Source organism: Leptospira ainazelensis (assembly GCF_016918785.1).
Classification (GTDB): Bacteria; Spirochaetota; Leptospiria; order Leptospirales; family Leptospiraceae; genus Leptospira; species Leptospira ainazelensis.
In genome coordinates this window covers 1-57671 of sequence record NZ_JAFFPT010000019.1, presented here as the reverse complement: position 1 = coordinate 57671, position 57671 = coordinate 1, and the positions used below count along the sequence as shown (strand labels likewise).

Annotated in this window: 57 protein-coding genes and 2 tRNA genes (1 of these 59 running past the window's edge); 37 read left to right on the top strand and 22 right to left on the bottom strand. The window is 41.8% G+C overall.

Annotation, left to right across the window (positions count from 1 at the left end):
• From serS to JWG44_RS04870, 4 genes are all read left to right on the top strand, one after another.
• Nucleotides 1-456 carry the final stretch of a serine--tRNA ligase gene (gene serS, locus JWG44_RS04885; protein WP_205273842.1) on the top strand. 798 nt of this gene lie to the left of the window's left edge, so 456 of the gene's 1254 nt are visible here — the last part of the coding sequence; the start codon falls outside the window, past its left edge; its stop codon occupies nt 454-456.
• 101 nt (nt 457-557) lie between these two features.
• A complete protein-coding gene (locus JWG44_RS04880; RefSeq protein WP_205273840.1) occupies nt 558-1841 on the top strand; it encodes an OmpA family protein in 1284 nt (427 codons plus the stop codon).
• A gap of 61 nt (nt 1842-1902) precedes the next feature.
• Complete coding sequence (locus JWG44_RS04875) at nt 1903-2751, top strand: substrate-binding periplasmic protein (protein WP_205273839.1); 849 nt, start codon at nt 1903-1905, stop codon at nt 2749-2751.
• A gap of 3 nt (nt 2752-2754) precedes the next feature.
• Entirely contained in the window at nt 2755-4329 is a 1575-nt protein-coding gene (locus JWG44_RS04870) for a hypothetical protein (protein ID WP_205273838.1), read from the top strand.
• Here the strand turns inward: JWG44_RS04870 and recR are convergent.
• The 5 genes from recR to JWG44_RS04845 all read right to left on the bottom strand — a co-directional run bounded on the left by recR (nt 4326) and on the right by JWG44_RS04845 (nt 7319).
• Entirely contained in the window at nt 4326-4919 is a 594-nt protein-coding gene (gene recR, locus JWG44_RS04865; protein WP_205273836.1) for a recombination mediator RecR, read from the bottom strand. The two genes, JWG44_RS04870 and recR, sit on opposite strands and share 4 nt — an antisense overlap.
• The gene (locus JWG44_RS04860; protein ID WP_205273835.1) at nt 4912-5259 is read right to left on the bottom strand and encodes a YbaB/EbfC family nucleoid-associated protein; all 348 of its coding nucleotides are present in this window, start codon (nt 5257-5259) and stop codon (nt 4912-4914) included. Before JWG44_RS04860 ends, recR begins: the two co-directional genes overlap by 8 nt.
• A 5-nt stretch (nt 5260-5264) precedes the next feature.
• Nucleotides 5265-6722: a DNA polymerase III subunit gamma/tau gene (dnaX, locus tag JWG44_RS04855; RefSeq protein WP_205273833.1), complete on the bottom strand. Its 1458-nt coding sequence runs from the start codon at nt 6720-6722 to the stop codon at nt 5265-5267.
• 10 nt (nt 6723-6732) lie between these two features.
• Nucleotides 6733-6816 (bottom strand) — tRNA-Ser (locus JWG44_RS04850).
• Nucleotides 6817-6851: 35 nt separating this feature from the next.
• The gene (locus JWG44_RS04845; RefSeq protein WP_205273832.1) at nt 6852-7319 is read right to left on the bottom strand and encodes a nucleoside deaminase; all 468 of its coding nucleotides are present in this window, start codon (nt 7317-7319) and stop codon (nt 6852-6854) included.
• Between the two features lie 58 nt (nt 7320-7377).
• Here JWG44_RS04845 and JWG44_RS04840 point away from each other — a divergent pair, with 58 nt between their 5' ends.
• Nucleotides 7378-8997, top strand: a complete 1620-nt coding sequence (locus JWG44_RS04840; protein WP_205273830.1) for an anti-sigma factor antagonist — start codon at nt 7378-7380, stop codon at nt 8995-8997.
• A gap of 18 nt (nt 8998-9015) precedes the next feature.
• Here JWG44_RS04840 and JWG44_RS04835 read toward each other — a convergent pair whose 3' ends face one another.
• On the bottom strand, nt 9016-9234 hold the full coding sequence (locus JWG44_RS04835) for a transcriptional coactivator p15/PC4 family protein (protein WP_069608980.1): 219 nt from the start codon (nt 9232-9234) through the stop codon (nt 9016-9018).
• 155 nt (nt 9235-9389) lie between these two features.
• A complete protein-coding gene (locus JWG44_RS04830) occupies nt 9390-10322 on the bottom strand; it encodes a ferredoxin reductase domain-containing protein (protein ID WP_205273828.1) in 933 nt (310 codons plus the stop codon).
• 217 nt (nt 10323-10539) lie between these two features.
• On the opposite strand from JWG44_RS04830, the gene lpxD reads away from it, so the two are divergent.
• Nucleotides 10540-11592 (top strand): UDP-3-O-(3-hydroxymyristoyl)glucosamine N-acyltransferase, encoded by a 1053-nt coding sequence (lpxD, locus tag JWG44_RS04825; RefSeq protein ID WP_205273827.1) that lies wholly within the window; start codon nt 10540-10542, stop codon nt 11590-11592.
• A gap of 65 nt (nt 11593-11657) precedes the next feature.
• Nucleotides 11658-11855: a hypothetical protein gene (locus tag JWG44_RS04820; RefSeq protein WP_205273825.1), complete on the top strand. Its 198-nt coding sequence runs from the start codon at nt 11658-11660 to the stop codon at nt 11853-11855.
• A 467-nt stretch (nt 11856-12322) separates the two neighbouring features.
• Here the strand turns inward: JWG44_RS04820 and JWG44_RS04815 are convergent, their stop codons facing one another.
• Nucleotides 12323-12937, bottom strand: coding sequence for a DUF6935 domain-containing protein (locus tag JWG44_RS04815; protein WP_205273823.1), 615 nt, complete (start codon nt 12935-12937; stop codon nt 12323-12325).
• A 293-nt stretch (nt 12938-13230) separates the two neighbouring features.
• Nucleotides 13231-13302: transfer RNA gene (locus JWG44_RS04810), tRNA-Gly, on the bottom strand.
• A 75-nt stretch (nt 13303-13377) separates the two neighbouring features.
• On the opposite strand from JWG44_RS04810, the gene JWG44_RS04805 reads away from it, so the two are divergent.
• Together JWG44_RS04805 and JWG44_RS04800 are read left to right on the top strand one after the other, a co-directional pair.
• Nucleotides 13378-14931: a carboxypeptidase M32 gene (locus JWG44_RS04805; RefSeq protein ID WP_205273821.1), complete on the top strand. Its 1554-nt coding sequence runs from the start codon at nt 13378-13380 to the stop codon at nt 14929-14931.
• Nucleotides 14924-15253, top strand: a complete 330-nt coding sequence (locus JWG44_RS04800; protein ID WP_205273819.1) for a hypothetical protein — start codon at nt 14924-14926, stop codon at nt 15251-15253. The genes JWG44_RS04805 and JWG44_RS04800 overlap by 8 nt, the downstream gene beginning before the upstream one ends.
• Here JWG44_RS04800 and JWG44_RS04795 read toward each other — a convergent pair.
• The 3 genes from JWG44_RS04795 to JWG44_RS04785 form a co-directional block, all read right to left on the bottom strand.
• Nucleotides 15250-15636 carry a DUF423 domain-containing protein gene (locus tag JWG44_RS04795; RefSeq protein WP_205273817.1) on the bottom strand — a complete coding sequence of 129 codons (387 nt, stop codon included), beginning with the start codon at nt 15634-15636 and terminating at the stop codon, nt 15250-15252. The two genes, JWG44_RS04800 and JWG44_RS04795, sit on opposite strands and share 4 nt — an antisense overlap.
• A gap of 21 nt (nt 15637-15657) precedes the next feature.
• Complete coding sequence (locus JWG44_RS04790; protein WP_408611879.1) at nt 15658-16137, bottom strand: hypothetical protein; 480 nt, start codon at nt 16135-16137, stop codon at nt 15658-15660.
• 107 nt (nt 16138-16244) lie between these two features.
• Nucleotides 16245-16613: a TRL-like family protein gene (locus JWG44_RS04785; RefSeq protein ID WP_408611882.1), complete on the bottom strand. Its 369-nt coding sequence runs from the start codon at nt 16611-16613 to the stop codon at nt 16245-16247.
• 121 nt (nt 16614-16734) lie between these two features.
• On the opposite strand from JWG44_RS04785, the gene rocD reads away from it, so the two are divergent.
• A complete protein-coding gene (rocD, locus tag JWG44_RS04780) occupies nt 16735-17976 on the top strand; it encodes an ornithine--oxo-acid transaminase (RefSeq protein ID WP_205273815.1) in 1242 nt (413 codons plus the stop codon).
• A gap of 23 nt (nt 17977-17999) precedes the next feature.
• Nucleotides 18000-18329 (top strand): hypothetical protein, encoded by a 330-nt coding sequence (locus JWG44_RS04775; protein ID WP_205273814.1) that lies wholly within the window; start codon nt 18000-18002, stop codon nt 18327-18329.
• Between the two features lies 1 nt (nt 18330).
• On the opposite strand, the gene JWG44_RS04770 is transcribed toward JWG44_RS04775, so the two are convergent.
• On the bottom strand, nt 18331-18927 hold the full coding sequence (locus JWG44_RS04770) for a hypothetical protein (protein ID WP_205273813.1): 597 nt from the start codon (nt 18925-18927) through the stop codon (nt 18331-18333).
• Here JWG44_RS04770 and JWG44_RS04765 point away from each other — a divergent pair.
• Entirely contained in the window at nt 18926-20038 is a 1113-nt protein-coding gene (locus JWG44_RS04765) for a hypothetical protein (RefSeq protein WP_205273812.1), read from the top strand. The two genes, JWG44_RS04770 and JWG44_RS04765, sit on opposite strands and share 2 nt — an antisense overlap.
• Nucleotides 20039-20080: 42 nt before the next feature.
• Here JWG44_RS04765 and JWG44_RS04760 read toward each other — a convergent pair whose 3' ends face one another.
• Nucleotides 20081-21145, bottom strand: a complete 1065-nt coding sequence (locus JWG44_RS04760; RefSeq protein ID WP_205273811.1) for a M23 family metallopeptidase — start codon at nt 21143-21145, stop codon at nt 20081-20083.
• A gap of 711 nt (nt 21146-21856) precedes the next feature.
• On the opposite strand from JWG44_RS04760, the gene JWG44_RS04755 reads away from it, so the two are divergent.
• The 6 genes from JWG44_RS04755 to JWG44_RS04730 are packed head-to-tail and all read left to right on the top strand — an operon-like array spanning nt 21857 to nt 27235.
• Nucleotides 21857-22384, top strand: a complete 528-nt coding sequence (locus JWG44_RS04755; protein ID WP_205273810.1) for a flagellar protein FlgN — start codon at nt 21857-21859, stop codon at nt 22382-22384.
• 30 nt (nt 22385-22414) lie between these two features.
• Complete coding sequence (gene flgK / locus JWG44_RS04750; RefSeq protein WP_205273809.1) at nt 22415-24325, top strand: flagellar hook-associated protein FlgK; 1911 nt, start codon at nt 22415-22417, stop codon at nt 24323-24325.
• 39 nt (nt 24326-24364) lie between these two features.
• Nucleotides 24365-25630: a flagellar hook-associated protein 3 gene (locus JWG44_RS04745; protein ID WP_205273912.1), complete on the top strand. Its 1266-nt coding sequence runs from the start codon at nt 24365-24367 to the stop codon at nt 25628-25630.
• A 50-nt stretch (nt 25631-25680) separates the two neighbouring features.
• A complete protein-coding gene (gene fliW / locus JWG44_RS04740; RefSeq protein WP_205273808.1) occupies nt 25681-26133 on the top strand; it encodes a flagellar assembly protein FliW in 453 nt (150 codons plus the stop codon).
• Nucleotides 26134-26388, top strand: a complete 255-nt coding sequence (csrA, locus tag JWG44_RS04735) for a carbon storage regulator CsrA (RefSeq protein ID WP_205273807.1) — start codon at nt 26134-26136, stop codon at nt 26386-26388.
• 49 nt (nt 26389-26437) lie between these two features.
• Nucleotides 26438-27235, top strand: coding sequence for an LA_1326/LA_4305 family lipoprotein (locus JWG44_RS04730; RefSeq protein ID WP_205273806.1), 798 nt, complete (start codon nt 26438-26440; stop codon nt 27233-27235).
• 494 nt (nt 27236-27729) lie between these two features.
• On the opposite strand, the gene JWG44_RS04725 is transcribed toward JWG44_RS04730, so the two are convergent.
• Together JWG44_RS04725 and JWG44_RS04720 are read right to left on the bottom strand one after the other, a co-directional pair.
• Nucleotides 27730-29526 carry a monovalent cation:proton antiporter-2 (CPA2) family protein gene (locus tag JWG44_RS04725; RefSeq protein ID WP_205273805.1) on the bottom strand — a complete coding sequence of 599 codons (1797 nt, stop codon included), beginning with the start codon at nt 29524-29526 and terminating at the stop codon, nt 27730-27732.
• 48 nt (nt 29527-29574) lie between these two features.
• Entirely contained in the window at nt 29575-30330 is a 756-nt protein-coding gene (locus tag JWG44_RS04720) for a type 1 glutamine amidotransferase domain-containing protein (RefSeq protein ID WP_205273804.1), read from the bottom strand.
• Between the two features lie 148 nt (nt 30331-30478).
• Between JWG44_RS04720 and JWG44_RS04715 the strand changes: the two genes are divergently transcribed.
• Nucleotides 30479-30964, top strand: a complete 486-nt coding sequence (locus JWG44_RS04715) for a glutathione peroxidase (protein WP_205273803.1) — start codon at nt 30479-30481, stop codon at nt 30962-30964.
• Between the two features lie 39 nt (nt 30965-31003).
• Nucleotides 31004-31447 (top strand): MarR family winged helix-turn-helix transcriptional regulator, encoded by a 444-nt coding sequence (locus tag JWG44_RS04710; protein WP_205273802.1) that lies wholly within the window; start codon nt 31004-31006, stop codon nt 31445-31447.
• Here JWG44_RS04710 and JWG44_RS04705 read toward each other — a convergent pair.
• Nucleotides 31444-32418, bottom strand: coding sequence for an NAD-dependent epimerase/dehydratase family protein (locus tag JWG44_RS04705; protein ID WP_205273801.1), 975 nt, complete (start codon nt 32416-32418; stop codon nt 31444-31446). The genes JWG44_RS04710 and JWG44_RS04705 overlap by 4 nt on opposite strands.
• Before the next feature lie 128 nt (nt 32419-32546).
• On the opposite strand from JWG44_RS04705, the gene JWG44_RS04700 reads away from it, so the two are divergent.
• Nucleotides 32547-32918, top strand: coding sequence for an LIC13410 family lipoprotein (locus JWG44_RS04700; RefSeq protein WP_205273800.1), 372 nt, complete (start codon nt 32547-32549; stop codon nt 32916-32918).
• Here the strand turns inward: JWG44_RS04700 and JWG44_RS04695 are convergent.
• Entirely contained in the window at nt 32915-33697 is a 783-nt protein-coding gene (locus JWG44_RS04695) for an LIC13411 family adhesin (RefSeq protein ID WP_205273799.1), read from the bottom strand. The two genes, JWG44_RS04700 and JWG44_RS04695, sit on opposite strands and share 4 nt — an antisense overlap.
• Nucleotides 33698-33804: 107 nt before the next feature.
• On the opposite strand from JWG44_RS04695, the gene JWG44_RS04690 reads away from it, so the two are divergent.
• Nucleotides 33805-36228: a 1-acyl-sn-glycerol-3-phosphate acyltransferase gene (locus JWG44_RS04690; RefSeq protein ID WP_205273798.1), complete on the top strand. Its 2424-nt coding sequence runs from the start codon at nt 33805-33807 to the stop codon at nt 36226-36228.
• On the opposite strand, the gene purT is transcribed toward JWG44_RS04690, so the two are convergent.
• Nucleotides 36225-37388 carry a formate-dependent phosphoribosylglycinamide formyltransferase gene (purT, locus tag JWG44_RS04685; protein ID WP_205273797.1) on the bottom strand — a complete coding sequence of 388 codons (1164 nt, stop codon included), beginning with the start codon at nt 37386-37388 and terminating at the stop codon, nt 36225-36227. The two genes, JWG44_RS04690 and purT, sit on opposite strands and share 4 nt — an antisense overlap.
• Nucleotides 37389-37515: 127 nt before the next feature.
• Nucleotides 37516-38673 (bottom strand): FecR domain-containing protein, encoded by a 1158-nt coding sequence (locus JWG44_RS04680; RefSeq protein WP_205273796.1) that lies wholly within the window; start codon nt 38671-38673, stop codon nt 37516-37518.
• 418 nt (nt 38674-39091) lie between these two features.
• On the opposite strand from JWG44_RS04680, the gene JWG44_RS04675 reads away from it, so the two are divergent.
• The 9 genes from JWG44_RS04675 to JWG44_RS04635 all read left to right on the top strand — a co-directional run bounded on the left by JWG44_RS04675 (nt 39092) and on the right by JWG44_RS04635 (nt 50072).
• Nucleotides 39092-39454, top strand: a complete 363-nt coding sequence (locus JWG44_RS04675) for a hypothetical protein (protein ID WP_205273795.1) — start codon at nt 39092-39094, stop codon at nt 39452-39454.
• 59 nt (nt 39455-39513) lie between these two features.
• Nucleotides 39514-41175: a SulP family inorganic anion transporter gene (locus JWG44_RS04670; RefSeq protein WP_205273794.1), complete on the top strand. Its 1662-nt coding sequence runs from the start codon at nt 39514-39516 to the stop codon at nt 41173-41175.
• Between the two features lie 209 nt (nt 41176-41384).
• Complete coding sequence (locus JWG44_RS04665; RefSeq protein WP_232371477.1) at nt 41385-43403, top strand: alginate export family protein; 2019 nt, start codon at nt 41385-41387, stop codon at nt 43401-43403.
• 22 nt (nt 43404-43425) lie between these two features.
• Nucleotides 43426-45147 (top strand): proton-conducting transporter transmembrane domain-containing protein, encoded by a 1722-nt coding sequence (locus JWG44_RS04660; RefSeq protein WP_205273793.1) that lies wholly within the window; start codon nt 43426-43428, stop codon nt 45145-45147.
• Nucleotides 45114-46001, top strand: a complete 888-nt coding sequence (locus JWG44_RS04655) for an NADH-quinone oxidoreductase subunit H (RefSeq protein WP_205273792.1) — start codon at nt 45114-45116, stop codon at nt 45999-46001. The genes JWG44_RS04660 and JWG44_RS04655 overlap by 34 nt, the downstream gene beginning before the upstream one ends.
• A 17-nt stretch (nt 46002-46018) precedes the next feature.
• The gene (locus JWG44_RS04650) at nt 46019-46639 is read left to right on the top strand and encodes a formate hydrogenase (protein ID WP_205273791.1); all 621 of its coding nucleotides are present in this window, start codon (nt 46019-46021) and stop codon (nt 46637-46639) included.
• Nucleotides 46636-47844, top strand: a complete 1209-nt coding sequence (locus JWG44_RS04645; protein ID WP_205273790.1) for a proton-conducting transporter transmembrane domain-containing protein — start codon at nt 46636-46638, stop codon at nt 47842-47844. The genes JWG44_RS04650 and JWG44_RS04645 overlap by 4 nt, the downstream gene beginning before the upstream one ends.
• Nucleotides 47845-49254, top strand: a complete 1410-nt coding sequence (locus JWG44_RS04640) for a hydrogenase large subunit (protein WP_205273789.1) — start codon at nt 47845-47847, stop codon at nt 49252-49254.
• Entirely contained in the window at nt 49251-50072 is an 822-nt protein-coding gene (locus tag JWG44_RS04635; RefSeq protein ID WP_205273788.1) for an NADH-quinone oxidoreductase subunit B family protein, read from the top strand. Before JWG44_RS04640 ends, JWG44_RS04635 begins: the two co-directional genes overlap by 4 nt.
• 131 nt (nt 50073-50203) lie before the next feature.
• Here the strand turns inward: JWG44_RS04635 and JWG44_RS04630 are convergent, their stop codons facing one another.
• Nucleotides 50204-50590: a DUF1304 domain-containing protein gene (locus JWG44_RS04630; RefSeq protein WP_205273787.1), complete on the bottom strand. Its 387-nt coding sequence runs from the start codon at nt 50588-50590 to the stop codon at nt 50204-50206.
• A 111-nt stretch (nt 50591-50701) separates the two neighbouring features.
• Here JWG44_RS04630 and JWG44_RS04625 point away from each other — a divergent pair, with 111 nt between their 5' ends.
• Together JWG44_RS04625 and JWG44_RS04620 are read left to right on the top strand one after the other, a co-directional pair.
• A complete protein-coding gene (locus JWG44_RS04625; RefSeq protein WP_232371476.1) occupies nt 50702-51730 on the top strand; it encodes a GlxA family transcriptional regulator in 1029 nt (342 codons plus the stop codon).
• A gap of 338 nt (nt 51731-52068) precedes the next feature.
• Nucleotides 52069-52779: a hypothetical protein gene (locus JWG44_RS04620; protein ID WP_205273786.1), complete on the top strand. Its 711-nt coding sequence runs from the start codon at nt 52069-52071 to the stop codon at nt 52777-52779.
• Here JWG44_RS04620 and JWG44_RS22215 read toward each other — a convergent pair.
• Nucleotides 52776-53705 carry a glycosyl hydrolase family 18 protein gene (locus JWG44_RS22215; protein ID WP_205273785.1) on the bottom strand — a complete coding sequence of 310 codons (930 nt, stop codon included), beginning with the start codon at nt 53703-53705 and terminating at the stop codon, nt 52776-52778. The two genes, JWG44_RS04620 and JWG44_RS22215, sit on opposite strands and share 4 nt — an antisense overlap.
• 108 nt (nt 53706-53813) lie before the next feature.
• Between JWG44_RS22215 and JWG44_RS04610 the strand changes: the two genes are divergently transcribed.
• The 4 genes from JWG44_RS04610 (at nt 53814) to JWG44_RS04595 (ending at nt 57596) form a co-directional block, all read left to right on the top strand.
• Nucleotides 53814-54704, top strand: a complete 891-nt coding sequence (locus JWG44_RS04610; protein ID WP_205273784.1) for a fructosamine kinase family protein — start codon at nt 53814-53816, stop codon at nt 54702-54704.
• A gap of 61 nt (nt 54705-54765) precedes the next feature.
• On the top strand, nt 54766-55497 hold the full coding sequence (locus JWG44_RS04605) for an SDR family oxidoreductase (protein WP_205273783.1): 732 nt from the start codon (nt 54766-54768) through the stop codon (nt 55495-55497).
• A gap of 72 nt (nt 55498-55569) precedes the next feature.
• Nucleotides 55570-56523 carry an ABC transporter ATP-binding protein gene (locus JWG44_RS04600; protein WP_205273782.1) on the top strand — a complete coding sequence of 318 codons (954 nt, stop codon included), beginning with the start codon at nt 55570-55572 and terminating at the stop codon, nt 56521-56523.
• Nucleotides 56520-57596, top strand: a complete 1077-nt coding sequence (locus JWG44_RS04595) for an ABC transporter permease (protein WP_205273781.1) — start codon at nt 56520-56522, stop codon at nt 57594-57596. The genes JWG44_RS04600 and JWG44_RS04595 overlap by 4 nt, the downstream gene beginning before the upstream one ends.
• Nucleotides 57597-57671: the final 75 nt, after the last annotated feature.

The window sequence follows — 57671 nt, the reverse complement described above, 5'->3', positions numbered from 1 at the left end:
GGTTCTTACGGAAAGGATACACGCGGACTTGTTCGAGTACATCAATTTCAAAAAGTTGAGCTGGTAAAATTTTGTAAACCGGAAGACTCCGAAGAACAGCACAAACAAATGTTGGCTCACGCGGAGAATATTCTTAAAAAATTAGAACTACCTTACAGAGTGATCATCCTTTGCAGCGGAGACATTTCCGCAAATTCTTCCATTACCTACGACATCGAAGTTTGGATGCCAGGTTTGAATCGTTATATGGAAATCTCCTCAGTTTCCAACTTTAGGGACTTTCAAGCGCGCCGAGGAAAGATTCGTTATAAATCGAAAGATGGAAAAAATCAACTCGTCCATACGATCAACGGTTCCGGTCTCGCGCTTGGAAGAACATATGCGGCGATTCTGGAAAATTTCCAAAATGAGGACGGGACCGTTCGAATTCCGGAAGTGTTAAAACGTTATCTTTGAGTTTAGAAATTTTTATTTTTCAAAACTTTTAGGCTCAGGTTTTTCCTAAAAGAAGGGATAATAAACTTAGGGATTCTAAATTTAAGAATCCTCGGAGTCCCATGATACCAGCTTTTTCAAGAAAGAATCGATTCGTTTTAAAGTTTGTCCTCGTATTTTATATTCTTTCCTTTACCTGGATTCTTTCCTCTCAGGAATCGAGTCGGGCCGAAAAATTTTCACAACAAAAGCCGGAAAAATTAAAGGGTTCGATCAACACAAAACTCAACGAGTTCGGAATCAGTCTTACGGACGACGGAAATATTCTTTATTTTTATTCTAAAAGAGAGAATTCAAATTATACGGATCTTTATCGATCTTCTAAAGAAGGAGAAAGTTGGGTTCAAGGCGAGGAAATTTCAGTTCTCAATTCCAACTATGACGATCAAAGTCCTTTTATCATGAACAAGGAAGAAGGAATTTTATTTTCTTCTAACAGAGACGGTGCGATCGAATTTCAACTTTCAAATGGAAAGATAGGAGTTTCTAGGGATTTGTTTTTTTCAAAACGATCCGGATCTTCTTGGGTTAAACCGGTTGCGCTTCCGGGCGCGGTAAATACGGAGGAAATCGAAGAGAATCCATTTTTGTTTAACAACAAACTCTATTTTACCCGATATCCTTTTGGACAAGTTGCTGAAGCCGATATTTTTGTGTCTCTCTACAAAAACAAAATTTGGGAAAAGGCCGCAACTCTTCCTGAACCGATTAACAGCCCTTATTCGGAGATCGCGGCGACGATCAGCAAAGACGGTAAAACGATCTACTTTTCCTCCAATCGACCCGGAGGTTTTGGCGGTTACGATCTCTATAAATCGACGTTCCTACCCGATGGAAATTTCTCGGACCCAATCAATCTCGGACCTGAAATCAACACCGCCGGTGATGAAGCCTTTTATTTAGAAACAAACGACCCCGGAAGATTCTACTTTTGCAGGAGGACCGCAAGAGATTACGACATTTATTCGAATCAAACAAATCCCTTTCAAGAGTTGGAAAAAGGAAAATCGATTTCTCTGGATAATATTCATTTTGCATTAGGATCTTATGAAATTCTTGAAAACTCGTTTCCGATCTTAGAAAATCTCAACTCGTTTCTCAATGACAATCCGAAGGTGAGAATCAAAATAACGGGTCACACGGATCTCAATGGAGAACCTCAGGACAACTTGATTCTTAGCCGCAATCGAGCAAACTCTGTGAAAGATTATTTAATAAAGAAGGGAACCGATCCTGCGAGGATCGTTACGGATGGAAAGGGAAGTTCGGAACCGATAGTTCCGCAAAAAAATCCGGAGACGGATTTTAAGAATCGAAGAACTGAATTTCAAATTCTGAACCCTTAGAATTTCGATTTTTGATGAAAATGCTCTGGAAAAAAACAAGGTTCGATCCATGATATGTTTCATGTTTGAGAAACGAATTCAATGTTTTGTTTTGCTCTGGCTTTTTCCTTTCGGTTTATTTTCTCAATCTGAATATTCGGGTTCTCGTCTTGAGAAAATTCTTTCCAAAAAAGAACTAGTAGTCGGTGTGAATAAACAATACGAACCTTTTTACATCGAAAATCCGAAAGACGGTTTTCCGGGAATCGACGTCGAAGTCGCAAAACTTTACTCAGATTATTTAGGGGTTTCCTTAAAGATAGTTCCGCTAAAAACGTTTCGACAATTTTCAGAAGATATTCGCTCGGGAAAAATCGACCTCGCGCTGGCCGGTATGTCAACCGACTTAAACCGAGGGAAACAAGTCACTTTTTCGGATCCATATCTTGTGACGACCCCGGCCGGACTGGTAAGCAAAAAAATTCTTCCACCCGAACCGGAAGGCAACATAGTTACGTCTCGGAGATTTATGAGTCTTGGAGACCTTTCTACTCTCAGCGGTCTCGTGAGTTTTTCGGTGCGCTCGAATACTACGAATCATATTTATCTTCAAAAAAAATACTCTAAACTTCCGATTTATAGTTATCTATCTGATTCGATTGCGGTTGATAATCTTCTCAGCAACAATGTGACCTGTTTTGTCGCAGATAGTTTTTTCATTCTTACTTTACTTCAAAAAAATCCCTCTTTAAAAGCGAACTATCTTCCGCTTTTAGGAAGTGTTCAAGAAGAATTTATCAGCGCCGCGCTGCCGCAGAATGATTTGATTTTTGTCGATAATTTGAACTTCTTTATCAAGGAATTAAAAAGAACAGGTGTTTTGGACGACTTAAGAAACCGATATTTTAATCAGAATAACTGGGTAAAATGATCTGTGTCTATTGACCTTTTGAAAAGGGCGGCTTGCTTCTATTGCCTCACGTTTGTTCTGATTCCAACCTCTATCTTCTCTCAGGAAATCGAAGAAAAAACGAAACTGGACTTTCAAGGAAATTACAGGGTTCGAGGATTTAATCTCGGAAGAGATATTTTTACCGCGCGTCAAACGGCCGCTACTCCCTACGATAAAGCCGCTTTTAAATCGGAAGATCAGGCGGCACAACAGTCGATTGTGGATAACGAAATTGCCGAACGATTAAAGGGGAATCCGTCGACTGTTTCTCCACGAAAAGAAGATATTTCCTATTTCGATACTAGGATGACCGTGAACATGAACTTCAACACTTCGAAATATTTCGAAGCGCTTTGGGGTGTTCAAGTCGGCGACATCACTTTCGGAGGAAAAGGGTTTGGTCAAAATTCCAATATCGGCCCCGGGCAAGGCGGTGAGGCGGGTTTTGCTGCGCCGGTGAATATTCAGACAACCTTTCTTTATCTCAACTTCAAACTTCCTGAAGACGCATTCAGTCTCAGGGTGGGCCAACAGTTGTTTTCTTCCGCAAGAGGAAGAGTAGTATTTACGCCGGGAACCGGTGTTACTTTGAATAAGGACTTCCGTTTGTGGAATACTACGATCGAGGGTGGTTGGTTTGTAGCAAGGCAGAACACACAACTCGATCTCGATAAAAATACCTATGCTGATAAGAATTATATAGGAACTAACATTTACTTTTACGAAATCAAAACAAGTCTTCTGAATAACGTAAAGAATGAACTCTATTCCTACTTCTTGGACGATACGGTAAACTCCATCGATAAGACTACAAATGCAAAGGGGAATGTGATCGCGTTAGACAGCGAAATCGGACAACTATTTTGGCACGGCTTGATGACAGAAATCAATTTGTCGAATTTCGGTTTTGTCGTTCACGGAATCTACAATCATGGAAAGGTTCAAGCCTTGGATCCTTATCTGGACGCTGCAGGAAACGTTCTATACAATAAATACAGCAAACACAATATTTCCGGCGGGATGATCGATCTTCAGTTTTCCTATCGATACAGCGAGAACTTGACTTTTAACTTGGTTGGAGTCGGAACGACAGGAAGACCTGGATATGATAAAGATGGAACAAAAGCAAATCTAAGGGGTGGCGGGTTCAAAACTCTTTTACCGGGTTATTCGATTTCGAACATTGCAAACGACTTTACCGGAGGTTATGCGCTTTTTTCGGGAAAAGATTCCAGCGGTCTTTATCAATACGGAATCAACGGTGATATCGTAGTCTACGGACCTTTGCTTTTGACCATGGGTTATTATCTACTGTACGGAACAAAATCGCCATACATAGAAAACAATCGTTACTTTAATTTCGATAACGGTTACAAAACAAGCGCATACTTCGGGCAAGAATTCAACGTCAATCTAAGATGGAACGCCTTTCGGGATATGCAGATTCTAATGAGATCCGGCTATTTTATAGCAGGAGACGGTTTGAAGGCTTATTTAGATACAACTCAAGGAAAAATTCTACGAGAATTTTTTGTAACCGCAGAGCACCGATTCTAAAGTTGTAATCGAGATCGAATCGCTCGGCCTAACGTGTATTGATCCGAAAGTTCGATCGAACCTCCAACTGTGATTCCATATGCGATTCTAGTCACGTTAACGGAGAGAGGTTTGAGCTGACTTGCCAAATAATCCGCTGTGGCGTCCCCTTCCAAAGTCGGATTGGTTGCGATCAATACTTCTTTTACTTCTTCCGGTTCGATTCTTTCTATCAATTCTTTGATCCTAAGATCGCGCGGGCCGATTCCTTCTAATGGAGAAATGACCCCGTTTAGTACGTGATACTTACCTTGGAACTCCCTCGTGTTTTCGATAAAGAAAATGTCTTCGGGTTGTTCTACCACGCAGAATGTATGAGAATCTCTTTTTTCAGAAGTGCAGATATCGCAGATCGGAGTTTCGGAATAGGATCCGCAACGTTTGCAGAATTGAATTCTACTCTTCGTTTCTGTAAGTTGATGGATGAATTGATTGAAAAGACCCTGTTCCAATCGTAGCAGATGGAAGCTGATACGAAACGCGCTCTTTCTTCCAATGCCGGGAAGAGAAGACAGAGCGTCCACCATCTCGTCTAAAAGATGATTAGCCAAGATTTCCACCGAACATTTTAGAAATTTCAGTAAGGTCTAATCCACCGGAAGCGGATTGAAACTCGTAGGCGGTCGCCTCTCTTGCTTTTTTTAAGGCGTCGTTTGTTGCCGCCAGGACAAGATCTTCGAGCATTTTATTGTCATCAGCGTCGAACAGTTGTTTGTTGATATAAACGTTTGTGACCAATCCCTCTCCGGTTGCTGTCACTGTAACCATTCCCGCACCCGCGTCTCCGGTAACTCGAATCGCAGATACGCGTTTTTTGACCTCTTCCATTTTTTCTCGGAAGGCGCCCATGTTCGAAAGAATATCGGAAAAGTTTTTTATTTTATCAAACATAACGATTAAGTATCCAACTTCGGAAATTTACTTCGATCGACTTCGGTTCCCAGAAATTTCTTTTTAATTTCGGTGCTCGTATCAAATTTCTGAGGAATGACCCCCGGATTTACTGAAGGTTTTGAAGGTTCGGGATTGGACAAAGCCTCTTCGGCGTCTCTAAAGTTAGACTCGATCTGCGATTCTAAGGACTGAGAAACGGACTCAGCTTTTTTTTTTGAAGCGTCGCTTTCCGAAACGTTCTTGTTAATAATGGTGGTTTGCTGGGCTTCCGGGGCCGCATTTTTAGAATTCTGAACCATCAAAATCAGATGATTGATTCTATCAACGAGACCGGCCAAACTTGGATAGGTCAGTTCCTCGACAAGTTTTTTGATTTGAATTTCCGTAAAAACCTTAATCTCGAAGGAATTACGAAGACGGATCGTTTTGATTCTTTCATAGAGCTCGAAAAGTTTTCCGGAAAGAAAATTCAGTTTCGAAGTATCAACCGACTCGAAGTCGGATTTCATCTTTATCAAATCTTCCTTCGGGAAGTTGACCGATTCGGGATCCGCAAGCGAGTCACGAATTAAATTTAGAGTATGCGTGAACTCTATGGAATCCCAGAGAAATTTGTATATGTCCTGTCCCTCTTGATAGAGTGTTTCTAAAATTTCCAAAGCGCGACTATGATTGTCAGGATCGATCAAACTTTTGATAAACGAAGTTAAAAATTCTATCCCGTGATAACCGATCATTTTCCGGATCGCAACGCCGATCAGTTTGGAATCCGTGAATACGATGGCCTGTTCCATAAACGAAAGCATATCTCTTACGGAGCCGTCGCCTTTTTTCGCGATCCAAAAAAGACCTTCCTGATCATATTGAACGTTTTCTATTTTGCAAAGTTTTTCGGAATAATCCTGAAGTACGGAAAGAGGAACCTTTTTGAAAATAAAGTCTTGGCATCGCGAAAGAATAGTTTCGGGAATTTTGTGAAACTCAGTCGTCGCGAGAACGAAAACGATATGGGAAGGAGGCTCTTCCAAAGTTTTCAGGAGCGCGTTGAAAGACTGGTCCGTGAGCATGTGGACCTCGTCTATAATATAAACCTTATATTTGCCGCCCATAGGAGCGAACTTTACGTTGTCTCTGAGCTCTCGAATGTTTTCAATACCACGATTGCTCGCAGCGTCGATTTCAAGAACGTCGCTGGAAATACCGCGGGTGATTTCAGTACAAGAACTACACTCGTTACATGGTTCGTTTTCGATCGGGTTTTGGCAGTTGAGGCGTTTGGCGAGAATTCTCGCGATCGTCGTTTTACCGACTCCGCGCGGGCCAAAGAAGATATATGCGTGACCTATCTTTCCGGATTTAAGCGCGTTTTGAAGAGCGCCTATGGCAAGGTCTTGATGGATTACGTCCCGAAATCTTTGCGGGCGATACTTCCGGGAAAGGACTTCGTGAGTTCCTGCCATAAAATGGAGTCGGAGAAGCCGGGATTCGAACCCGGGGTGCTTTTGGCACACATGCTTTCCAAGCATGCACAATAGACCACTCTGACACTTCTCCTATAGCATTCAGGAATTCTGCCTAGAGGCTGTACGTCAATTGAATTTCTTTCTTCTGGCCTTGAAAAACGATTTGAACGCTTCCTTTGATATCTCAGCAGGAATACAAATCAGTTCCGGGAAAAAATTTCGAGAATAGATCGTTTCGATGCTAAGGGAGGAAATTCCTTCTCCTTGTTTTGCGGGAAGAAGATACACAACTTTGGGGATTCTCGAGAGAAGAATCGTTCCTGCACACATCAAACAAGGTTCTAAAGAAGTGATGAGCAAACAGTCTGAAAGATAACGAGTTCCGATTGTTTCCTTCGCGTCTCTTAAACAAATTATTTCGCTGTGAAAGGATGAATCCGAATTCTTCTCAACTTCGTTTGAAGACTCGGCGATCAATTTTTCATCTTTGTAGATTCTAGTAAAGCTCGGAATTTCATCCCCGCCGAGTGAAATGAGACTTTCCATTTTACTTAAGAAATCGGGAAGAATCTTATGATTTAGGAAAGGTTCCATCGAGTTACTCTACAAATTCTTCTTGATAAGACCTTCGGTAAATGGTTTTTTCAACGGAATGATTCTCTCCGCGAAGTTTTTACATAACGCAGTCTCGGAAAACAGAAACAATTCCGTTTTGATCCGACTGAATTCTCCGACCGGGGCCGCAAATCCGGATCGAAGACCGATTGTTTTAGGTTTGGCGATCGATAGAAGCTGGTCGATGAAAGGTGAAAAATTAGAAGCGGTCATTCAATCCGCTTCTTCCTTAGTCAACTGGTTGACACGAAGGGATTTTCTTTCGGTGGTAGCTTACGCGGAAGACATTCACGTAATACAACCGATCGTTCAGCTTGTTGAAAAAACTTCCATTATCAATCGGATTCATACGATTCAGCCCGGAACTTCTACGAATCTCTCCGGTGGTTGGTTGCATACACTGAGAGGGCTGGAATTATTTTCGGATTCTACAGTTTACAAAAGAGCCATTCTACTTACGGACGGAAATCCGACACAAGGAATCACCGATCCATTGGACCTCATTCAGATTGCAGGCGATCATTACAAAAAAGGAATTTCCACGACCGTTATCGGGTTCGGCGACGACTTCAATGAAATTCTTTTGAAGGATATCGCTGATGCGGGAGGCGGGAATTTTTATTACATCGAAAGTCCGGAATCGACGGGAGATATTTTCTTTCGAGAATTCGGAGACATCGGATCCTTATACGCACAATCGATTGAAACAAAAATTCATTTCGGCAAAGACGTGGAATTTTTGGAACTGTTAAGCGACATTCCTTATTATACTGAATTGGATCCGGATCAGTCCAGCAGAATCAAAACGATCGTTCTTCAGTGCGGAGATATGCGGGCCGACGACATTCGTAACGTCGTTATAAAAGTGAAAACACATCCTGAAAATCTAATACACAATTTAGAAAAGGAATCCGGAGTTTCCATAACGAGTACATTCTATAATCTCTCCGATAAAATGAAGTTAGAGACGTCCGAATTTCAGTTAAATCCGGATTGGAAGTCGAACTCGATAAAGGAGGACGCGGACGTAATCGTGGAATCCATCGTAGCAAAATCGGGCAAAGCTCTAAAAAAGGCGAGTTCTCTAATCAAGGAGGGTTCGCTGGAGGACGCGTCGAAAGTTTTGACTTCCTTAATCAAGGATGTCGACAACCAGTTAGATCTTGCACCAGATGTGATGGGTTCGCTGAAATCACGTTTAGAAGCATTGGAAGCAAAGATCAAAGAAAATTCCAAAACTGCGGGAAAACATCTGATGGCCGGAGCTTATGATATTCAATATCGTACGATTGATCCGATTTCGGAGGAAGTGGAATATCACGACCATGTTTTCATCTATAAGTCGGTCGGGGATATCGATCTCTATAAGTGCCCGGAATTAAAATCGAACGTCCAAGAGAAGATGTTGGAAGGCTATCGTTTTGTTATCATCAATTTGAAGTCGTCTTCGTATATAGATTCTTCCGCGATCGGAACTCTGATTCAAATATCCGGTTGGTTAAAAAGAAGGGGCGGGGAATTGATTGTCTCCGATCTCAGAGACTCCGTAAAAAAAGTTTTTTCCATCACTCGATTGGAAAGTCATATCCGTGTAGCGGACACGGAAGAAGCGGCCCGTTTGATTATCAGCGATGTGATACAAGAGAGAAGTCTTTGAATCACATCGCTCGAAAACTCAATCGCCTTTGACTTCGCTTTCCGCTTCGATGACAGCCTCCCGAATTTCGTCGTAAAGTTCGGGAGGAATCGCGATTCCTTTTTGTGTGGGCTTTTTCTCTCCGTCTTTATCCGTGTACCAAACGCGGAGATTAAGATACTTTGTTCCTTTGTATTCGGATACTTCTACACGAATGACTTCTCCTCGTCCTTTGTCTACGTCACGGATTACGCCCATTTCTGATTCTCCCGGCAAAATTTAGACCAATATAAGGTGATGATAGAAATTCAATCCATTCGTTTTTTCTGATATGAGATTGAATTCTAAAATAAAAAAACCGAAAGAAACGTTTGCTCCTTTCGGTTTCCGATTTCGAAAAAGTTTAAATAGAATCAATAAGTTTCGACAAACAGTTGTTGCGCGCCTTCGAGATGATGTTTAAAGTCTTCGTAAGTCCCAGCGTCGCCGGCGATTCTTTGGATCTCTTCGATCACGCCTTTTTCCATTCCCTTCGGCCCGCCGCAGATATAAAAACGGCCGCCTCCGTTCAGAATTTTTTTCACCGCGTCCGCTTGCTCTCGAACTCGGTGAGAGATGTACATTCTTCCGCCGTCGAACGGATTTTTTTCTTCTCTGGAAATCGCAGTCACAAGTTTAAAATTACTAAACTTAGACTCCAAACCTTTGAGGTAATCCATCATCACTAATTCGTCCGAGTAAGGAGCTCCGTAAACGAGAGTGATGTTCCCGGTAAAGCTGACAAGTTTGTGTTCCAGCAATTCTTCGCTCATCCCGATAAAAGGAGCGATTCCGGTTCCGGTTGCAAGAAACATAATGTCTCCGCTAAAGTCGGTAGTAGGTAAAAGAAATTTCTTTCCGGAAGGTCCGGTCATAGTGACTTCTTCACCCGGTTTTAAATCGCAGATATAATTCGAACAAACACCTTTGTGTTGAATATTTCCGCTTTCGTCATAGACGTTATCTCTTTTGATGATGAATTCTATCGTATCTTCTTTCATCCCGAAAGAATAACTTGGAGAAGCGATGGAATAGAGTCTTACGGTATAAGCCGCATCCGCTAAACCTTTGGCTTTTTTCTCAGGATCTTCTCCGGGAGGAATAACACCGCCGCTTTGTCCAATCACATAAGGGTAAGCTGAGTGATCGATTGCGAGGGTGATTCTATGAACCAAAGACTCGCCTTCTTTTTTTGGTCTTTTGCCCGTTCCCGGTTCCGGAGTCAGTAGAGTATTGCTGATAACCTTAGCTTTGTAAGGGTTCGATTTTTTGAATAGATTGATCTGAGGTTCTCTAATCGGTTTCATGAGCGGTAACAATTCCTAAAAGTGAAGAATTTTTCAAATTTTCCTACATGGTTTTAGGGGAAGGCATTTCGTCAAACGGGATATTTAACGGGATTTTCGATGTGCTAAATAAATCTTATAGAATGAAATATAGGATTTCTTGGTCGGCATTTTTTTTGAGTGACGATTCAGCTCTTTCAATTCTCCGTGTATCAACCAAAATAAAAACGAGGGAATCATGCCCCAATTTACACTCTCTGATCTCGCAAAGAAAATAAGCGGATCGAAGATTGCTAATTCTGACAAACCGGAAGAGATTTTGATCGAAAAAGTATCTCCTCTTACTCCAGGTGTTAAGAATTCAATCAGCTTTCTTTCCAATAAGAAGATGTTATCCGAAGTAAAAAATTCTCTTTCGAGTGTCATTTTGACTACTGAAGAATTTGCAAAAGAAATTACTCTTCCCTGTCTAATCGTTTCAAATCCGGAACTGAGCCTTGTCGAACTTCTGGATTGTATTTATCCACCTTATGTCCCCTCCGGAAAAATTTCATCCTCAGCTTTGGTTCATCCAACCGCAAAGTTAGGTGAAGGTGTTACGGTAGGCGAGTTCGTAGTCGTCGGTGAGAACTCTGTGATCGGCGCAAATACGTATTTGGAAGACGGAGTTAAGATTTCTAGAAATGTAACGATCGGCGAAAATTCTCACATTGGCCCGAACAGCTCGATTCAACACGGAGTGATTATCGGAAAACGTTTTATCTGTTCCGGGAATTGTTCGATCGGCGGGGACGGATATAAGTTCGTAACTGTGAACGGTAAACATCACAAAATTCCTCACGTGGGTACGGTTAGAATCGGAGACGACGTTGAGATCGGATCCCTTTGTACGATTGATCGGGGCGGTTTAGAAGATACGATCATCGGAGACGGATGCAAGTTTGATAATATGGTTCACGTTGCTCACAATTGTATTCTTGGTAAGAATATTATCATCGCCGGTCAAAGCGGGGTCGCGGGAAGTACGATTGTAGAGGACGACGTAATTATCGGAGGCGCTTGTGCGGTTTCGGATCATCTTCATGTTCCAAAAGGAACTATCCTTGGAGGAGGTTCTTCTCTTCGAAACTCTCCGAAGAAAAAGGATATTTTTGTGGGTTGGGATTACGGGCTCACTTTCGCAGAATATCAAAAGGTACGGGTCAACATTCGTAACCTTGTCAATTTTCAGAAATGGGCAAAGAGAATCAAAACTCTGGAAAAACTCTCCGGAATTGAGATCGAAGAATAGGATTGAGCTTGACGGGTCCAAAAACCGGACCCAGTCTTTCTTCTACACCCATTTGGAGGATTCCTGTGTATTCCCGAGCGAACGAAGATAACCCGGCGAAAGAACCGGACAGAATCTCCCGTAAGCCGGACCTTTCCCAGAGCAAAAAGATAGGAAGGTTGTTGGAGACCCTCGCCGATAGCATTTTAGAAAACGATTCTACAAATATAGTTTTCTTGAATGAGATTCAAAACAGCCGATCAGAGAGTTCTATTCAAAAATAGGATCTCTTCTTAAAACCTGAATCGGTTCCTTGTGGGACCGATTTCTTGTTCTTTCGAAAAATCTAAAACTCACTTCTCTAATCTAACTAAAGGCTTGCCTCAAAACCTCAGAATGTAGGAACTCCAATAAAAGTTTAGCAACAATCAGTTTTTTGAGAAAGTTCATAAGCCGTTAGAGTTAGAGGGACGTAATTTGTAGGAACTCCCGCGTTTTATTACAAGTCTACAGATTGGTGAAAGTGGTTTTCTTCAGGTTTTGGGATTGCTCTACGTTGAATTCGCTTTTTAAGCACCAAATTGATTTTGCTGAAATCGTCTTTCGAAGAAATTTTAAGCTCGAATTCAATTCAATTTTCATTGAGACACTTTGTCGGAACAACTAAACACGGACGAAAAGAATCTTGACTTCATCAGAATTTTCTGAAAAGGCCAAACTGAATTCTTACAAAGAAACGAACGGAATACTATCAGAGATCGTCCGCCGCATTCTTTGTGATCGGTTTTTTAATTCCCACAAGCAAACTGGAAAACTCGTGAGCTTTCCAAACACCCTTTGTATTCTTTTTTAAAGTGACTGGCCTTGCCGAGTCTGCTCCGGAAGAAGGAATGAAAAGTTTCCTTTGTCCGGATTCTTCAGTTCCGCTAAAACGATTGGCGGTAAGATTAAATTGATAGGGGGCGGAGTTCGGTTTATAGTTGTTGGTAGCCGAAGAGCCTGGAAGATAAGATCCGATTAGATAAGGATGTTGCTCCAATTGCCGTCTGATTAGGTCGGTAATATTTTTACTCAACGAAAAACCCTTATAACCGTTCGAATCCGAATTGAGAAGTGAAGAATCGACGATCAAGATTAAAGCTTTCGTACCTTCTTCCTTATTTTTAGAATAAAGATCCAAAGCGGAAAGCAGTGAAACCAATGCGCCTTGTGGAGTGGAAGACTGTTCGGTACGAAAAGAATCGAAAGAGGTCAAATCGGTCGGCCAGGAAGAGATTTCCAATTGGATCGACTCGTTTTGTGCAAAAAGCCGAACTGGAATCAAAACAAAAAAGGCAAGGGAAACGACCAAGATATGAATTTTCATAAAGCCTCCAAAACCGAGGAATTCATTGAAAGGCTTTTTGAAAATTTGTCGAGTGAAAAGTTTGAAAAAACTTGTTTCCGAAAGGAGAGAGATATGCGGGCAGAGGGACTCGCCCTCTTCGCAGTCTCGCATCGTGCTCGACTTAGCTCCGAGGCGTCTCGCTCGGGCCTCCGAACATCGTATTCGTCGATCGCGTTCATTACGCTCTCTACGGATCGCTATGAACGCTTTCCCAAGCTCGCGTTCGAGTCAGTGATTGAAATAGATAGGGGAATTTGCGGAGGAGAGAGATATGCGGGCAGAGGGACTCGAACCCTCACTGGAAGCTTGGAAGGCTACAGTGCTAGCCATTACACCATGCCCGCGAATCGTGCAAAAATCATTTTTTTGCGGTTAGGGTGCTTGTCAATCTAAAAGAAGATTTTTTATTATCCACTGAGATGAAAGAATACGAGAGCTTGTTTACGGATTCGATTCGTGAACAATTAAAATCCTTCGCAGAATATAGAATCGCATATAAGGAAATTTGGACTTTAAGAAATATTCTCAGCGTCCTGCATTGGGATTCCGAAATCACTTTGCCGGAAGACGGCCGAGCGGAAAGGGGCGATCAGATCGGACTTCTTTCCGGATTGATTCATTCCAAATACGCAGGGGAAAAGTTTTACGCTCTTGCTGAAAAGGCAAGAGAAGAAAATGAAAAGAAGAATTTACCCGGTCAAAAAGAGAGAAGCGTCGAACTCGACATTCTTTTTAAAGACCTCAATCGTTCCCGTTGTCTTTCTCAAGAACTTGTCGAAGAATTTTCCGTTACTACGAGCAAAGCGCACGCAGTCTGGGCAAAGGCTCGGAAGGAAAATAAATTCGCGGATTTCGCACCGATTCTGAATCAGATCGTTGAGCTTTGCAAAAAACAAACAGAATGTTACGGTTACGAGACCGAAGCGTATGACGCGCTCTTGGAAGGTTACGAACCCGGTGAAAGAGCTTCCAATTTAGAAAATCTTTTTTTCAACTTAAAAAATTCTTTGAAACCATTGGTCGCTCGCGGAAAAAAATTCAATAATCCTTTTCCGAAGGAAATTCCGGTTTTGTTTCAAAAAAGATTGGGGGAAAATCTTCCGCCCATTCTCGGTCTTTCTTCTAAAATCTCCCGTTTAGATCCGAGCGAACATCCTTTTTCCACTTCTCTCGGCGGTAAGGATAAAAGAATTACAACTCGATACGATCTAAAGGATCCTCTTTCTTCTATATTCAGTATTTTGCATGAAACCGGACATTCCCTTTACGAAGCCGGCATCTCAGAAATTATCGGAGGACCTTCTCCTTTACACGATTCGGTTTCACTTGGAATTCACGAATCTCAAAGTAGACTCTGGGAAAACCAGGTCGGTCGCTCGCGGGAGTTTTGGGAAATGTATTATCCGACTTTTTTAAATTCCTTGGAGTTAAAAGAATCGGAATTGAGTTTTTCAAAACTTTTCTCGTATATCAATCAATTATCGCCGTCTCTCATTCGTGTGGAAGCTGATCAAATCACATACAATCTCCATATCATTCTTCGTTTCGAAATTGAGAGGGCTTTGATCAACGGACAAGTTCAAGTTTCGGAACTTCCCGAACTCTGGAATTCTAAGATGAAGGATCTATTCGGAATCGAAGTTCCTTCGGATCGTGAAGGTGTTCTCCAAGACGTTCATTGGAGCGGTGGTGCGTTCGGATACTTTCCCACTTACACGTTGGGTAACATCTACTCGGCCCAACTCTTTCAAGCGTTTTCAAAAGAGACTCCGAATTTTTCAGAACAGGCCGTTAAGAACAAAGACTTTTCTTCGCTTCTCGGTTGGTTAAGGAAGAATGTTCACTGGAAAGGGAAGTATCATTCGGCGGAAGATCTGATTCGCTCTGCGACCGGAGCCGATCCCGATTCTTCTCACTTGGTCGCTTATCTCGAAAATAAACTTACGGAATTGGAATCTATCGATCATGGATGATAAAGAAGAACTAACGGTTAAATCCTTTGAAGAGTTGTCATATTTTGATAATTTGGCGCTTTATTATCTTTGCAATGAAACCCCTCCTCAGACACTCGCGCTTGCGTTTCTGATCGGTGATAAAAAAGTTTGCGGTTCGATGTTGGGAGTTTTAGAAGGAAAACGCAGAGAGTATGTTCACCAGCTTATGGCGGAACAACAGGACGTCGAAGCGGGGAAAAAACAAGCCGCCGTTCAGGGATTGCTCATCATCGCCGAAGGTTTGATTACGCGTAAGCTGATTGAAAAAAAAGGTCAATTCTACTACGGGACTCAACGTTAGTCGTTCTTTTTTGAGATCGCAGACCAACCGAGAAATGCCCAAGCAAGTAAAAAACATATTCCTCCGATCGGAGTGACGGCGCCTAAGATTCTTATTCCGGTGATCGCAAGAATGTAAAGGGAGCCCGAAAAAACTAAAATTCCGCCGAGGAAAAATACGGCGGATATCAGGGCCGCTTTACTTATTTGAAGATATCCGCTTAGAGCTAAGATTAAAGGAGGAATACTATGTATGAGATGGTATCGATTTCCCGTCTCGTAGATCACAAGCATCTCCGGACTTAAGAAAGGTTTTAGGGCATGAGCGCCGAATGCGCCTAACGCCACTCCGAGAAACCCGGAAAGTGAAGAAAGAATCAGAATCGTCTTTTGTTTTCCTGTCATATAGTTCTTAAAAAATTGAATTCAAAATTCTTGGATAGCATAACTTTTAAATCGAATACATCTTTTCTGAACGAGCCAGAACAAGAAAGAAGTCTGTTCAACGTCCAATTTGGAATCGAAAAGCGCTTTGATTTTATTCTTTTCCATTTCCTGTTTGAGCTCGTCGTAAAAACTCGTTTTTCCGAAAACGAAGGAAACGGGAACTAAGGACTGCTGTTCGCCTTGACGCAGCGGTAAAATTAACGTTACTCCTCTTTGACATCCTTGGCTTTGTCCTTCGAAACGGATGATTCTATGTTTAGACCAATCCCAATCGTCGAGTGAACCGTGAAACATGTCCTTGTGCGGAAGAGAGGATGTGGAATGAATAAACCCGTCAAACCCGACTAATTTCAATCTTGTGGACGCATTTCCATAATGAACCGAAGGGTCTCGAAAATACGTACCTGCAACGGACACGCGATTTTCAGGCGAGAGAAACGAGTCGGTAGGATAAGGCATCGGATTTCGTTTAATCAGAGTTCGTCGATTTCCGACAGGCAGCGCACAGTCTAACATCAAAACCGACCCGATTAAAAGGATTAGAATAGAATAATTCGCGCGCATGATTATTCTTTTTTCATCAGTCTATGAGGGAGTTTTACGCCGATTCCCGATACCCGGGTGCATTTATAAAAGTAAAGATTAAAGAGAAATGATTTCACATAGTAGTCCGTCTGCACGTCGAAAAGTAAATCGGCCTTGTCTTGAATTGCGTTCTGTACGGCCGCTTCATAACTCTCGTCGCCGGTATAAACGAGCCATAACCATCCTTCTCCGCAGGATTGTCCCGAAAGTTTTCCAACGGGTTCCATTCCCCTTACGTCCGTATAACTCTGTGAGTAGAACCAACCAGGGGTTTTTACATTTGTGTAAAGACAATTTCCAATTGTAATAAATGTAATGAGAAGAATGAAATACATTCTTATGGCCGAAATCTTCATGGAGTTTTCCTAATAGTTGAAATCTTTTTGAAAGAATGATTCTCGAAAATGAAAAGTCAAGGTAAAAGAAAAAAATTTCCTTGTGTGAAGCGAATCCGATTCTTCAATAGGGAGTATGTCGCTCGTTCAAAATTCGTCTTATTACATTCAGTTGGAAAAGAAATTCGGGGCTTTTAATTACGAACCTCTTCCGGTTGTCTTGGATCGAGGAGAAAGAATTTATCTTTTCGACGTGGAAGGAAAAAGGTATTTCGATTTTCTTTCCGCATATTCCGCGGTGAACCAAGGACATTGTCATCCGAAGTTAGTTCAAACTTTAATCGAACAATCACAAAAGCTCACTCTGACTTCAAGAGCCTTCTATAACTCCAAACTAGGAGAATATGAAGAATACATAACGAAACTTTTAAATTATCAAAGGATTCTTCCTATGAATACGGGTGTTGAGGCTGCGGAAACCGCGGTCAAACTTTGTAGAAAGTGGGGTTATCAAGTCAAAGGAATTCCGGAGAATCAAGCCAAAATCATTTTTGCTTCCGGCAATTTTTGGGGAAGAAGTATCGGTGCGATCTCGGCTTCGACCGACCCTTTGAGCAGGAGAGAGTTTGGACCTTACGTTCCCGGATTTGAAATCATTCCGTTTAACGATTTGGATGCCCTTAAAAATTCTCTGCAAGATCCGAACGTCGCAGGATTTATGGTGGAGCCGATTCAAGGTGAAGCCGGTGTGATCGTACCGAATGACGGTTATCTTGCTTCCTGCAAAAAACTTTGTGAAGAATCCCGCGTTCTTCTGATCTTTGACGAAGTCCAAACCGGATTAGGAAGAACGGGAAAACTTCTCGCAGGAGATTACGAATCTGTAAAGCCCGATATTGTCGTCCTCGGTAAAGCGCTTTCCGGTGGAATTCTACCTGTCTCTGCGGTTTTATCCAATGATGAGATCATGCTTACCTTAAAACCGGGAGAACACGGTTCAACCTATGGAGGCAACCCGCTCGCAAGCGCCGTAGCAAAATGTGCGATAGAAGTTTTGATCGAAGAAAAGATGATCGAAAACTCGTTCAAGATGGGAGAAGTTTTTCGAAGCAGAATGAATATTCTAAAATCTAAATATGATGATTTGAAGGAAATTCGCGGAAAAGGTTTGCTGAATGCGATCGAGTTTCGAGTAAAAGACGGAAAATCGATCGCTAAAGAAGTCTGTAAGAAGTCAATGGAGCTCGGCCTGCTTGCGAAAACTACACACGATCACACCGTTCGTTTCGCCCCTCCTTTGGTCATTCGATCGGAGGAGATGAACGAAGCATGCGACATTATCGAAAAGGCCGTAAAGTTTTGTCTTGACTCGAAATAAAATTTCAATTATCCAAAAGACAAATGCAAGCCGACGATAAAAAATACATTCGGGCATGGAAGAAGTTAAGCGTTTCCGAAGTCTCTTCTCAATTGATGTTGATCGACGATTTGTACGGAACCTGCGCAAATTGTAAACATCTAGGCCTAAACTACACGAAGGACAAAACGTGTCCCGACTGTAAGACTCGGTTTCGTTACTTGGCTACAAATTCTAAATCGGTTACCGATGTCGCGAAAATATTAAACCGGTTGGAAAAGGAAGGTTTGGATCTGATTCTCATCGATCGTGAAGACTTCAATCAGTCCAAGGCAAAGGACGCAGTTAAAGATCTATTCAAACCGGTAGAATGATTTACTCCTTTTTTTTATTCAGGATATTCTTCAAACCCTGAATCGATCTTTCTAATTCTTCCATGTCTTCCTTTAATGAATTCGGATCGGAAATCGTTTTAGAATCAGACGCGTAAAGTTTGGCGTAACCGTTCGCCATAAGATTTTGAAACGTTTTTTGAATGTTGTTAAGCGCGCTTTCGAGATCTTTTGGATGGATTTTATTCTTTCTCTGATAAAGTTTTCTCCAAAAGACAAATCCGAAACGAAGTATAAAGAAAAAGTAAGCCGGGATCAGGAGATAAAACGCGGTCAAAAGAACGGGACCGATGTTCCACGTTTGTGAAATCGAATGATGAAAAAAGGATCGAAGGACGGAAACGATCAGAACTCCCAACGTATAATTCAATCGACTCGTGCCGGGCGAAATTGTATTGAACAAAAATACTAAGACAAGGGAAAAAATCAAAACCAAAAAAAGATCTAAAGGAACAATGGAGAAAAGGATCTTCAAAAACGAAGTAATTACTCCTACCGTTTCTAGAAATGATTGGATAGACTGAGATAGGCCGTCAAAACTCGTTTTCAGATCTGAAAAAAAACCGGTAATCTGACTCATGAAATTACTCCAAAAAATTCCTGGCTGGAAGAAACTCCAAACCTTCCGTTTGAAACTGCAAGAACTTTCCTTTTTAGGAAAGCTCTTCCTCATCTATTCTCTCGTTGGAATTTCGTTTCTTATCTTACATGAAAGTCATCTTCCCATTTTCTTTATCTTAATTCTTGTTTTAGGCGCTTACGCGGTGGCCTCTGCCTTTTTCTTTTTAATTTCGTTTGCGTTTGGAAAACTGTTAAAAGAAGAATCCGTCAAAAGATATCAAATCGGCCCCGATTCAGCAAAAACAATCGATACGACCCGGATCATCCTCAATCCGATCGTGGAAGCTGCGGTTTTTGTATCGTGCATTCTTCTCTTATTGTTAACCGACTTTTATTCCAACCGTTCGGGAATTTTTTTCGTCGCTGTCTATTCCGGGATCGGTCTGACTTTTCGCTTTTTAGAAAGCACCGTTTTTTATCGAATTTTTCTTTTGGGACTAATGGTCTTAACCGGTGGTTTGCTGAGTTTCAAAACTTTACAAAAAGCTGAAATTCTGACTTCTTATATTCTTTTTAAACCGAATTGGGAAGAGAAGGAGCTTACGAATTGGGAATACGATTCGGATTCAAGAATCGTACAGAATTCCGATATCCGGGTTCAAATCACATTACCTGAAGATTTTTACTTTCACAATCCGAAAAATTTAACCTTAAAAGATCAAACCGGAACCGGACAAATCGCTGGAATCATTTCTTCGAGTGAAACAGATCCGAACCGTTATCCTTCCATTCGAATTTTTTATTTTCCGGAACCGTTTTTGGAAATCGATAAAATTAAGCCTGAGTTTCTGAAGTTTTTAGACCTTGCCATCAATCAAGGCGATATGGTCGAAGTGCACGAGTTAGGCGAAGAAAATTTTGAGAAAAGAATGGATGGAGTTTTTTGGACTTACTATGACAATCTAAGGCCAAGATACGCAAAGACCGGATTTTTTATCTCCTCAGGGGACAAACTACCCGATTCTCTTCTTTTTCATATTTCCGAAAGTCTTGTCAAAGGAAGACAACATGAAGAGTCGGTGGAGAAAATTCTTCAAAGTGTAAAGAGGGAAGACTCTGGGAAACTCTAAGATTACCTTTGGATTCTTTTTTTATTATAGAATCAGAACTTATTAGAGACCTTCCTTTTTTTCAAAAAGTTTTAATCCTAATACTGAGCGCGGATCGACCAAGGTGCCTCTCACCCGCATTCCCAAATGCAGGTGAGGGCCCGTCGACATTCCGGTAGATCCGATCTTTCCGATGGGATCTCCTCTTTTCACTTTATCGCCTACTTTTACGTTTAGCTCGGATTGATGCATATAGAGAGAATAAACTTCAAGACCGTGATCAATGATCGTAAAATTTCCTTCATAATACATCGGTCTCGATAAGATAACCGTTCCGTCGTTAATCGCATAAATTGGAGTTCCGAGCCCTCCTTTAAAATCAACACCCCCGTGTGCTTTTCCTTTTGTCTTGTTATAAACCCTTCGTTTGTAGAATGGACTCGTAAAATGAACTTCCTGTACGGGAAAAACAAAGTCCGATTGTATTTGAAGATCGCTCTTTGTTTGAAAAGCTTGCGTTTTAGATTTGGAACAATCGGCGATAAAGTCTAGGGTCTCTTGGGGTAATACTTCCGAAGTATATTTTTTATCCATCGTCAAAGAGGAGACTTTCGTTTCTGAAAAATTCGTTTTTTGAATCGGAATTTCGTACTCTTTGAAATCGTTTTTTCTAAAAAGATTCTTATCTTGAATTTCTAATATTCCACTTTTCTTATCGAATTCAGGTGAAATGGGAATCCAAGCATAAAAAACGGAGTCCTTTTTCGTGTAAGGGATTTCCTTTTTCTCCCAGAAAATTTTGATTCTATCCAATTTGGATAGTATAGTTTTTTCAGGAGCGAGTTTTAAGAGCAGAAGTTCTCCTTGGGCAAACCTTCTGCCTTGGATGGAAAAGAAAAAAAGCGGCTCCTTCTTATTAACAATCTCAAAGTCGCGAAGCTCTTTTTTAGTTTCCTTCTTCGCCTTGGGGGAGGAGTCGGATTCCTTTTTAGAGTTTGTGGAAACCGCAGACGCAATTTTGGTTTCTTTTTCCTGCGATGAAGGTTTGTCCTTGGGAAAGTTTGGGTCGTTCTTAAAAAGTAAAATGAAGACGGCGGTAATAAGGAGAATTCTAAGAAATTTTTGCATCGTATCCTGCTATGGCTAAGGTTATAAAAGTAAGTATAAAAACAAATCGATTTAAAGGAAATAAATTATGGATACGAATGTATACAAATCAATAACAACTCTTTCTTTCTAAATCAGACTCTTTTTTTAAAGGATTTCTATCTTTGTAAAAATTCATAAATTGACGGATTGAGAATCTCCGAGATTTGGTGATGAAGCCGATGTGTCGCAAAAAATCTTTGGTTTCCTCCTTTTTCAAAAATGTATGTGTCTTTCCCCGGAAAATTTTCGCCGACTTGGAATTTCCTTGCCCCTTCCTATTCGTGATGGAAGAAAAAAAATACCGTTTTGTATCAACGAAACATGAATCGCAACGATCGACAAGAAGAGCAATCTTCTCGTTGCGATCGAAATCGTACGGAAATAAAATTCCTTTATTCGAAGTTTAATAAGAAAATTCCAAAACATTCAAAGCGCTTTTGAGGGAAAGGAGATTCCGGAAGAAAGGAATTGACGTTGAAAAATTTCGCTCTTTCATCTATCTCTTTTTTTTTCGGATCAATCCTTTCCTTTCACCGGTTTTTCTTCTTTTTACTTTCCGAATTCTTCTTTGCCTTCTTCTTAATTATGTCTTATTAAATGACTTCCGATAGAATCCGCATTTTCTTTGAAAATTACCTAAGCAAATTTCCGTTTTTACCGATTCTTCATAGCAGGGATCGGATAAAACAGATGAAACAAGAGGAATGGTTGGAGCAACTTACGAAACTTTTTCAGGAAGAGATCAATCTCTACTCGAATGTCCTGGAACTGGAAATACAAAAGTCCGCCGCCGTAGTTCAAGCGGATGGGAAGGCGCTTGAAACGATTACAAAAAAAACTTATGAACTTCTTGTGATGGCTTCTGAAATCGAGAGAGTTCGAATGAAATCGATCGAGGAAGTATATCGTTCTAAAAATTTCGCTCTTCCGGAAAACGGAGCTCCGACTTTGTCCGATTTTTTAAATCAACTGGATAGAGAATCTAACTTCCGTCTAAAAGAATTCGGATCTTCGTTGAAAACGATTCTTCATCGTTTGAAAGAGAAGATAAAATCCAACGAAAAATTAATCATCACTCGTCAGGAAATTCTTACCCGCACGATCGAAGCCGTTAAAGAGAAAGCTTCCGAATCGGGTTTGAGTACATACGGTTCCGGAAAAAATCCGGAACGAAAACAAGCTAAGAGACCGGCTCTTATGCTGAACGCTTCGGCGTAATCATAGATATTTTCGTAATAGGAGGATGCCATGGGATCCACATTTTCAGGTCTTGAAATCGGAAAGCGGGGTTTAACCGCTCACCAACAGGCGCTTCAGACAACTGGTCATAACATTTCGAACGCGGATAACAAGCAGTATGCGAGACAAAGAGTCACGATGACTGCGATGGATCCTTTGTATGATCCTTCCCTCAATCGTTCCAATCTTCCGGGACAAATCGGTCAAGGCGTGGAAATCGCTTCGATCGAAAGAATTAGAGATAACTTCGTAGACGATCGAATCATTGAAACATCCGGAAACAAAGACTATTGGGCCGCTCGTAACGAATATCTTTATCAATTGGAAACCGTCTTTAACGAACCGAACGGTACCACACTTCGAACTCTTATGGATAAGTTTTGGTCTTCCTGGGAAGATCTTGCAAATTATCCCGAAGACAACGCACATCGGTCCGTGGTTCTGGAAAGAGCGAACGGACTCGGAAGTAGAACCGAAGACGTCTATCGCAAACTCGCTCAGTTGAAAGATCAGGCCAACCGAGAAATCGAAACAAAAGCGTATCACATGAATACGATCGCGGAAAACATTCGCACCTTAAATGATAGAATCGGTAAATCAGAAGCGTTAGGCGACAGACCGAATGATCTCTATGATAAAAGAGACGCGCTTCTTCAGGAACTTTCCTCGCTCGTGGACGTTACGATCGGCCGTTCGGACGAAGACGAATTGATGGTTTTTATCGGACAACAGATTTTGGTCCAAGGTAATAAAGCGAACAAGATAGATATTCTCGGCAATCCGTCAAAGGACGGTCTTTTGGATCTTTACTGGGCTTCAACGGGCGATCCGGTTCTTTTGAGAAAGGGAAGATTGCAAGGTTTAATCGAAGTTCGTGATAAGATCATCCGCGAAAAAATCGATCAGGTGGATTCACTTTCCATCAACGTGATGGATGCAGTGAACGAAATTCATAAAGACGGTTTCGGAATCAACGGGAACACGAATCAGGCTTTTTTTAATATTCGATCTTTGTCAATTAACACTTTTGGCGAATACGATTCCAATGGAGACGGACAAAACGACGTTACCGCAATCTTCCGTGTTACCGGTAGAAACACGATCGATCCGGATCGTCCGGTTGGGATCAACGGAACTATCAGCCTTAATCAATCGGACGCGAAAGAAGCACCCGTGTTGATTCCATATTCTTCCAATGATACATTGAACGGGATCATCAAAAAAATCAACGCATCACGTTCCGGAGTTGTGGCTTATATGAACCATGACAATCAATTGGCTCTGAAAGCGACCGTTGCCGACGATCACCCTAATAAGAATTTTATCTTAAGACATATCGAAGATTCCGGCGACCTTCTCGTCGGAATGACCGGTATTTTGATGGCGTCGGGTCCATCCGGAGCTTACGACTACAAACGTCTCGGCGAAATCAATAAACTTCAGTCTCGTCCGGAAGACATTACTCTAACACCGCACTTCCATCCTTCTTCGCATTTTAGAATCGCGGATTCAATAGCGAATAACGTTGCGAACATCGCGGCCGCTCGCGGTAAGGACGTCGGCGGAACCGGCGATTATAATTCTCCCGGAGGGCATAAGGACGGACGAAACGCTTTGATGGTCGCTTCCGCACTGAGAAACAATCCCGTTATGGTGGATTATTCTAAGACGACCGATGATTTTTATAACACTTTGATTTCCAAGTTAGGAACGGAAGCAAGAGAAGCGAAGCAAGAATTCGGTATTCAAAACGATCTCATGTCCGAATTGGAAAACATGAGACAATCCGTGATGGGGGTCAATCTAGACGAAGAGATGGCCAATATGGTTCAGTTCCAGCATTCTTACAATGCTTCGGCGAAAATGATCAACACTATGAACGAGATTCTAGATACGATCATCAATCGTCTCGGCGTGTAAGCTCACAAAAAGTTTCGTGAGTAAGGAGAATATTTTATGATGCGCATAACAAACATGATGCAGAACAACAGCTTGGTTAAGAATTTAAACAGACACCAAGTACAAATGGACGAAACTCAGAATCAACTCGCGACCGGACAAAGGATTCGCCTTCCGTCGGACGAACCCGGACGTGCGACCAATCAAATGTTTTTTCGTTCCAGACTGAATGAGTTAGATACGTTTCAGAGAAATATAGACGACGGAAATTCCCGTCTTCAACAGATCGATGGGGAATTGGATCGGATCGGATCCCTTTTTCAAAGGGCGAGAGTTCTCGCGGTACAAGCTTCGAACGGTATCTATCAAGGCGATAAAGGTTTTGAACTCGAAGTTGCAATCGGAAAGGAGATCGATGAAATTTTAAGAGCTCTTGTCGATATAGCAAACACAAGAGATGCGACCGGGCGTCCTTTGTTCGGCGGTCACGTAATCGAAAGACCTCCCTTCGAGCCGATAGAATCGAAGATCAAAGGTCTCCAAGGAATCGAACTCAAAAATCAATTTATCGGCGTGGAGTATCGAGGCGATATCGGAGAACAACTTCGCGAAATTGAAAAGGGTGAATATATTCCCGTCACGATTCCCGGAAACAAAGTTTTCTGGGGAACTAACATGAGTATCACGAGTAAGGTGGACAACTCAGGGTATATCGCGTCTTCCGATCAAAAATTTAAGATTGATGGAGTGGAGATTCATGTTTCCGCAGGAGATACGATCGACGACATCATCGATAAAATCAACAATTCTCCCCTGGAAGTAAAAGCGAACAAATTGGCGCAGGACAATATCAGTTTGAGTTCGACGGCTCCCCATCAGATCTGGATGGAAGACACGGAGGGTGGAACGATTCTCCGAGATATCGGACTTGTGGATTCTGCGACCTCCGAACCGCCTAACAACTATTCTAAGTCGGCGACGGTAACAGGGTTGTCAGTCTTTGACGTGATGATTCAGTTCCGAAACGATTTGATCCAAAAGGATCAGGAGCGAATTTCAGGCCGAGACCTTCAGGACTTGGATTTGGCTATGGAGAATATTCTTCGTTACCGCGCCGTCGTCGGAGCGAGAATGAATCGGATGGAAGAACACGCACAAAGGGTCGACTTTGATAAATCTTACATGACCGAACTTCTTGCTAAAAACGAAGGAGTGGATTTTCCGGAGACAATCATGAACATGAAGTGGCTGGAAACGGTTCACCAATATGCGCTCAACGTCGGATCTAAAATCATTAAACCGACATTGATGGATTTTCTGAGATAAAAAAATAGATAGAATGTTCTGAATGGAAAGCTCTGGGGTAAGAATTTAAAATGGGAATCGAGATTCAAACAAAACCGTTTGGAAAGATACAAATATCGGAAAAACAAATTCTTTCTTTTCCGGAAGGTCTTCTTGGGTTTGAAGACTACAAAAACTTTGCTCTGATTGAAGAGGAGGAGGAATCCGTCTTCAAATGGTTGCAATCCACGGAAGAAGTGGACTTAGCCTTTGTCGTGATTCCACCTTCGCTCTTTAAGAAAGAATACAAGCCGTTGATTCCCGAACAAGAGCTTCAATTGATCGGAATAGAAGAAATCAAAGATGGTCTGACTCTTGTCATCGTAACGATTCCGGGCGAAGATCCCGCATCGATGACGGCGAATATGCAAGGCCCGATTCTCATCAATAAAGTGAGTCTTGTTGCGAAACAGTTTATCTCAAGAAACGAGTCTCATTCGGTGCGCGAAAAAATTCTCGAAACCGCAGCAGTGGAGATGAGTTAAGTGCTGGTTCTGGCAAGGCGAACCAACGAGTCGATAATGATCGGCGATGATATCGAAATAGTCATCGTCGATATCAAGGGAGATCAGGTAAAGATCGGCGTTAAGGCTCCCCGAAAAGTTTCCGTTCATAGGGCGGAGGTGTATAAGGATATCCAAGAAGAAAACAAAAAAGCAGCCGGCACAAAAATCAAACCGGAAGATCTTGGAAAAATCGGGAACATTCTTAAAAAGAAAGATTCGGATAAAAAAGAATAATTCTTCTTGATCGATTCCGATTTTAGAGAAGACTTTTTCGAGTTCGCTTATGAATCGGTTTGTTCCAATCCCTGTTGTTCTTATTTTTCTCTCCTGCTTTTCAGGAATTCGAAAAGAACTCAATTATTCTTCGGATTCCATTGCATTCTATTCCTTTGCAAAAAGCGCCGAACTTCCATCCTGGATCGATACGAATGCGAAATTTCCGGCGAACTTAGATTCTAACGCTTACGTAAAAATTCTGGAAGAATCCCTGTTTCAACTCGGAAATAGAAACGATTCTTTGGTCAACGATACTGCGTTACGTATCTTTCCAAAGGAACTGAGCAAAGAGATTTCCAATCGTTCTTTCGAAAAACTCGAAAAGTCACCTGAACAAATTTATCAACTTTGGATCTTAAAAAAAGAAGATTCGATAAATCCGGGAAGAAGAATTCGAAGAACAGTTTTTCTTTTGTATCCTACTTCGGAAGCGATTCACTTTATTTTTTTCGAGTTGAATCAGTTTATAGACTTTCAGACTCCGTATTCGTTTCAGGATTGGTCCAACTTTTCGATTTCGGAATCGAATCTTAAACCTTCGCTGGAAGTTTTCATTCCGGATTCAGCAATCGGTAAACTCAAATATTTCAAAGAGGAGCCGGGAGATGAATTCAAGAAGTTTCATATTCTTGCTCATTTTCAAACTCAATCACACACAACGCCCGAAACGTCGGACGCCTTAAAAAAGATAAACATAAGCGATTCCGAAAAAAGATTGATCGAACTTAAAGGTCTGTTTGATAAGAAGTTGATATCGGAAGAAGAATATAAAAAGAAACGAGAAGAAATCCTAAAATCGCTCTGAAATTGTCCGAAACTTCAACTGACTCAGGTTATAATTAGAGTCTGTTCAAATTCCGTAACTAGTATTTGTCTTTGATTGAGGTTTATCCGTTGTTTTTCTCGAATTTTAACTGGGAAAGGACGCATTACGTATTCTTAAAATAAGTATCGAAATTCTTTCTAAATTCTTAAATAAAAATCGAAAAGAAGAAACAGGTGTTTTTTTCAAAAAATCGGAGCGGCTCGATAAAGAGCCACTCCGGAGAGAATAGTGAAGAGAATTGGATTTTTCCGCTTCAAACTCTATGGGAAGTCTAAAACGGAAAAGTTTCCTATATTGAACATATCCGGAAAACCGGATCTAAAAGACAGAGAAAAAATAGGCTCAGCTTTATATTTTTGAGTAAAGAAAAAGTTAAAAACTAAACGAAGAATAAATTATTGAGTAACTTGCATTCGATCTGTCTTTTTTTTTATCAAATCGTCCGTTTTGAGGCAGGACGCAGATCCTCGAACTCAGCTGCCCGTCTTCCCTTCTTTTTCGAGACGATCGGCTTCGAATGCCGCTTCTAATTGTCGGATTGAATTTTTAGAAAATTGGATAAACTCTTTTTCGTTGTGGCGGACTTGGTATTGCCCTTTGAGAGTTAATTCGTCGTGAGCTCGGAACTTTTTAATTTTTTGTTCCACTTCGGAATCCATAAAACCCAGATTTCTCAATGTTTCTCCGGCTAACTCGAGTGCGGAAGCAAATGTATCGCGTCTGATAATTTTTACGCCTAATTCCAACAGTTTAAAAACGTGCTCTCTGTTCCGAGCGCGAGCGATGATCGTAAGATTTGGAAAATGTTTCTTTACCATTTCAGCAACTTTTACCGAAACTTCTATATCTTGAACTGCTAATATAAAAAGATCGGCTTGTTCCGCTCCGGCTGAGCGGAGAAGACTTAGCTTGCTCGCGTCTCCATAGTAAATCTTATAACCGAATCTTCTTGCTACATTTACTTGATCCGGGTTGTGTTCCAGAGCCGTAAATCCGATTCTATGAACGAATAACATCCTTGCTATGATTTGTCCGAATCTTCCGAAACCTGCGATGATTACGCGATTTTGTTCTTCAATATCATCCTCTTCCTGTTCTTCGGATTTTTTAAAAAACAAATCTACAACCTTGTCTTTGGCAATTCCTAAAATCGGCGTCAGCCCCATAGAGAGAGTTACTACGGCGATGACAAGATCCGCTCTTTCTCTCGGTAAGATAGATAGAGAGACTCCGACTCCTAAAATGACAAAGGCAAATTCTCCTCCTTGAGAAATCGTAACCGCGAGATTGAGGGAGGTTTCTTCTGTTTGTTTTGCAACTCTTCCAAGAAAGTAAAGTACTAAAGCTTTGATAGTCATGAGGGTGATTGCAAAAAGAATCACAAGAATCGGATCCTTCAGAACTTCTCCCAAATTGATCGACATTCCTACCGCTAAAAAGAAAAGACCTAAGAGTAATCCTTTAAACGGTTCAAGATTGGATTCTAACTCGTGTCTGTATTCCGAATCGGCAAGAATGACTCCTCCTAAAAAGGAACCGAGAGCCATGGAAAGCCCTACTTGATCCATGAGGAGCGAAAGTCCGACTACGATTAACAAAGAAAGCGCGGTAAAAATCTCGTGATTTCCGGAAGATGCAACAAGTCGAAATAGAGGTCTCGCTAAAAATCTTCCTGCGAGGATAACCGCGAGAATCGTCGCGATCGCCGTAAGAATATGCAAGAGGCTGCTCTGAGTTCCGGTTTGCCCCGTTGGTTCTCCTAAAAAGGGTAGAATGGCCATTATAGGAATCACGGCTAAGTCTTGGAAAAGAAGAATTGCAAACGCGCTTCTTCCGTGTGCCGTGTTTAACTCGTTTTTTTCTCCTAAAACCTGAAGAGCAAACGCGGTCGAAGATAAGGAAATGCTAATGCTGATTACGATAGCTTGCGCGATAGTCAATCCAAGCAGGTATAAGATACCGAAGAAGATCAACGAAGTAAGAATGACCTGAAGACCGCCCAAACCGAAAACGGGTCTTCTCAACACCCAGAGTCTTTGCGGCTTTAATTCCAAACCGATCAAAAATAAAAGTAAGATCACTCCGAATTCCGAAAGATGAAGAATACTTTCGACATCCGTAATCAGTCCGATTCCCCAAGGCCCTATGATTGTTCCCCCAATGAGATAACCGACTACGGAACCCAATCCTATTTTTTTAAATAAGGGGACCGAGATGACCGCGGCAGAAAGAAATACTATGAGGGTTATCAATAAACTTTGATCTTGCATTCTATTTCCTAGATTTTTTAGACTACGGAAAGATTCGAATCGAGAAAGTTAAAATAGTTTCATAAATGAATTTACGAAAGAATATGCGTCGCCCGGCCAACGCGAAGAAACATAGTTTCCATCCGTAATGGAATGACCTCTTTTGATCTTCTTCAGACTATCTCTAAAGATCGGCTTCGGTCCGAATTGAAAATCTTTTGGGTCTTTCAAGTTTTCTTTCACCTCGTCTTCTACGGATTGAGAGTAAGTCCTATAATAATCACCCAACCAAAATTTTGTGAGATTCCAAGCTGCCATCTCTTGCGATTTTAAAAGCGCAGTCGTTTTTTTTCCAAAGAGGATCGAACGATCAGTTCCGGGGAGTTTGCTTCTCGCTGCGAGAACAACGCCGTGACAAATGGCTCCGAGCGGTTTGCCGGTTGCAAAAAAAGCTCCTACAAAATCTTGGAGAGTTTTTGATTCTAAATATTCTTTCATACCGGGGGCGTGACCTCCGGGAAGAATCACGCCTGAAAAATCTTCCGGCTTCAGATCCTTGTAAGATAAGGGATGTAAAAAATTTGAATCCTCAGACATTTCTTGATAAGCGGCTCTCGCGTTTTTATGAGCGATCAGAATCGGCTTCCATATTCCGAGTCCTTTACCGGTCAACATTCTGAAATCCGCCTGCGCAGGTTTTCCATCGGGAGTCGCGAAAACTACTTCGAAGTGATTCTCCTTGAGCATCTTCCAGGGAATGGCGGCTTCGGAAGGATCAAAGTCTTCGGAAGGAAGTGGGATTAGAATTTTGCGCTTAGAGTTCATGGGATTCATTCTAAGCGGTTCTATAAAAAATCAACTCCTAAGAGTTTCTCGAATTTGTTTCTTAAAAAAATATAAAAATTCTCTTGACAGAATGAAAATAGATGTATTTTGTAAAATTAAATTGTGCACAATCTAAATGGAGATTGAAATGAGCCAGACATTGTATGACCTTACAGCCACATTGAACAGCGGCAAAGAACAGAAATTAGAAGATTATAAAGGAAAAGTCCTCTTAATCGTAAATACTGCCAGTGAATGCGCGTTTACACCTCAGTATGCCGCTCTCCAAGAACTTTATAAGAAATACAACTCGGAAGGATTGGAAGTACTAGGATTTCCGTGCGATCAATTCAAACACCAAGAACCGGGCTCTGACGAAACGATCAAAAGTTTCTGCCAAAGAAATTACGGAGTGGAATTTCCGATTTTCAGAAAGATCGACGTAAACGGCGACAACGCCCATCCGGTTTTTCGTTTTCTTAGAAACGAAGCTTCCGGATTTTTCGGAAACGCAATCAAATGGAATTTTACGAAATTTTTAGTCGATAAAAACGGAAAGGTGATCAAACGATATGCGCCGATTACCACTCCGGAGAAGATCGAAAAAGAAATCCAAGACCTTTTAAAAAAATAAGGATAAAACCCGTCTTAAAATCTTGAGACGGGAAAGTTTATGCTCGCTAAAGAACTCTTCCTAGAAAATCAAATCTGCTTTCCACTGTATGCTTGTTCGAGAGCTGTGACTTCCTTGTATCGGCCGATCTTAGAAGAACTCGGTATCACCTATCCTCAGTATTTGGTTCTTTTGATTCTTTGGAAAGAAGACGGATGCAACGTAAAGGAAATCGGAAAAAAACTTTACTTGGATTCCGGTACCTTGACTCCGCTGCTCAAACGTTTGGAAGAATCCGATCTCGTTCATAGAAAAAGGTCTTTCGAAGACGAACGTTCGGTTCAAATTTTTCTGTCTTCGAAAGGAAAAAAACTCAAAGAAAAAGCCGTTTGTGTGCCTGATAAACTTCTCGATAACTTGGACGTGGATAAAAAAAGCCTAACCGATCTTAAGAACGTTTTAGACAATCTGCTAAAGATTCTTTCCGAAAGAACGGATTCTTAAACTTTTGATTTACTCCGGGCGATCTCGCGAATTCCCTCTTCGAAGGAAACTTTAAATTCAAACCCGATATCTTTTTGAATTCTGGAAGAATCTACGATCGTAGTTTCCTGGATGTAATCTACGTTTATTTTCCTGTTGGTTAATTTAGAATAGAGTGTGTTTAGAATATTAAAAAATAATAATACAATACCTTTCAATCGGATTCGAACATAGAATTTTCCGGGAAACACGTCTCGAATCAAATATTCAAAATCCTGAAATGAAAAAGGTTTAGGATGCGCTACGTTGTAAATTTTTCCCGAAACCTTTTTCCACTTTTCCAAAACTAAAAGAATCGCGTCGATAACATCGGAAGAATATACCATCGATTTTTTAAACTCAGGATTTCCCGAACAAAGTAAAAGTCCGTATTGAAAAATCCGAAATAACTTATTCAAAAAACTTTTATTGGTCGGACCGTAAACGGACGCAATTCTCAAAATAACGAATTTATTTTTCGATCTTTGTATCAGGGTTTCACATTCGATTTTGGAAAGAGCGTAGAACGTTTTTCCTTTTAAGGCGGAAACTTCCGTGACAGGTCTTTCGGAAAATCCGTAAACCGACGTGGAACTGGAAAAAAGAATACCCGTCTTTTTATGTTTAGAAGCGAAGTTAAGAATCTTTTGTGTCGCTGTTTCGTTTCCTCTTTTGTAATCTTCATAAGTGGATCCTTCACCGCTGACTTTTCCCGCGAGATGAATGATAAACGAAGGTTCTTCGTTTATGAGGAGTTCCTTCGGTCCTTCAAGATCGAATTCGTAAAATACGAAGTTGGGCTCAAAACGGATGGAATCCGGGAATGAGGACAAATTTCGGCCGATACATACGACTCTGTAATTTTTCAGTAATTTTGGTAAAAGGGTTAGACCCAAGGATCCGCTACCGCCGGTCAAAAGTATCGTGCGAATTGTATCTTCCCTTTCTTTCATGAAACCATCGTGATTCTTAAGCGGTGTTAAAGAAGAATTTTTTAAATTTTAATTCGATTTTTAATCTCGACAGAGCTAAAATCAAGATAAGTATTGCAGTTCAAAATTCAAACTTAGAGAAGATTACGATGAAACAAATATTTTCAGCGTTTATGATTTTAACCTGTCTCTCCGTTCTTTCGTTTTGTAAATCGGAGGAAAAAAAACAACCTCCAAAACAGGAATATCAGCCAAATTCGGATATTAGAACCTTCGAAGTCGGAATGATAAAAGAAGGAGACAAACGTCTAAAAGCGGAAGCGGTATTGGGAACTCCGTCCGTGGAATTGAACACACAAGACGGAGCGGTTTTAGAGTGGTATCTTGTTTCTACGGATTACCAAAAGAATTCTTATAAGACTTTGGCTGAAAAACCGGCGAGTATTACGGAAGACACAAAATTCATCAAGTTGACGATCGATAAGAAAGGCGTTATCAAAAAGATGGAATACAAACTTTAATCGGCAGTATCGTCTTCTAATAAATCCAATCCCGCGAGTCCTACTAAAAAATCAGCGAGCTCGGCGGGGTTGAAGCCGATTCTTAAACCGTAATAAATTCCGAAGTAAACTTCTAACTGAAAAAGAAAACTTTTTGGATAACCGTCTTTCTTTTTGTTGAGAGCTTGGAGAGCGTTCTGGATCGAAGGATCGTTTCGATCAAAGTTTTGCTCCTCGATAAATCGTCTGTAGAATTCTTCTTTTTTTCTTTTTCTTCGTTCCGCGACCGGGATGTGATAAAAGGAAAGGTAGCGAAGTTTTTGACTTTTGATGTTGTGTCGTTCGTTTAAAAATTCCGGAACTTTGTCGCCGGGAACTTTTGTGTTCTCGAGGTTCTTGAGTTCTTCCGCCATTTCCGGCGATATATCCTCTTCGCCGGTATCCATTGTTTGTGTTTCTACATTCAAAGGAAAAAAAGTATCACTTCCCAAAATTCCAAAGATAAGCTGCTGAGATCGATACGTTCCAAGATGTCCGCCTCTTAAACCGTAACCTTTCCCCAAGTCTCTTTTACCTGGAGAAGATTCTCCACCTTGAAATACAAAACCGGCGGCCAAGGGTCCGATTCTTACACCCGCTCCGTATCCCGGATTTTCAACCCCAACTGTAAAGATGTCTTTGAAATCATTCTTTCGATTTTGGAGATACGTGGAACAATTACTTGCGATCAAAGATATAAATAGGACAAGGAAAAAAAATAAAAATTCTCCGCGCCGATTTTTGGATTTGTTTAAAATCACAAGTCCACTCTCTTTTCTTTTACTACTTAGGCAACCCAGAAAAAGAAAACAAAACCGGACGTTTTCTGATTGTTCCTGAAATTCTTAAGCTCTCAATAGCAATTAGAATGGAAGAATTAAAACCATCCGAACCAATTCTAAAAAATATCGCCGTCTTGGGAGGAGGACCGATGGGAGTCTTTCTTTCCACATATCTTTCACCAAAGACCGAAAAAATGTTTCTCTGGTATGACGATCGTAAGCGGGCCGAAAAAATCGAAAAAGAAAGAATCGCTTCCTTGTTGGAGGATTCGATCACGCTTCCGGATAACGTTTATGTTACGAGCGAGTTTGACTTTTTAAAAAGCGGTTCTTGGATAATCATTATCGCGGTTCCTTCCCGTCTTATGGAAGGGATTTTAGAAGAGCTGGTCAAGTCGCTTGATAAGGACTTATCACATTCAATCTTTACGTTTACAAAAGGAATTTTGTCCGCCTCGACTAGGCGAAAAAGCAATTGTATTACATATTCTGAATATATTGAAAAACTTTCTTCGAACGCAGGTTTTATCGATATTGAATATACGGCGGTGAATGGTCCGAACTTACTCGGCGAATTAAAACGCGGTCATCACAGTTTTTATTGTCTTTCTACTTTAGGACCAAAGTCCATAGACGTTTTCGACAGCCTTTTTAACGGAGCAAGAAACCACACAAAAAGTTACGAAGACCTTGTGGGTTTGGAAATTTTCGGCGTGATGAAAAATCCGATCGCCATCGCTTGCGGAATCGCATCCGGAATTCCGGAATGCGGGAGTAATTTTGAAGGAGAGTTGATCAGTCTCGGCTATTCGGAAATTACAACGCTAATAGCCGCGTTGGAAATTCCTATCAAACCCGTTCAAGAATACGGTCTCGCCGATTTGATCTCTTCTTGTACATCCCGTTACAGCCGAAACAAGGCTTACGGACATCGATTTGTTCGAAAGCTGATATCCGGCGAAGATCAGCCCAATCTGATCGAAAGGATAGAATTGTTTTTCAATCCGGCGGAGTTCATTCAAAAGGAAGTGAGTCAAAGTGAAAGTCATGTGGAAGGAGCATTTGCTTTAGCATCGATCATTGCGTTGGCGGAGGAAAAGAATGTGGAAATTCCACTCTACAACACTTTGTTTCAAATTCTCACAAGAAGAGCTTCTCCAACAGAGTTGATCCGTTTTGTTTCAAAATCCACATCCGACGAAGATAAACATATTTCGAAAACGGCTACAAAACGTTCCGGTTTAGGTACGGCTTCGGGAAAAAAATTTCAACAAGCTCTGGGAAAGAACGTGCTCCGACATATCAACGGTCAACCCGGAATGACCGATCGAATTATCAAACAATCTTCACTGATCGTAAAGTCCTTGGAAAAACGTTTCAAAGAAGCGGAGGAAACAAACGACATCACCGATCTATTGCAGATCCCGAAAGAAATTCAGCTTTGGAAGGAGATCGAAACAAACTTTCAAGAAAAGGGAAGCCGGGATTTATCCAGAATATTAGATTTTTATGTTTCTGAAATTGCGGACGACTATAAACCGTTTTTGAGGGATACTTTGATCCATTTGATCGCGCCGACCCGATATGTTCTCAGCGGTTTTAAACCGGGCGCCGGTTTACCTAAGATCGGAGGGTGTGTAAAAGAAGTAAAGGCTCTCGCATCAAGATACGACATCCTTTATACTCCTACTCATCGATCCCATTTGGATTCCGTCGAGGTGGCCTTCGGTCTCAAATGGTTGGGTCTTCCGGTGCCTCGATACGCGGCTGATAAAAAGGTTATGGCGACTCCGGGGCTTGCGAGCGTTCTCAAATCGTTGGGAGCTTATATGGTGGATCGAAAAAGAAATCGGAATATTCTTTATTTGGAATGTTTGACCCAGTATTCGACGATGATGTTAGAGGCAGGAATTCCGACGTTAGTTTATCCGGAAGGGACGCGTTCTCGGACCGGCGGAATCATTCCAATCAAAACAGGGATTCTATCCACGTCCGTCGAAGCTTATAAACACACAGGATCCGAGGTGATCGTAGTTCCGATTGCGCTTTCTTACGAAAATGTTCCCGAGGACGAAGAGTTCACAGGTAAAGACAAGAAACCGGGCTTTCGCGATTTTTTTTACAAAAGAACCGAAGTTTATATGGATCTTTGCGAACCGATTCCGGTTTCACGTTACATTCACGAAGAGGATCCGACCGGTTCGATCGGTTTTGAGATTACTCAAGGATGGAAAAAGTATCGTAGAATTTTACCGAATCAATTGGTCGCAAGAATGTTGACCGAAGCCGAATCGGATATCGGTTTGAACGAATTGAAGAATCTGATCAATGAAACGGTCCTTACTGAAAAACAGAATTATCTCACTCACGACCCGGAAGAGATTTTACAAAAAGGTCTGAAAGTTCTAAAACAAAGAAAGATGATTTCCGTTGAGAATGGAATTGTAAAAGTATTGGACCCGCAGTTGGTCCAATACTATGGAAATATGTGTTCCGACGAGATTTCCTAATCGATTTTAATCTTAGAAGCTAAAAGGGCCGCTCGTTTGCGAAGAGATGAAATTTCCTCTCCCTTATTCGAATAAGCAAGCGTTACACCCATTCTTCTATACGGTCTTGTAATCGGTTTTCCGAAAATTCTAAAATCCGATTCAAACATTCCGGATGCGACGTCCAAACCTGTTACCGAGGGAACGTTTCCATCGGAACTGGAAAGAATAACCGCGCTGGCGCCTTTTCTTTCCAGAGTAATCTCCGTGATCGGAATGCCGAGAACCGCTCTAAGATGAAGTTCGAATTCGTTGAAGTTTTGTGTGCCGGCTAACGTGACCATGCCCGTATCGTGAGGTCTTGGAGAAAGTTCGGAAAAATAAACCTGATCCTTTGTAAGAAAGAATTCTACTCCCCAGATGCCGGCGCCGGTCAATTCCCTCGTAACTAAGTCGGCCATTCTTTGAGCTTCCTTGAGTTGAGACTCCGAAATTTCGGTGGGCTGCCAACTTTCCTGATAATCTCCTCTTTCCTGTCTGTGACCGATCGGGGGACAGAAAAGAGTCTTACCGCTTTTTTGGGTTACGGTCAATAACGTAATTTCCGATTCAAAAGGGATGAACTCTTCAACGATTACTTCTGCGGCGCCGGCGCGACCTTTTGTTTGAGAGGCCTCCCAGGCCTTGCCGATATCTTCCTCGGATTTAATGACGGATTGCCCTTTTCCGGAAGAAGACATGAGAGGTTTGATTACGCAGGGAAGACCTAATTCTTTCACAGCTTTGCGAAGTTCTTCTTCGGAAGACGCATAAAGATATTTTGCGGTGAGAATTTTTAATTCTTTTGAAGCCAAGTCTCTAATCGCCTTTCGATTCATCGTAAAGTTGGCGGCTTTCGCAGAGGGAACTACTTGATATCCTTGTTTTTCATACTCGTAAAAACGTTCGGTTCGAATCGCTTCGATTTCGGGAACAATGAGATCCGGTTTGTGTTTGGCGACAATCTGATCCAAAAGATTTCCATCGAGCATATTTATAATTTCTCTTTCATGGGCGACTTGCATCGCCGGAGCGTTGTCATAAGAATCTACAGCAACGACGTGTTGTCCCAATCTTTGAGCGGCGATAACAAATTCCTTACCGAGTTCCCCGGAACCGAGGAGAAGAATTTTCTTTTTCATAGTCTTGCTGGCAGAATGAAAAATTTCTCCGAAAGATCAAAAAGAAAATAGGAGAACGGGAAGGATTTTCGTAAGAATGGAAAAGAAAGTTTGAACCGATTTGATTCGGAACAAACCTTCTAAAGAGTTATTTTTTCTTTGTCTTAATTTGAAAGGATTGATAATCCACGAAATCGACATCGTTCTTATTCAATCGAATCACACCGGAAGGAGTATGAAGAATCAGTCTATCTCCTATTTGAGTAACGATTGCTCCCGAAAGTTTTGTCCCATCCGTTTTGACGACCACTTCGAGAATATTATAGAATTCTCGGATTTTGGCTTCGTCCTTAAGATCGCTCGCCTGTGCATCCGCCTCGATTTGTTTCAGAGCTTGATCCAGTTTGGATTCGTGATTTTCGACGATTTCCGTCGATACGGAAGAAATAACCGGTTTTGTAGAATCCGGATTTTCATTCAGAGCTTTTTCTAAAAGACCGGCATCGACGGAAACCATCGTCTCTACCTCGGCCTTTTCCTGCGGAGTTGCGGTGAATTCTTCTTTTTGAAATTCGGGGTTTTCTAATTTTTTAAGCTGATCGAATTCTTTGGCGATACTTTCGTCCTGCTCGATTCTTGTTAAAACAAGCTGAATCATTTCGTCCAAACTCGGCTTTACGTAAGATTCCTCTCCGTTTTCTAAAACGACTTCGTTCTTTTCCAAAAATTGAACAAATTCGCCGTAAAGTTCTTTATCTAGAGCTTTGCCGTTGTCTATGATCTCTTTAGAAATCTTGAATGTAATCGCGACGGCGCCTTCGTAAACTTTCACCTTGGGAGGTTTTCCGTTTGTAAGTTCGAAAGAAAACGTGGTTCCTCGAACGCCCGCGACTGCGGTCGGAGTCGAAAGTAAAAAAGAATCTTTTGATTTGAGTTTATTCGTTTTAATCAAAAGTTCGCCCGCTTGCACATAAAGGTTTGTATTCGGTTTTCCGTTTTTGGAAATTTCCTTCAGAGTAATTTGGCTGAAAGATTTGATTCTTACGATGTCGCCCTTACCGGTTTGGATATCGACGGAACCTGAATTGGTTTTGATTTTATCGTTCTCTTTAAGAATCAATCCGGGCGTAGATCGAATCTTCTTGCCGTTTCGTTCAATTTCGACTTCACCGCTTTGGAATACTACGATCATTCCGGACGGAGTAGGATCGTTTTTTAAGAAAAGAGAAGAGATAAATCCGCAAGATACGAATGAAAACAAGAAGAAGGAGGTAAAAAGAATCGGTTTAAAATTTTTCTTTGGCATTGAGATTGTCCTGAGAGGTTAAACTAGTTGGGATTTCTATGATCATTATAACATATCGGATAACCTTTTTTCCAGAAACGCCGCGATTATTTCAAATTTCTCGGATTATTCGATTCGAGTTTTCTTCTATTCAAATAATTATTTACAAAGATTTTGGCCGGGCGTCGCCGGCCAAAACCTAAGAAGAAGATGTGATTAAAAATTTGTGAATTTCCAACGTTTCATAAAAACCGAATGTTTCAAAAATGAATTTCCATCTTTGAATAACGAAAGAAAATTTCGATCTTGTGAAATTCCGAGTTTTGAAAAGATTTTTTCGGACGGTTTTCAAAGGAGATATTTTTTGAATTCGGAGATTTTGAGAGTCTGTTGATTTCAGTTGACACCAAATTGGTTTTACTTGAAGATTACCTTACGGATGAACGACTGGTTTAGACATTCTATGTTTTTATCTAAAAAAGTAGCATTATCTATCGTTTTCTCCATTACTCTTCTTTCTTTAGTTATTTTCTCGGTAAGTGTAGTTCAGAATCCGGGATACTTGGATAAGAATCCGGGTGTAGAATCTTCGGAATCCATTTCAGAATCCGAAATTCAATCCTTAGAGATCATATTTGTTTTCCTCCTCGTTTTTTCCGCGCTTACGCTTTCGAACTCTATAAATATACTGATCGTTAAGACCAGGGAGTTATTTCTCTGCGATTCCGGTGCATTCTCGGTATCGAATATTCTTAGAATCGAAAGGTTGAACATTCCTCCTCCGTATTACTTAGCTACCTGAGAATCTTACCCTAGATTTTCAGGTAATACCTTGATTACTCTGAAATTTAGGATAAGTATATGGAATCATCAAAGAAAAGTTCATCTCATTCTGGGGAAACAAAACACATTACTCCAAAAGATTTTTTTCCGGGACTTCTGGAAAATTGGAAATCGGACGTTGTTTCCGGTTTTATCATCTTTTTAATCGCGCTTCCGCTCTGTATCGGAATCGCAATCGCTTCGGGAGCGCCTCCGATGGCGGGGATTCTGTCGGGTATCGTCGGCGGATTGATCGTTTCGATCTTAGGCGGTTCTTACGTTACGATTAACGGACCGGCGGCCGGATTGATCGTGATCGTTTTGGGATCGATTGAAACCTTGGGTCACGGCGATATCGCCGCGGGTTTTAGATATACGTTAGCCGCTACTGTGATCGCGGGTGCGTTGCAGATCTTCTTTAGCTTTTTAAAAGCGGGAATATTGGCTACGATTTTTCCTTCCGCTGTGATACACGGGATGTTGGCGGCGATCGGAGTAATCATCTTTCTCAAACAGTTTTTTGTCGCGGTAGGTTATGCCCCGGCGACAAAATCGATCATCGGGTTGATCAACGAACTTCCGGTCGGTCTAATCCATCTGAATCCGGAAATCGCGATCATAGGATTTATCAGCATTATCCTTTTGGTTAGCATTCCTTTTTTACCACATCCGAAACTGAAAAAAATACCGGGTCCGCTGCTTGTTGCAACTCTCGGTATCGCAATGGGAGCCTTTTTTCAATTCAACATCGAACACTCATATACGTTTATGGGGAACAACTTTACCGTCGGACCTAAAAGTTTGGTTACCATTCCTGCGAGTTTTCTGGACGGATTTACTTTTCCCGATTTCAGCAGGGTCAACACGGTAGAATTCTTTTCTCAGGTGATGGCGATCTTTCTCGTTGCGAGTTTGGAATCACAGCTTACGGTCGCTGCGATCGATAAATTGGATCCTTATAGAAGGAATTCCGACCTAAACAAAGATCTTTTTTCAAAAGGTGTAGGTAACTTTATTCTTGGTTGGATCGGTGGATTACCGATTATCGCCGAAGTCGTAAGAAGTTCCGCGAACATCAATAACGGCGCAAAAACCCGATGGTCCAATTTCTTTCACGGGGCTTTCCTTCTCATTTTCATTCTGGCCTTGCCTGATATTGTGAGAATGATTCCGCTTGCCGCGCTCGCGGCGATTCTTATGGTCACGGGATATCGACTTGCAATTCCCGAGCTGAAAAAAACCTGGAAAGTGGGAATGGACCAAGTCTTCCTATTTTTCATCACGATTTATTTCACGATCGCAGACGACCTGTTAGTCGGTATTTTTGTGGGAGTTCTTGCGAAATTTGCGATCCACATCTTGAATATCATTCTTCCGAAAGGAATTACTCTGAATGACTTTTTTAGAATTAGGTCCGAATTGCATGAAACCAATCAAAAGATTAGAATCGAATTTTACGGTTTAGCGATATTTCTGAATTTTATTTCTATTAGAAAAGTATTGTATTCCATTCCGAAAAACAAAAGTGTTCAAATTGATTTGTCAGGAGTTCTCTTAATCGATCATTCCGTAATGGAGAATTTACTGACCTTCTCCGAAAAGTACGAAGAAGAAGGTGGAAAGTTTGAACTTGTCGGTTTGGAAAAATTGAAACCGCTTTCAAATCATCCGTCTTCCGGAAGAAAGAACGTAGCCTGGTAAAAGATTAGATTCTTTTACCGAATGCGAGCGTAACGGAAAGAAATACGGGAAATTCCCCAGAGGAGAATCGGAAACTCTTTCGTTAAAGAATCGTCCTTGATCGTTTAAACGTTTTTCAGCCGCTTATATACAGTGCGCTGAAGGTTTTCGATTCTTTCTTTCGTAATACGCTCTTTCTTAAGTTTAACTGAATCAATTAGGGTAAATGTATGAGAAGGATACTTTTCGACTTTAAGAGTTTGTTTCAAGCAAACTCGAATACGACGGAGCATAGGATTTTTTATCCGGAAAAATCTGTTTCCAAAAAGTTAAGATACAATTCGTTTCTTTTTGTTACGGTTTTTTTCGTTTTGCAGTTTTCCGTTTTTGCACAAACGACTTCGAAGGCCGCCGATCCGATCGTGGAAAACAAAACATCCGAACCGACAAAATCCGGAGACGAGGAAAATTCCGACAAATACGTTTCTCCTTTGAGGACAAACGGACTCACCCCGGAATACACACGTCATTCGTTTTTGGAACCGGAACTATCCAAAAAGATAAATTTTTCCGATAAGATGTGGTTGAACGATTGGATCCGAATCGGAGCTTACATTCGTCCTCGATTCGAATCCAGGAATAATCTGAACTTTGATCGATCAAATCATGCTTACACGGATCGAATTATGCAGACATCGGCTTTGTATTTTTTAATGGATCCGAGTCAGTACGTAAGTTTTAAGATCACCGTACAAGATACTCGAGTTTGGGGGGGAGAATCACCCGCTAACGTGGGAGATATTCGCTCCGGCTTTTTTAGCAACACACCAACTTTGAGTTCGGATCCGAATACCCCCGGAAAACAGAATAACTCGATCGCTCCGAATAATACAAGTATCCGCGAGGCGTTTGTGATGTTAAAAAAACTTCCTCTGGATGCGAAGATTCAGATCGGTCGACAGATTTGGGCTTACGGAGATCAAAGAATGATCGGAGGAGCAAACTGGACGATCAACGGTCTTTCTTTCGACGGTGCGCGTCTTATGTTCGATTACGAAAAAGTCAACTTCCACTTTTTTGCGGCGAGACCGTTCTGGACTCAAAGCGGTGTGAACGGGGTTTTATCATCTAACGATCTAAAGGTCAATTCCACGACCGGGAATTCGAATCCTTCCGCTTCACAGTCCGATACCACTCTATTCGGAACCTACAATAGTTTTAATATCTTAAACGAAGTAACGTTAGATGTTTATAATATAGATGTTGTAAAGAAGTGGATTCCGAATTCAACGCCGGCTTCGACTACGGACGATGTTCTGGCTACAAACAGAAAAAGACAAAACGACGAGCTTTATACGACCGGGTTTCGACTTACAAATAGAACCGCAAAAAATAATCTTCCGAAGGGAAAAGCCTGGGACTGGACGATCGAAAGCGCGTGGCAAAACGGTTATGACGGAAGGAGGATTCACAAACAATTCTTAGGAAGCGACCTTTCCGGAACGATCGGTTCCGCTTCAATCGCGGATATGAGAACGGAGCGTGTGAAATATTCCGGTTCCTTTCACGTCTTTCAAACCGGATATACTCTCGATGAAAAGTTACGTTTCGGATTTCAATATACGTATGCCTCGGGCGATAATAACCGTGCCGATGGAACTTCTTCTACCTTTCAAACTCTTGTAAATCCGAGATTTGGTGTGATCCCATATTGGAATAACGTGGCCGGTCTATCGGAGAATATCGATACGAAAAATCTGAGTTCTTGGAATTCGAATATCACCTACAAATCGGAAAAATGGGGTACGTTTCAGATTGCGTATATTATCAATGATAAGGTGCAAAAGAACGACGCGTGGTATGCGATCAACGGAGGGGCAAATTCGATTGCCGGTTCGACCCTCGCTTCCCCTGTCGCGACATCCACGACAACGACGGGACAATCAGCGACTGCCGGATCATCGGAGAATTATACCGGAAACGCATACACACAATCGTATTCGATGGGAAGAAATATTTACAACGAATTGGACTTAACTTGGATGTATCAACTCAATGACAATGTCTCCCTTTGGATGGGTGCGGGATTTTTAATTGCAGGGAATTCTGTGAGAAATTATAGAAATAGTCCTCTACTCTATAATGGAACCACGAATCAATTTGAACTAAACGGAGCGGCGTTTGTTAAACAGCATACGTCCTCAAACAACGCTAGCGTTTATTTTTTCCAAGTGAACGCGGCGCTGTAAATAGAAGGAGGTTTAATAATCGATGGTAATTCTATCTTATTTACTCGTTTTAATGAGTCTTGTCGCCCCTTTCCTAATCGGTAAAGCTTTCGGTAAGAATCTTTTTGACCATGAAGGCGCTATTCTTGTCGGACTCAGTCTCCAAGCGGTAGTCGGTTTAATCATTTCCGTTTTCGTAGTCGGCTATGAAGGACTTAAAAAAAAGACCGTTCTTCTGGGGTATGCGATCTTTTTTCTGAGCACAGGACTTTGCTTTTTTGCAGGCAAAACGCTTTGGTTGATACTGTTTTGGGAATTGTCCACAGTCAGCGGCTTTCTTCTGTATCAAGGAGAGAACTGGACTTCTTCTTCGGCAAAAAGTTTTATCGCGCTCCTGCTTGCAAGTGGAGTCGGAATTTTCTGTTTTACCTATTGGATTTATTCTCCTGACGACGATTTGGGAAAATTCTTTTTAGTTTTAGGTTTGCTGGTAAAGGCGGAATTTTTCGGTTTTCACTTTTGGCTTCCGGAAGTTCACGCGGGCGCTCCGCCGCACGCTTCCGCCGCCTATTCTGGAATATTGGTAAATCTTCCGCTGATTCTTTTTCATCAGCTCGCCGTTCCCTGGATCGGAAGTTCGGTGATCATAAAAATTTTAATTCCACTGGCGGGTTTCGGCGTTTTATGGGCGGGCTTGAGTTCGGTATTCGCAAAAGACGTTAGGAAAGCGATCGCTTATAGTACGATCGAAAATACGAATTTTCTAATGCTCTGTTTGTTGCTCTCAGCCTTGTGGAAGGACAGCGACGTGGAAGGTTTGAAGGTTTTGAGCAGATCCTTTTCCTTTCTATTTTTCATTTCTCTAATCCATCATAGCATCAGCAAGACGTTTCAATTCTTATCCATAGGTTATCTCCTAAAACTTTCAGGGAGTTCTAATATAGATCACAATACGGGAATCGGTAAGAATTCAGGATTGTCGACCGCGTTGTTGAGTCTGGGAACTATCAGTTTTCTCGCGTTACCCGGAACAACCGGCTTCTTAACCGAGGCGACTTTTGTGAAACTTGTAGCGGGGGTTTTGGATATCCCGGGACAAAGTGCGATTTTAATTTTACCTCTTTTGATTTTGGTTTCTTCCGGATTAGCGTTAGGCGCCGTTGGGCATTTAAGAATTTTTTTAGGAATGGTTGTCTCCAGACCTCGAGTGAATTGGCCGGAAAATATTCCACCTAAACTAGTTCGATATTCTTTGACGGCGAGCGGGTTGTTGATTCTTGGGGTGTCCCTCGGTATTTCGGCTTATACTCTTTATTATTCTCCCACCAAAGTCTGGTTGGATGAGAATTGGTATCGAGGTTTGGCGAGCGTAAATCTGATCGGATTCCTAATGTTTCTGGTGATCGGAATATTCGGTTTAAGAACAAAAATCGAACGCAGAAGACTTTGGGACTGCGGTGGAAATTACAAAGGAGCCGATGTGGCAATTCCTTCAGACGGAGTCTCCAATCCGCTCTTTGCATCTTTAGGGAGATATTTCACACACGAAGACGGAAGTTCGAAGTTGGATGAATCGATTTTGAAAGGAATCGTGAAGTTATTGGACACCTTTAAAACGCAAGTCAACGAAGCGGATGAGGAAACGATTTCGATCAATCTCGCATTTTCCTCAGCAACGGTCGTCTTGCTCTTATTCTTGATCATTGGCTTGAAATTGGCCGAAGGAGATTTATGGAAATTATTCTTAGATACCTTGACTCAATAGTTCGAATACTTTCATTTCTATTTCTTCCGTTTCTCTGCGGAGGAATCGTACTCAAAGTTCGGTCTTACGCGCAAGGAAGGATCGGTGCACCGGTTCTTCAGATTCTTTATGATACGATTAGAATGATTCGTAAGAAGCCGGTGGACGGCCCGTTTTCCGGATTTTTTACGGAAGCTTCTCCGATCATCGCCTTTGTAGCCGGTTTGGTTCTTTGGAGTTTGGTCAGTTATGAATGGGCGCCGTTTCTTTTGATTCCATTCTTAATAGGAATCATCCGATTCGCATTGTTAGCCTATGCGGTTGAAAACGGAACTTCTTTTGCGGGAATGGGATCGGCGAGAGAAGTGATCCTGTTCGTATTCTGCGAACCGGTTCTGATTCTAGTTTTGGTAGTTTTCGAGTCTCACATCGTAGTAAACGCGAATTTCGCAAGTCTTGCGTTTGGCGGTTTATTTTTGCTTGGCACTTCTCTTGTAATTTTAGCGGAAATCGCCAAACCGCCGTTCGACGATCCGAGAACTCACCTTGAGTTGACTATGGTCCACGAAGCTATGCTTTTGGAGGCATCGGGAAGTAGGCGTGCGTTTTTCGAATTAGCACAACAACTTAAGACGAGCTCCTTATTTTTATTCGTCGCGAAGATCGGAATTTATCATGGAGAATTTTTTATAAATCACACGATCTCAAAATTCTGGTTGGATGTCGTAGCCATATTAGGAGCGCTTTTTGTTTCGTTCTGCGTAGGTTATATCGAATCAAACAGTACGAGAAGACGTTGGCGTTGGATTCCTGAGTTATTAGGTTTAAATTTTATCTTTATGCTCTTTCTGGGCATTCTTCTCAAATTAGGATGAGATCCTAAGGAAAATTTATGGGAACAGAATTTAGTTATTTAATTCTCCTGCTGATAGGAGTTGTGATTCTGCTGGAAAATCGGATAAAACGTTTGGTTTTACTTCTCGGTTTTCAAAGTATCTTCCTGTTAGTCCCGCTTTTTGAAGACTCGGGTTTTAACACACATAGCCTTTTTTTAGCGGGGATGATCGTCTTTTTTAAGGTTCTTTTAACCCCTCTGATTCTTTTCTGGACGGCAAGAAAGACTAACTCCGTAGAATCCACATTTCCGAAGATCGGTTATATACCAACTTTTGCGCTTCTTTCGGTCGGCGCATTGATCGGATTTTTGATGTTCGGTTTCACCAAATATCGATTTGGTGAAGTAAATCAAATGTCCTTTCTTTATACGTTTTTGCTTTTGTATGTGGGAATGGTCGGTTTTGTGGTTCGTCGTCATTGGGTTCCGGTAATCGCATCCTTTGGCGTTTTTGAAAATGGGACGTTTCTTCTTACTCAAATTTTGCGCACCGGTTTACCGTTAGGGATAGAATTCGGATCCTTCTTGGACGCGGTTTTTATTATCGGTGCGGCTTCGACGCTTCGAGTCAGCATGCAGAATGATTCTCAATCCGAAAAAGAGGAGATATCCGCATGAGTTTATTTTATCTAAACAGCATCGGCGCCGTCGTTCTTCTTCTCATTCTGATCGCTTACGTTTTCGCTCCGACCAAAGGTCAGAGTAAGATTACGATGTGGTCGGTTTTAATGATACTTTGCGCGAGTTTGAGTTTTGCAGCGTGGAATTCGGAGGGATCCGCTTTGCAATGGGTACTTATCGAAGCCACTACGTTTACGGGAACGTTACTCGTCTCTTCCAGTGGAACTTCGAAGTCCTTCCCGATCGCATGGAAGTTTCTCCTAATCAACTCGTTCGGATTGGGTCTTGCATTTCTCGGAATCATTATCGTAACGGCTACGTTACACGGTATTGATCATCCCGTAGAAATTCTCGCCGGCCGTATTTCCGAACACCCGGAAAACCTGTGGATCGAAATCGGCTTGTGGTTAGCGATCTTTGGATATTCGGCAAAGTTAGGACTTTTCCCAAATCATGTGTGGGTTGTAGATACTTACGGGGATAGCCCGAGTCAAATTTCAGCTCTCATTGCGGCCTTTATCCCCGTCTCCGTTTGTTTTGCGATTCGTCCCTTCGTTCATATGGACCATCAATTGTATCCGACCACTTTTAGCGCCGCTGATGGATTGTTGATTTTAGGAATAGCGACGATGCTCCAGAGTATCGTCGCTTTGTATCAGAGGAACGACTTACGGATGATGACCGCAAAAGTTGCGTTATTTCACAGCGGGGCGTTGGCGATTTTTCTTTGGATGGATCTACCGGAGACAACTTTTAATTATATAATGGCGGGTAATATCGTCTTAAAATCTCTCCTCTTCTTAACGATGGGAATCGTGAGGATGGATTCGGGCGGAAGGGAGTTGAGTAAGATATTTCTTTCGGAGGAAATCAATAAACGCGCCCTTTCCCTCTATACTCTCGCATTATTTCTCGCGTTCGTTCTTCCGGGGTCGCCGATTTTTGTAAGCGATCTTTTACTTCTAAAAGCCGGTTGGGCCCAAAAGCAATGGTTCGTAATTTCGGTACCGTTTTTTGGTTTAGTTTTTTTCGGCGTAACTATCTATAAAACCGTTCCGTTGTTTAATCTAAAACACAGACCTTTTGCAAAAAGCTTCGCTTTCACTTTGAATGTTCGACTGATCGATTCTTTACTTCTCTGTTTTACGGTCTTTGGACTTGGAATTTGGGGATTCTATCGATTGTTGCAAGGAGAATTTTGAATGCGTACTGTCACAGGTTTATATCCGAGAAAAGGTAAAAAAGGATATCATCGTTTCTGGATTTCCAACGATGGAATCGAACGCGAAGTTATAGAACATTCTCAAAATGAAATCATCGAGGATTCTGCAAATCCGATCTGGATTCTGCGACATTCCTTGGGCGTCGATCAAGGTGAGGAAGATTATTCCTCTTTCGATTTTGAAAAATACATCAACGTCGGACGTAAAACGGATCTCGAGAAATTTGTAACGAAAAAAGGCATTAAGAATTTATCATATAGTGGATTGACCGTTCCGATCCCTGCGGACCACTATTCTCACGCTGTCGGACCGATCCACGCGGGTGTGATAGAACCGGGACACTTCCGTTTTATCGTTCACGGCGAATTGATAAAAAATCTAGATATCCGTTTGGGTTTTCAAAAACGAGGTTTGATCGAGATGATAAAGGGAAAGGGTCCGAAAAATTCTTTTCCTTACGCCGAGGTGATTTCCGGAGATAGTACGATTTCCTATGGAATTGCGTTTTCAAGAATTTTCGAGGAGGCACAGAAAATCGAAGTTCCGCAGGAGATAGATTTTGCAAGACTAGTGCTCTTAGAATTGGAAAGAATCGCGACCCATATCGGTGATATGGGCGGAATCGCGGAAGACATCGGCTACTATCCGTTACACGGAGTTTGTTCCCTCCAAAGAGGTGTTCCTCTCGGCGTTATGGAAGCGTTGACAGGAAACCGATTCGGGAGAGGAGCTTTGTCGCCAGGAAAAATCTCTTTAAGGCCCGGCTTGACTCGCGAAAAATTGGCCGAGTTGGCCGAAAGGATTCGATCCGTTACGGCTGATGTATCCGGACATTTCCTGAGAGCCGCTTCGGTTTCTACCAATCGCGAAAGACTACAAACCTGCGGCGTCATCCGACAAAAACAAGTAAGACAGCTGGGTTTTATCGGGATGGTGGAAAAATGTACGGGCCTCAACCGCGATTTACGCAAGTTGGAAAAATCCTATGAGTTCAGTTCGCCGATCAACTTAGAATTGAATCAGAGTCATATGAACGGGGACGCCTGGGCTCGCTTTTATATACGATATGAGGAATTACTGAAAAGTAGTAAATGGTTGGTCGAAGCCATCCCTAAGTTAGAAGCACTTTCGGATTTTAAGAATAGAAAAGTAATCACCTCAAAGACCGTAAAAAAAGGAACTTACCATGCGGCTGTGGAAGGATGGAGGGGACCCGTATTGGTGTCTCTCGATCTGGAAACCGACGGTACGATCGAAGACGCGTATATTCGAGATCCTTCAGTTCCAAACTGGCACGCCCTGGAATTAGCGGTTCGAGACGAATATATCGGAGATTTTCCCCTAAACAACAAATCGTTTAACTTCAGTTATGTCGGAGTGGATCTATGAAAGCAATATACGAAGTTTTGAATATATTTCGTCGCGCAAAAACGATGGATTATAAAAAGGTCTCGCCGATCAATTTGAATGCGCGAGGAATTCCCGTTCCGGTCTTGAAGTCGAACGAATCCTGTTTATCTTGTAAATCCTGTGAACAAGTTTGCCCGACTCATTCCCTAAAGATTCATTCCAAGGAAAAAATGAGCATCGATTACGGAGCCTGTCTTCAATGTGGGAGATGTTCCGAAGCCTGCTCGGATGAAAAGATTGTGGATTCGGGTTTTGTGCACGTTTATTCTTATGATCGCGACGCTCTTAAGGTGACCTATATAAACGGAATTCCGGAAGAAAAAGAGGAAATCGTTTCGGACGATGTAAAGGAATTTCAGAGGATCACGAAAAGAACCGGTTTTCAATACAGGGAAATCGCAGCCGGAGGGAACAATACGACGGAAGCTGAAATCAACGCAAGTTTCAACGCGCTTTTTGACAGCGAAGCCAGTAAGGTTCGTGTTGTCGCTTCTCCAAAACACGCCGACGCGCTTGTTTATTCCGGACCAGTCAGCCGAAATATGGAAGGGCCTCTAAACACGGCTTGGGAAACGATGCCTTCTCCGAAGGCCTTGATAGCCTGTGGAACGGAAGCGGTTTCCGGCGGACTATTCAAGCGGGGAAATCTGCCGAAAGAACCGGATCTTTTTATCGGCGGAGATCCGCCAAGACCGGATGTGATGATCTCTGCGTTTCGATATTTGATGGGAACGAGAGAATTTTCCTTTCGAGCGGAATTGACAAAACACGTTCGAGATTTGAGAGAAAAAAAATAACTCAAAAAAGAAAGCAGAATCAAAAGCTCGGATCCGCAAGAGAATTATAAAATTCTAATGTTATCCGAGCGGCTGAAAAATCAACTTCGGAAAAGTTCAAATCTAATTCCGTATTTTTCAATCGATAAAGATCAACCGTAAATAGAAACCCCGATAAGCGCGATTGCGATCAGAGGCGGTAAACCCTGAATGATTGCAGCTCGAGCCATGGCCGGTTTGGAAGCGAAAAGAACGAGGCCTGCGCCAAAAACGGAAAGGCAAGAGAAGATCATAATTGCCGGAGCGTAATTCGCATGAACTTCAAAAAAGAGGGCACCATAGAGTGCACCGATTGCGAGAAAAAGATTGTAAAAGCCTTGGTTTAGAAAGATTCCTTTCATTGCCTCGGCTAACTTTTTGTCTGTAACGCCAAAACGTCTGTGAATTGCCGGACGCATCCAGAGAACACTTTCCATAAGAAATATCCAAACGTGAAGCGCTCCTACAATACCGGCTAAAATCCTTGCGGTTAAAATCATCCTATTATCTCCCAAATATTTGTTCCGGTAGTTTAACAGGCCGCCGATCTTTTGTAAAGATTCGTCTCCGCCAATTTTCGACGCGATTCAGCCTTTTAATTTATTACCAAAATGAAGTTTTCATTGCGATTCTGCCAAAGTCCGGCTCGATTGCCCAATATGGACGTTGTGATTTTGCTGATTCCGGGAGCTCCGGCTTCCGTCATAACCGGCCTTTTTGAGTTTTTTGAATTTGCCGGAATGGATCTCGAAAATCGGAGAAAGCCGCCGATATGCCGGGTTCGCACGGCGGCGATTCAATCGGAGCCAGTACAACTTCATGGAAACGTTCAAATCAAACCGGACCTCGTAGGTCGATGCGAAAAAGTGGACCTCGTAATCGTCCCTGCCATCGGACCAAACGTTGTAGGAATCAAACGAAGATGCGGGCTTGAGATAGAATGGCTCAAAGAAACGGCAGAACAAGGAGTTCGAATTGCGAGCGTTTGTTCGGGAGCTTTTTTGTTGGCTTCTACCGGTTTGTTAGAAGGAAGATCAGCGACAACACACTGGCATTTTGCCTCTCTCTTCCGAAGAATGTTTCCGTCGGTTCATCTTGATATCGATAAACTTGTGATCGACCAAGGCAATTTTTTGACTTCGGGAGGAAGTAACGCTTTTTACGATTTGAGTCTTCATGTTTTGGAACAATCTCTCGGGAGGGAAGTGGCTCTAAAATGTGCAAAACATTTTCTACTCGATTCTGATAGGATATCGCAGACTCCCTTTATGACTTTTGCCGTTCAAAAGCATCATGATGATCAATCGGTAGCAGCGGCTCAGGATATTCTCGAGAACGAATTCACTGCCCAGATTTCGATGGAAATCTTGGCGCAAAGAGTAGGTTTGAGTTCTCGGAGTCTAAAAAGAAGATTCAAACAGGCGACGGGCGATCCTCCTTCCACATATTTACAGCGTCTTCGGATAGAATGGGCCAGACGCCGTCTGGAAGAATCCGGAGATTCCATTGAAGAGATAAGTTACGCCGTCGGATATGAAAACGTCGGCTTTTTTCGAGTTCTTTTTAAAAGATATATTGGAATTACCCCGATGGAACACCGCCGTCGCCACTCGATCAAAATTCCGATTCGGTTAAAATAGCGGATTCGTTTTTCGGATTTCCTAAAACTCTAAGGTTGTCCGTACTTTTTTTTCGATTGCAGAAGTCGATTCCCGAGCTGATTTCAAAACAAAAAATCCGAAAAGAAGCGGGTATCAACCCTTTTGGCCAAACTCTAAAAAATGATACATCAGACAAATTCTCATTTTTTATCCGTTAGAATATGTTCAACAATAGAGAATGATTTCTCGAAGTTAAACGATCAGAGATAGATTTTTTCATCTCCAATCTTTGAACAGACGTTTAATTTTTTAAACGCGCAAAAATAAATTCCGGAATCCTATCCTTGAGTCTAAGAAAAGGATTCAGAAGGTTAAAAGTGAGAACAATCATTCCATTCTTAATTTTGAATATATCGTTTTCGGTTTTCGGAGAAGCAAAAAAGATCCGTTTTTTTGGAACAGCCACGGATCTAGAATCCCGTAAAATTCTCTACTATGATCATCACGAAGAGGTATGGGAGAACGGAAATCATTCTTATTCACTGATTCAATATAAAGATCCGCAGGGAAAAGTTTTCGCTAAAAAGAAAATCCAATTCTCCAAAAATCCGGCCATCCCTGATTTTCAATTGGAGGATTTAAGAGACGGTTATCTGGAAGGAGGAACACTTTTAAAATCCGGAACCGCAAAATTATTTGCGCGACGAAATTCAGAAAAATCTCTCGAGGAAAAAACGATCTCTTTCTCTGAGCCGGCTTCGATGGACGGAGGTTTTGATTATTTCGTAAAAAATAATTGGGATTCTTTGATCGATGGAAAAACGATTCGTTTTAGATTTTTGGTTCCGATAGAAAAAGATACCTTCGCTTTTTCCGTTTCCAAAACGAAAACGGGAGAGTACAAAGGAAAGCCCGCCTTATTCTTAAGAATGAAAATCGACAACGCGCTACTTTCAGTTTTCGTAAAACCGATCGAAATGGTCTATGATATCGAGTCCAAAAGAATTATGGAATATAAAGGTACATCCAACATAAATGACGAAAAAGGAAAAAGTCATAACGTAAAAATCGTTTATGATTTTCGTTAAAATCCGATTCTCCAGAAAGCGGTTCCTTTGAGTTGAAATTTCTCGGTCAATTCTTGCAGTTGAAGAATCGATTTCTTATCCGAGATAAAACCGATCCCCGTCGAATCCTGGATTTTAAGATATCCGTCGTCTCCATCGGTGAGTTCAAAACGATCTCGTTTTTTCGTTACATCCTTCCGGCTGATGATATGAACTTTTCCGCTTCGATTCCAAAAGTAACCGTAGAGCGGGAGTCCCAGCCAAAGTTTGGAAGAAGGAATTCGATTTGATAAAAATTCCAGATTTTTCGTAGTCCAGGAAATGGAAGTCACAGGTCCCGGATTTGTTTTCGAAGAATGGAAATCGTAGCTCATCAGAACAAATTCGTCGATAAAGTCCGCGCCAAGAAGTTCCCCGTGAATTTTAGAATTCGTATTCGGAAAATCTACCTGAGGAAAGAGAGCTAAGGTTAGAACTTTCTCATAGGGAAGTCTTTTTCTCAGATCTTTTAGAAACCTTTTATAATTCGATATCTGAGAATTTGAAATGTATTCGATATCCAAATGCAATCCGGATAGATTAGGGTTTTGTTCTATAAAATGAATCAAACTTTCCGTAGCGCGTTGTATTCCAGATTCCGTTTTTAAGAAGTGCCATCCGTTCGGATGGTAAACAGTGACCAAGGGAATCAATCTGACCTTATATTTTTGACCCAAGGATACGAATGACTTAGGAAGCGGAGTGGATTTGAGAGTCCCGTCCGCTCTTAGATACGTTCCCGTAAAACAAAGAGTATGCGATTTAGAAAAAATTTCGGTCCAATCAGAAAGGGATTTCCTTTCGATCGATTCGTGGATCGTATAATTCCAAATCGGTTTTGGATCTTTGGCAAAAAGAGGGGAAACATTCCAGAAATAAAGTAAGGTAAGAATTTGGAGAAGGATCACGTCTTACGAATATAATACGTTTTCTTAAATTTCAATCAATCCGGGAACCTTTCGAACCGATTTTTTAATCAGAGAAGGGGACCGGACTTCATCCGGGAGGAAGTGAGTTTGGTCATCAAAGCAGGATTAGAAGAGGCAATCTACGACGGTCTTGAAAGGCTGGGGATTTTGAATTCCGGCCTGAGACCAAGAGTTTCCCTGCATTCTTCCAGCCTCAATGAAATCTATCTTGTAGCCGCGCCGGCGCATTCTTTTGCCGTAAAAGTCATTCCCAGCAGAGAAATGGCGGAAACGGAAAAAGAATCCCTCGAACAACTCTACAGAATCGGCGTCCGCGTCCCGGAATGTTATGGGACCGTACAAGCCGGGAATTCCTGGTTTTTAGTGATGGATTATATCGAAGCCGGTACGAGTCCCAATGCAAGAGAAGATTTGATCCGAAGTTTGAAATTGCTCTACCAAAAGGATTCCAACTCTTGGGGTTGGAAACGTAACAATTTTATCGGAACTCTCCCGCAAAAGAATCGGTGGTTTTCCTCTTTTGAGGAATTCTTCTGGGAATGTCGTTTGTCTCCTCAGTTGGACTTAGCGTTTGGAAGAAAGTTGATAGTACCGAAAGACGTGGAAAGTGTGACCGATGTTTTTCGGAAGTTTACGGAAGAATGGTCTCTCAATCGATCTCGTCCAAGATTGATCCACGGAGATCTTTGGTCCGGGAATATTCTAACGGGAAAAAACGGACATTCGTATCTGATCGATCCGTCGATTTCCTTTTCGCATCCGGAACAGGATCTCGCAATGTTGAATCTATTCGGAAGTTCTTTGAATCTGGAGGAGATGCAACAGATTCTTTCCTTTTTAGGAGTGGACGATCCTGAACATTTGAAGGACAGAATTCCTTTTTGGCAGATTTATCCGGTCTTAGTCCATATCAATCTTTTCGGTCCTTCTTATCTTTCCTCTTTAAGACAAATCCTCCGTTACTACGGTAAAAGTTAATTCTTTATTCCGATCGGGAATTGCTTGATCGATCCGTTTACGACAAGAAGATAAGCGGATCATGAAACTTTCCGGAAATACGATCTTAATCACCGGCGCGACATCCGGAATCGGGCTCGAACTTGCAAAAAGATTCGCGTCTCTGGACAATACGGTTCTTGCTTTGGGAAGAAATAAGGAATCTCTTTCTAAGTTATCTTCCATTCACGGAGTTCAAACGATTCAATGCGATCTTACCAAGCCGGCCGATTTTGATACGTTGATTTCGCTTATCAAAAAGAAATATCCCTCGCTCAACGTGCTGATCAATAACGCAGGAATTCAATTCAATCCGAATTTTCTAAAAGATTCCGATCAAAGCGCAAACATAGAAAAAGAAATTCAAACCAACCTAACAATTCCGATACGATTGATTTCCATCCTAATTCCAATCCTAAAAGTTCACGCCGATTCTGCTATCGTAAACGTGACTTCGGGCTTGGCTTTGGTTCCTAAAAAATCCGCACCGTTGTATTGTGGAACAAAAGCCGGACTCCATTTGTTTACGGAGGCGCTTCGTTACCAATTGGAAGGCTCGAACATTCGAGTTATAGAAATGTTACCTCCGCAGGTAGACACGCCGATGACGGCGGGTCGAGGGAAGAATAAACTAACTACCGTAGAATTGACCGACCAATTTCTTTCAGCTTTGGAAAAGGATAAGGTTTATATCGGTATCGGAGTGGTTCGGTATCTGAGATTTTTACTCCGTCTTTTTCCCTCCTTGATCTACAAAGTTGTGAAGAACTCTTGAACTTTTCGAGAGGTTCGGAATTCAAAGAATGAAATTTTTAATTCTAAAATTCATAAGGAAAAGGATGTTCTCTTGAATCCAAAAAATTCAACCGATCCGACAAATATCGTCATCGACGTTCGCAACGTAATCAAACGTTTTAAAAACACGATCGCGGTCAACGACCTGAGTTTGGAAATCCGAAGGGGAGAATTTGTCGCGCTCTTAGGTCCGAACGGAGCCGGTAAAACGACTTTGATCGAAATGTTGGAAGGAATTCAGAAACCGGACGAAGGTTCCATTTCCATTTTAGGAACTACTTGGAAAGAGAACGAAACTTATCTTCGATCCAAAATCGGATTAGCCTTACAGGAAACCCGGTTTATGGATAGAATCACGGTTCAGGAAACTCTCGATCTTTTCGGTACGTTTTATAAGAGCAAAAAAGAAAGACTCGATGAAATTCTTGAACTGATCAATTTGGAGGACAAGCGTAAGGCCTACGTGAGTCATCTTTCCGGCGGTCAAAGACAGAGATTGGCGCTCGGAGTTTCTATATTAAATTATCCTGAAATTCTTTTTTTGGACGAACCCACGACGGGATTGGATCCGGGCGCGAGAAGGGACGTTTGGAAAATTCTAGACCGACTCAGACAAAGTAAGACGACGATGATTCTCACCACACATTATATGGAAGAGGCGGAAACTCTTTGCGAAAGAATCATCATCATGGATAAGGGAAAAATTTTGGATCAAGGAACCTTGCCGGATCTTTTGGGAAGAACCGGAGGCGGCGAGATCATTCGTTTTTCGATCGAAGACGGATCCAATCCGGAGAGTTTGATTCCCTCCGGCGGAATGTATAAGTATTACTGGGACTCGGCGAAATCGGAAGCGAGAATTTACGTTTCCGCGATCACCGATTATCTGCCTCAACTGATCCAGACGATTTCGTCTTCGGGAAAAAAATTAAAAAATCTGGAATGTCATAAAAAAACGTTAGACGATCTTTTCCTCAGTATGACGGGAAGAGGGCTGGAAGAATGAAACAAATCCTTCAATTGGTGAGCATTCAGCTCAAGGAATTTTATCGGGAGCCGGGCATCCTTTTTTGGGCATTCGTATTTCCGATCGCAATGGCGGGGGTTCTCGGAATCGCATTTAAAAATCGAGGATCCGAAGAGGTAAAAATTGCAGTATTAGAAAATTCTTATCAACTCGAAGATCTCAGAAAAACTCTCGAGGTCGGCGATTCCATAGAGGAAAAATCCGCGCTAAAGGATGAAAGTTCTCGATCCTTGCCTTCGCTCAAATTTTTGATTCTTTCCAAAGAGGAAGCCATTCGAGATCTAAAAAGGGGAAAGATAAACCTCATTTTGGAAAAGACCGCCGACGGAAAGGTCCACTTTTTATTTGATCCGGAAAACCCGAATGCACAAAGAGACTATCTTTTGATTCTCGCAAAAATTCGTTCAGACCGCTCCGAGTTCGACTTTGCAGTTGAAACCTTGGATTCGAAAGGAACTCGATATATCGATTATCTTGTACCCGGAATGCTCGCGATGGGTGTGATGAATTCCTGTCTTTGGGGAGTGGGATGGAATCTGATCGAAATGAGGATGAAAAAACTATTGCGGAGAATGTCGGCGACTCCGATGAATAAGCTCTATTTTTTACTTTCTTTCTTTTTTACAAGACTAGCGGTTACTGCGGTAGAATCTCTGATTCTTCTGAGTTTCACCTTTTTGACGTTTGAAAATTCTTTTGAGGGTTCGATCGGAGCAGCGCTGCTTATCTATCTCGCCGGTAATTTTGCCTTTGCTTGTATCGGAATGTTTATCGGATCCAGGGCCGCGAGTTCTCAGGTTGGAAACGGTTTGGTGAATGCGGTCACGTTTCCTATGATGGTTCTTTCCGGAATTTTCTTCTCTTATCAAAATTTTCCGGAAGTTGTCTTACCTTTGATACGAAATCTTCCCCTTACTTTGATGGCGGATTCTCTGCGATCGGTTTTTATCGAAGGCGCCGGTTTCGCTGAGGCGCTTCCTGCCGTTGCCGCGTTGTTTATTTATGGAATCGTATTTCTTTTTGCGGGGAGTAGAATTTTTCGCTGGTCTTGATCTAAGCGGGGAAAATAGTTTCAGAGATGATTTCTTCTTCACTGAGACACGGCGTTTATAAGGCTTTTCTAAAAC

Excerpts from the sequence above, each read along its gene's own strand:
- JWG44_RS04880 (WP_205273840.1), top strand. The coding sequence starts at position 558 with ATGATACCAGCTTTTTCAAGAAAGAATCGATTCGTTTTAAAGTTTGTC.
- JWG44_RS04875 (WP_205273839.1), top strand. The coding sequence starts at position 1,903 with ATGTTTGAGAAACGAATTCAATGTTTTGTTTTGCTCTGGCTTTTTCCT.
- JWG44_RS04860 (WP_205273835.1), bottom strand. The coding sequence starts at position 5,259 with ATGTTTGATAAAATAAAAAACTTTTCCGATATTCTTTCGAACATGGGC.
- dnaX (WP_205273833.1), bottom strand. The coding sequence starts at position 6,722 with ATGGCAGGAACTCACGAAGTCCTTTCCCGGAAGTATCGCCCGCAAAGA.
- JWG44_RS04845 (WP_205273832.1), bottom strand. The coding sequence starts at position 7,319 with ATGGAACCTTTCCTAAATCATAAGATTCTTCCCGATTTCTTAAGTAAA.
- JWG44_RS04840 (WP_205273830.1), top strand. The coding sequence starts at position 7,378 with ATGATTCTCTCCGCGAAGTTTTTACATAACGCAGTCTCGGAAAACAGA.
- JWG44_RS04835 (WP_069608980.1), bottom strand. The coding sequence starts at position 9,234 with ATGGGCGTAATCCGTGACGTAGACAAAGGACGAGGAGAAGTCATTCGT.
- JWG44_RS04830 (WP_205273828.1), bottom strand. The coding sequence starts at position 10,322 with ATGAAACCGATTAGAGAACCTCAGATCAATCTATTCAAAAAATCGAAC.
- lpxD (WP_205273827.1), top strand. The coding sequence starts at position 10,540 with ATGCCCCAATTTACACTCTCTGATCTCGCAAAGAAAATAAGCGGATCG.
- JWG44_RS04815 (WP_205273823.1), bottom strand. The coding sequence starts at position 12,937 with ATGAAAATTCATATCTTGGTCGTTTCCCTTGCCTTTTTTGTTTTGATT.
- JWG44_RS04805 (WP_205273821.1), top strand. The coding sequence starts at position 13,378 with ATGAAAGAATACGAGAGCTTGTTTACGGATTCGATTCGTGAACAATTA.
- JWG44_RS04800 (WP_205273819.1), top strand. The coding sequence starts at position 14,924 with ATGGATGATAAAGAAGAACTAACGGTTAAATCCTTTGAAGAGTTGTCA.
- JWG44_RS04795 (WP_205273817.1), bottom strand. The coding sequence starts at position 15,636 with ATGACAGGAAAACAAAAGACGATTCTGATTCTTTCTTCACTTTCCGGG.
- JWG44_RS04790 (WP_408611879.1), bottom strand. The coding sequence starts at position 16,137 with ATGCCTTATCCTACCGACTCGTTTCTCTCGCCTGAAAATCGCGTGTCC.
- rocD (WP_205273815.1), top strand. The coding sequence starts at position 16,735 with ATGTCGCTCGTTCAAAATTCGTCTTATTACATTCAGTTGGAAAAGAAA.
- JWG44_RS04775 (WP_205273814.1), top strand. The coding sequence starts at position 18,000 with ATGCAAGCCGACGATAAAAAATACATTCGGGCATGGAAGAAGTTAAGC.
- JWG44_RS04765 (WP_205273812.1), top strand. The coding sequence starts at position 18,926 with ATGAAATTACTCCAAAAAATTCCTGGCTGGAAGAAACTCCAAACCTTC.
- JWG44_RS04770 (WP_205273813.1), bottom strand. The coding sequence starts at position 18,927 with ATGAGTCAGATTACCGGTTTTTTTTCAGATCTGAAAACGAGTTTTGAC.
- JWG44_RS04760 (WP_205273811.1), bottom strand. The coding sequence starts at position 21,145 with ATGCAAAAATTTCTTAGAATTCTCCTTATTACCGCCGTCTTCATTTTA.
- JWG44_RS04755 (WP_205273810.1), top strand. The coding sequence starts at position 21,857 with ATGAAACAAGAGGAATGGTTGGAGCAACTTACGAAACTTTTTCAGGAA.
- flgK (WP_205273809.1), top strand. The coding sequence starts at position 22,415 with ATGGGATCCACATTTTCAGGTCTTGAAATCGGAAAGCGGGGTTTAACC.
- JWG44_RS04745 (WP_205273912.1), top strand. The coding sequence starts at position 24,365 with ATGCGCATAACAAACATGATGCAGAACAACAGCTTGGTTAAGAATTTA.
- fliW (WP_205273808.1), top strand. The coding sequence starts at position 25,681 with ATGGGAATCGAGATTCAAACAAAACCGTTTGGAAAGATACAAATATCG.
- JWG44_RS04730 (WP_205273806.1), top strand. The coding sequence starts at position 26,438 with ATGAATCGGTTTGTTCCAATCCCTGTTGTTCTTATTTTTCTCTCCTGC.
- JWG44_RS04725 (WP_205273805.1), bottom strand. The coding sequence starts at position 29,526 with ATGCAAGATCAAAGTTTATTGATAACCCTCATAGTATTTCTTTCTGCC.
- JWG44_RS04720 (WP_205273804.1), bottom strand. The coding sequence starts at position 30,330 with ATGAACTCTAAGCGCAAAATTCTAATCCCACTTCCTTCCGAAGACTTT.
- JWG44_RS04715 (WP_205273803.1), top strand. The coding sequence starts at position 30,479 with ATGAGCCAGACATTGTATGACCTTACAGCCACATTGAACAGCGGCAAA.
- JWG44_RS04710 (WP_205273802.1), top strand. The coding sequence starts at position 31,004 with ATGCTCGCTAAAGAACTCTTCCTAGAAAATCAAATCTGCTTTCCACTG.
- JWG44_RS04705 (WP_205273801.1), bottom strand. The coding sequence starts at position 32,418 with ATGAAAGAAAGGGAAGATACAATTCGCACGATACTTTTGACCGGCGGT.
- JWG44_RS04700 (WP_205273800.1), top strand. The coding sequence starts at position 32,547 with ATGAAACAAATATTTTCAGCGTTTATGATTTTAACCTGTCTCTCCGTT.
- JWG44_RS04690 (WP_205273798.1), top strand. The coding sequence starts at position 33,805 with ATGGAAGAATTAAAACCATCCGAACCAATTCTAAAAAATATCGCCGTC.
- purT (WP_205273797.1), bottom strand. The coding sequence starts at position 37,388 with ATGAAAAAGAAAATTCTTCTCCTCGGTTCCGGGGAACTCGGTAAGGAA.
- JWG44_RS04680 (WP_205273796.1), bottom strand. The coding sequence starts at position 38,673 with ATGCCAAAGAAAAATTTTAAACCGATTCTTTTTACCTCCTTCTTCTTG.
- JWG44_RS04675 (WP_205273795.1), top strand. The coding sequence starts at position 39,092 with ATGAACGACTGGTTTAGACATTCTATGTTTTTATCTAAAAAAGTAGCA.
- JWG44_RS04670 (WP_205273794.1), top strand. The coding sequence starts at position 39,514 with ATGGAATCATCAAAGAAAAGTTCATCTCATTCTGGGGAAACAAAACAC.
- JWG44_RS04665 (WP_232371477.1), top strand. The coding sequence starts at position 41,385 with ATGAGAAGGATACTTTTCGACTTTAAGAGTTTGTTTCAAGCAAACTCG.
- JWG44_RS04660 (WP_205273793.1), top strand. The coding sequence starts at position 43,426 with ATGGTAATTCTATCTTATTTACTCGTTTTAATGAGTCTTGTCGCCCCT.
- JWG44_RS04655 (WP_205273792.1), top strand. The coding sequence starts at position 45,114 with ATGGAAATTATTCTTAGATACCTTGACTCAATAGTTCGAATACTTTCA.
- JWG44_RS04650 (WP_205273791.1), top strand. The coding sequence starts at position 46,019 with ATGGGAACAGAATTTAGTTATTTAATTCTCCTGCTGATAGGAGTTGTG.
- JWG44_RS04645 (WP_205273790.1), top strand. The coding sequence starts at position 46,636 with ATGAGTTTATTTTATCTAAACAGCATCGGCGCCGTCGTTCTTCTTCTC.
- JWG44_RS04640 (WP_205273789.1), top strand. The coding sequence starts at position 47,845 with ATGCGTACTGTCACAGGTTTATATCCGAGAAAAGGTAAAAAAGGATAT.
- JWG44_RS04635 (WP_205273788.1), top strand. The coding sequence starts at position 49,251 with ATGAAAGCAATATACGAAGTTTTGAATATATTTCGTCGCGCAAAAACG.
- JWG44_RS04630 (WP_205273787.1), bottom strand. The coding sequence starts at position 50,590 with ATGATTTTAACCGCAAGGATTTTAGCCGGTATTGTAGGAGCGCTTCAC.
- JWG44_RS04625 (WP_232371476.1), top strand. The coding sequence starts at position 50,702 with ATGAAGTTTTCATTGCGATTCTGCCAAAGTCCGGCTCGATTGCCCAAT.
- JWG44_RS04605 (WP_205273783.1), top strand. The coding sequence starts at position 54,766 with ATGAAACTTTCCGGAAATACGATCTTAATCACCGGCGCGACATCCGGA.
- JWG44_RS04595 (WP_205273781.1), top strand. The coding sequence starts at position 56,520 with ATGAAACAAATCCTTCAATTGGTGAGCATTCAGCTCAAGGAATTTTAT.